Annotated in this window: 48 protein-coding genes and 1 pseudogene; 12 read left to right on the top strand and 37 right to left on the bottom strand. The window is 56.1% G+C overall.

The features are described 5' to 3' along the window. The first annotated feature begins 67 nt into the window (after positions 1 to 67). The 6 genes from M7439_RS05885 to rpe all read left to right on the top strand — a co-directional run bounded on the left by M7439_RS05885 (position 68) and on the right by rpe (position 5582). Entirely contained in the window at positions 68 to 910 is an 843-nt protein-coding gene (locus tag M7439_RS05885; protein WP_298344727.1) for an RNA-guided endonuclease TnpB family protein, read from the top strand. Next, complete coding sequence (locus tag M7439_RS05890; RefSeq protein WP_298344719.1) at positions 907 to 1716, top strand: ABC transporter ATP-binding protein; 810 nt, start codon at positions 907 to 909, stop codon at positions 1714 to 1716. Before M7439_RS05885 ends, M7439_RS05890 begins: the two co-directional genes overlap by 4 nt. Continuing rightward, a complete protein-coding gene (locus tag M7439_RS05895; protein WP_298344716.1) occupies positions 1713 to 2546 on the top strand; it encodes an ABC transporter permease in 834 nt (277 codons plus the stop codon). Before M7439_RS05890 ends, M7439_RS05895 begins: the two co-directional genes overlap by 4 nt. Before the next feature lie 144 nt (positions 2547 to 2690). Beyond that, entirely contained in the window at positions 2691 to 3698 is a 1008-nt protein-coding gene (locus M7439_RS05900; protein WP_298344713.1) for an ABC transporter substrate-binding protein, read from the top strand. 67 nt (positions 3699 to 3765) lie between these two features. Beyond that, positions 3766 to 4872, top strand: coding sequence for a 23S rRNA (adenine(2503)-C(2))-methyltransferase RlmN (gene rlmN / locus M7439_RS05905; RefSeq protein ID WP_298344710.1), 1107 nt, complete (start codon positions 3766 to 3768; stop codon positions 4870 to 4872). Continuing rightward, positions 4869 to 5582, top strand: a complete 714-nt coding sequence (gene rpe, locus M7439_RS05910; protein WP_298344707.1) for a ribulose-phosphate 3-epimerase — start codon at positions 4869 to 4871, stop codon at positions 5580 to 5582. Before rlmN ends, rpe begins: the two co-directional genes overlap by 4 nt. A gap of 301 nt (positions 5583 to 5883) precedes the next feature. Here the strand turns inward: rpe and M7439_RS05915 are convergent, their stop codons facing one another. Further along, positions 5884 to 6672: an enoyl-CoA hydratase-related protein gene (locus M7439_RS05915; RefSeq protein ID WP_298344704.1), complete on the bottom strand. Its 789-nt coding sequence runs from the start codon at positions 6670 to 6672 to the stop codon at positions 5884 to 5886. A 134-nt stretch (positions 6673 to 6806) separates the two neighbouring features. Here M7439_RS05915 and M7439_RS05920 point away from each other — a divergent pair, with 134 nt between their 5' ends. Then, positions 6807 to 6959, top strand: coding sequence for a hypothetical protein (locus M7439_RS05920; RefSeq protein WP_298344701.1), 153 nt, complete (start codon positions 6807 to 6809; stop codon positions 6957 to 6959). Positions 6960 to 6977: 18 nt separating this feature from the next. Here the strand turns inward: M7439_RS05920 and M7439_RS05925 are convergent, their stop codons facing one another. The 28 genes from M7439_RS05925 to fliS form a co-directional block, all read right to left on the bottom strand. Continuing rightward, the gene (locus M7439_RS05925) at positions 6978 to 7199 is read right to left on the bottom strand and encodes a hypothetical protein (RefSeq protein ID WP_298344698.1); all 222 of its coding nucleotides are present in this window, start codon (positions 7197 to 7199) and stop codon (positions 6978 to 6980) included. Further along, positions 7196 to 8425 (bottom strand): hypothetical protein, encoded by a 1230-nt coding sequence (locus M7439_RS05930; RefSeq protein ID WP_298344695.1) that lies wholly within the window; start codon positions 8423 to 8425, stop codon positions 7196 to 7198. The genes M7439_RS05925 and M7439_RS05930 overlap by 4 nt, the downstream gene beginning before the upstream one ends. Further along, positions 8400 to 10442 (bottom strand): flagellar biosynthesis protein FlhA, encoded by a 2043-nt coding sequence (locus tag M7439_RS05935; protein WP_298344692.1) that lies wholly within the window; start codon positions 10440 to 10442, stop codon positions 8400 to 8402. Before M7439_RS05935 ends, M7439_RS05930 begins: the two co-directional genes overlap by 26 nt. A gap of 122 nt (positions 10443 to 10564) precedes the next feature. Next, positions 10565 to 11695 (bottom strand): flagellar biosynthesis protein FlhB, encoded by a 1131-nt coding sequence (locus tag M7439_RS05940; RefSeq protein WP_298344689.1) that lies wholly within the window; start codon positions 11693 to 11695, stop codon positions 10565 to 10567. After that, complete coding sequence (locus M7439_RS05945; protein ID WP_298344686.1) at positions 11696 to 12454, bottom strand: flagellar biosynthetic protein FliR; 759 nt, start codon at positions 12452 to 12454, stop codon at positions 11696 to 11698. Positions 12455 to 12484: 30 nt separating this feature from the next. Next, a complete protein-coding gene (locus tag M7439_RS05950; RefSeq protein ID WP_298337753.1) occupies positions 12485 to 12760 on the bottom strand; it encodes a flagellar biosynthetic protein FliQ in 276 nt (91 codons plus the stop codon). Positions 12761 to 12767: 7 nt separating this feature from the next. Continuing rightward, entirely contained in the window at positions 12768 to 13484 is a 717-nt protein-coding gene (fliP, locus tag M7439_RS05955) for a flagellar type III secretion system pore protein FliP (protein ID WP_298344683.1), read from the bottom strand. A 3-nt stretch (positions 13485 to 13487) separates the two neighbouring features. Next, positions 13488 to 13907, bottom strand: coding sequence for a flagellar biosynthetic protein FliO (locus M7439_RS05960; protein ID WP_298344681.1), 420 nt, complete (start codon positions 13905 to 13907; stop codon positions 13488 to 13490). Then, complete coding sequence (gene fliN, locus M7439_RS05965) at positions 13907 to 14215, bottom strand: flagellar motor switch protein FliN (RefSeq protein ID WP_298337747.1); 309 nt, start codon at positions 14213 to 14215, stop codon at positions 13907 to 13909. The genes M7439_RS05960 and fliN overlap by 1 nt, the downstream gene beginning before the upstream one ends. A 2-nt stretch (positions 14216 to 14217) precedes the next feature. After that, positions 14218 to 15123: a flagellar motor switch protein FliM gene (locus tag M7439_RS05970; protein ID WP_298344679.1), complete on the bottom strand. Its 906-nt coding sequence runs from the start codon at positions 15121 to 15123 to the stop codon at positions 14218 to 14220. Positions 15124 to 15182: 59 nt separating this feature from the next. Continuing rightward, positions 15183 to 15671 carry a flagellar basal body-associated protein FliL gene (gene fliL / locus M7439_RS05975; protein WP_298344677.1) on the bottom strand — a complete coding sequence of 163 codons (489 nt, stop codon included), beginning with the start codon at positions 15669 to 15671 and terminating at the stop codon, positions 15183 to 15185. 12 nt (positions 15672 to 15683) lie between these two features. Further along, complete coding sequence (locus M7439_RS05980; RefSeq protein WP_298344675.1) at positions 15684 to 16469, bottom strand: flagellar motor protein MotB; 786 nt, start codon at positions 16467 to 16469, stop codon at positions 15684 to 15686. 2 nt (positions 16470 to 16471) lie between these two features. Continuing rightward, a complete protein-coding gene (locus M7439_RS05985; protein ID WP_298344673.1) occupies positions 16472 to 17278 on the bottom strand; it encodes a motility protein A in 807 nt (268 codons plus the stop codon). A 2-nt stretch (positions 17279 to 17280) separates the two neighbouring features. Then, positions 17281 to 17523 carry a flagellar FlbD family protein gene (locus M7439_RS05990; RefSeq protein WP_298344671.1) on the bottom strand — a complete coding sequence of 81 codons (243 nt, stop codon included), beginning with the start codon at positions 17521 to 17523 and terminating at the stop codon, positions 17281 to 17283. 73 nt (positions 17524 to 17596) lie between these two features. Then, positions 17597 to 18928: a flagellar hook protein FlgE gene (locus M7439_RS05995; RefSeq protein WP_298344669.1), complete on the bottom strand. Its 1332-nt coding sequence runs from the start codon at positions 18926 to 18928 to the stop codon at positions 17597 to 17599. Between the two features lie 107 nt (positions 18929 to 19035). Continuing rightward, positions 19036 to 19494, bottom strand: a complete 459-nt coding sequence (locus M7439_RS06000) for a flagellar hook capping FlgD N-terminal domain-containing protein (RefSeq protein ID WP_298344667.1) — start codon at positions 19492 to 19494, stop codon at positions 19036 to 19038. A 21-nt stretch (positions 19495 to 19515) separates the two neighbouring features. Beyond that, entirely contained in the window at positions 19516 to 20844 is a 1329-nt protein-coding gene (locus M7439_RS06005) for a flagellar hook-length control protein FliK (RefSeq protein WP_298344665.1), read from the bottom strand. Continuing rightward, a complete protein-coding gene (locus tag M7439_RS13040) occupies positions 20828 to 21970 on the bottom strand; it encodes an NlpC/P60 family protein (protein WP_366525261.1) in 1143 nt (380 codons plus the stop codon). Before M7439_RS13040 ends, M7439_RS06005 begins: the two co-directional genes overlap by 17 nt. Continuing rightward, positions 21970 to 22383 (bottom strand): hypothetical protein, encoded by a 414-nt coding sequence (locus M7439_RS06020; protein ID WP_298344663.1) that lies wholly within the window; start codon positions 22381 to 22383, stop codon positions 21970 to 21972. The genes M7439_RS13040 and M7439_RS06020 overlap by 1 nt, the downstream gene beginning before the upstream one ends. Then, positions 22380 to 23711, bottom strand: coding sequence for a FliI/YscN family ATPase (locus tag M7439_RS06025; RefSeq protein WP_298344660.1), 1332 nt, complete (start codon positions 23709 to 23711; stop codon positions 22380 to 22382). Before M7439_RS06025 ends, M7439_RS06020 begins: the two co-directional genes overlap by 4 nt. Continuing rightward, positions 23680 to 24321, bottom strand: a complete 642-nt coding sequence (locus M7439_RS06030) for a FliH/SctL family protein (RefSeq protein ID WP_298344658.1) — start codon at positions 24319 to 24321, stop codon at positions 23680 to 23682. The genes M7439_RS06025 and M7439_RS06030 overlap by 32 nt, the downstream gene beginning before the upstream one ends. After that, complete coding sequence (fliG, locus tag M7439_RS06035; RefSeq protein WP_298344656.1) at positions 24322 to 25332, bottom strand: flagellar motor switch protein FliG; 1011 nt, start codon at positions 25330 to 25332, stop codon at positions 24322 to 24324. It abuts the gene before it with no gap. Further along, entirely contained in the window at positions 25333 to 26874 is a 1542-nt protein-coding gene (gene fliF, locus M7439_RS06040; RefSeq protein WP_298344654.1) for a flagellar basal-body MS-ring/collar protein FliF, read from the bottom strand. Positions 26875 to 26962: 88 nt separating this feature from the next. Next, positions 26963 to 27262, bottom strand: coding sequence for a flagellar hook-basal body complex protein FliE (locus M7439_RS06045; protein ID WP_298337711.1), 300 nt, complete (start codon positions 27260 to 27262; stop codon positions 26963 to 26965). Further along, complete coding sequence (locus tag M7439_RS06050) at positions 27262 to 27696, bottom strand: flagellar basal body rod protein FlgC (RefSeq protein ID WP_298344652.1); 435 nt, start codon at positions 27694 to 27696, stop codon at positions 27262 to 27264. The genes M7439_RS06045 and M7439_RS06050 overlap by 1 nt, the downstream gene beginning before the upstream one ends. Then, the gene (locus M7439_RS06055) at positions 27696 to 28034 is read right to left on the bottom strand and encodes a flagellar basal body protein (protein ID WP_298344650.1); all 339 of its coding nucleotides are present in this window, start codon (positions 28032 to 28034) and stop codon (positions 27696 to 27698) included. The genes M7439_RS06050 and M7439_RS06055 overlap by 1 nt, the downstream gene beginning before the upstream one ends. A gap of 370 nt (positions 28035 to 28404) precedes the next feature. Beyond that, a complete protein-coding gene (locus tag M7439_RS06060; protein ID WP_298344648.1) occupies positions 28405 to 28683 on the bottom strand; it encodes a hypothetical protein in 279 nt (92 codons plus the stop codon). Beyond that, positions 28676 to 29056 (bottom strand): flagellar export chaperone FliS, encoded by a 381-nt coding sequence (gene fliS, locus M7439_RS06065; protein WP_298344644.1) that lies wholly within the window; start codon positions 29054 to 29056, stop codon positions 28676 to 28678. Before fliS ends, M7439_RS06060 begins: the two co-directional genes overlap by 8 nt. Before the next feature lie 466 nt (positions 29057 to 29522). Here fliS and M7439_RS06070 point away from each other — a divergent pair, with 466 nt between their 5' ends. Continuing rightward, positions 29523 to 31415 (top strand): TPR domain-containing glycosyltransferase, encoded by a 1893-nt coding sequence (locus M7439_RS06070; protein ID WP_298344641.1) that lies wholly within the window; start codon positions 29523 to 29525, stop codon positions 31413 to 31415. Here the strand turns inward: M7439_RS06070 and M7439_RS06075 are convergent. The 4 genes from M7439_RS06075 to M7439_RS06090 form a co-directional block, all read right to left on the bottom strand. Further along, on the bottom strand, positions 31412 to 31732 hold the full coding sequence (locus M7439_RS06075; protein ID WP_298344638.1) for a hypothetical protein: 321 nt from the start codon (positions 31730 to 31732) through the stop codon (positions 31412 to 31414). The genes M7439_RS06070 and M7439_RS06075 overlap by 4 nt on opposite strands. Beyond that, positions 31722 to 32612: a hypothetical protein gene (locus tag M7439_RS06080; protein WP_298344636.1), complete on the bottom strand. Its 891-nt coding sequence runs from the start codon at positions 32610 to 32612 to the stop codon at positions 31722 to 31724. Before M7439_RS06080 ends, M7439_RS06075 begins: the two co-directional genes overlap by 11 nt. A 32-nt stretch (positions 32613 to 32644) precedes the next feature. After that, a complete protein-coding gene (locus M7439_RS06085; RefSeq protein ID WP_298344633.1) occupies positions 32645 to 33928 on the bottom strand; it encodes a helix-turn-helix transcriptional regulator in 1284 nt (427 codons plus the stop codon). A gap of 222 nt (positions 33929 to 34150) precedes the next feature. Then, positions 34151 to 35551, bottom strand: coding sequence for a glycosyltransferase family 4 protein (locus M7439_RS06090; RefSeq protein ID WP_298344630.1), 1401 nt, complete (start codon positions 35549 to 35551; stop codon positions 34151 to 34153). A 203-nt stretch (positions 35552 to 35754) separates the two neighbouring features. Between M7439_RS06090 and M7439_RS06095 the strand changes: the two genes are divergently transcribed. Further along, a complete protein-coding gene (locus tag M7439_RS06095; protein ID WP_298344628.1) occupies positions 35755 to 36588 on the top strand; it encodes a flagellin in 834 nt (277 codons plus the stop codon). 111 nt (positions 36589 to 36699) lie between these two features. Here the strand turns inward: M7439_RS06095 and M7439_RS06100 are convergent, their stop codons facing one another. Continuing rightward, positions 36700 to 36837 carry a hypothetical protein gene (locus M7439_RS06100; RefSeq protein ID WP_298344625.1) on the bottom strand — a complete coding sequence of 46 codons (138 nt, stop codon included), beginning with the start codon at positions 36835 to 36837 and terminating at the stop codon, positions 36700 to 36702. Positions 36838 to 36859: 22 nt separating this feature from the next. Between M7439_RS06100 and fliD the strand changes: the two genes are divergently transcribed. Further along, a complete protein-coding gene (fliD, locus tag M7439_RS06105) occupies positions 36860 to 39262 on the top strand; it encodes a flagellar filament capping protein FliD (protein WP_298344622.1) in 2403 nt (800 codons plus the stop codon). 886 nt (positions 39263 to 40148) lie between these two features. Here the strand turns inward: fliD and M7439_RS06110 are convergent. Both M7439_RS06110 and M7439_RS06115 read right to left on the bottom strand, forming a co-directional pair. Beyond that, on the bottom strand, positions 40149 to 41171 hold the full coding sequence (locus M7439_RS06110) for an aspartate-semialdehyde dehydrogenase (RefSeq protein WP_298344619.1): 1023 nt from the start codon (positions 41169 to 41171) through the stop codon (positions 40149 to 40151). Next, positions 41168 to 42376: an aspartate kinase gene (locus tag M7439_RS06115; RefSeq protein ID WP_298344616.1), complete on the bottom strand. Its 1209-nt coding sequence runs from the start codon at positions 42374 to 42376 to the stop codon at positions 41168 to 41170. Before M7439_RS06115 ends, M7439_RS06110 begins: the two co-directional genes overlap by 4 nt. Positions 42377 to 42507: 131 nt before the next feature. On the opposite strand from M7439_RS06115, the gene M7439_RS06120 reads away from it, so the two are divergent. Both M7439_RS06120 and M7439_RS06125 read left to right on the top strand, forming a co-directional pair. Continuing rightward, complete coding sequence (locus tag M7439_RS06120; protein WP_298344613.1) at positions 42508 to 43242, top strand: peptidylprolyl isomerase; 735 nt, start codon at positions 42508 to 42510, stop codon at positions 43240 to 43242. A 34-nt stretch (positions 43243 to 43276) separates the two neighbouring features. Then, positions 43277 to 43846 (top strand): peptidylprolyl isomerase, encoded by a 570-nt coding sequence (locus M7439_RS06125; RefSeq protein ID WP_298344611.1) that lies wholly within the window; start codon positions 43277 to 43279, stop codon positions 43844 to 43846. A 122-nt stretch (positions 43847 to 43968) separates the two neighbouring features. Here M7439_RS06125 and M7439_RS06130 read toward each other — a convergent pair. After that, positions 43969 to 44544: pseudogene (locus M7439_RS06130) on the bottom strand (IS21 family transposase); the annotation flags it as partial.

The raw sequence follows: 44544 nt of genomic DNA on the forward strand, positions 1-44544 counted from the left end.
ACAGCGCCACCTAGCCAAGAACAACGCTCGTCTGCTCAACTGCACGCTCTCAGAGAGGTGGGGGAGACTGTTTGTATCTTGTCAAGTCGCAGTGAGGACCAGTATCGTTTCCAACCAGTCTCCATCAAAGCCAAACGTTCGCGCTGGTGTCGATCTTGGACTGAGGTCGCTAGCAACGATAGCCGATAGCGATGGCAATATAGAAGTCTTTCCCAACCCAGCACCACTACGTACGACGCTTACCGAGCGTCGTAGGGTTGGGCGCGCTCTTTCACGACGGATAATACCCGGTTCAAACGGATACAGGCGAGCGAAAGCCAAGCTCGCCAAGCTAGACCGCAAGTCCGTATACATCCGTCGTGAAAGTATCCACCAATTAACGCGTTACCTGGTGGATAACTACGGCGAGGTAAAGATTGAAGATCTGAATCTCGCCGCCATGAGGCAGAGCATGGGAAGACGAGCCTTTCGACGCTCGGTATCTGATGCCGGACTCGGAGCCTTTCGACCAACACTCGCCTACAAGGCCAAACGAGCCGGAGTTAAGGTAGTCGTTGTGGATCGCTTCTTCCCCTCATCGCAGATCCACCATGACTGCTCGGGCAGACTCATGGGTGCAAAGCTCGCCAAGAGACTTACCTGTGAGACCTGTCACGTTGAGGTGGATCGCGATGCCAATGCTGGGCTCAATATCCGTGACTGGTCGGTTACCAGTCCTGGCCTAGTTGAGGCCAGTGCCCTGTTCGTTCCCAGGCCCTCATCGGGTACAGACGACAGTTCAGATGATGGGTTGACTTATCACCTGGTGAGAGGATGTAAGACCAGTAGCAATACTGGCCGTGCTTGGAGAGGCAAGAACGACTCTCGGACAAGTGAGCATGAGAACCTTGTAAAGGGTGCATCATCATGAGTGGACTCACTATTAATCACTCGGATGCAACGGTTGACCAGGATGATTGGCTCGTTCGCGCCAAGGGTATTACCAAAGTTTTTACCACCAACGGCCGGGGCGTGCTCGCACTCAACAATGTTGATCTAACGTTGGCACGAGGCTCCTTTACCTCGCTCATTGGGCCATCGGGGTGTGGCAAATCCACCCTCCTCAGGATTGTTGGCGGTATCGAGACCCCGAGCCAGGGGTCCGTCAAACACGCACGAGCACTCCAGGTTGCTTTTGTCTTCCAAGACCATGCCCTCTTCCCTTGGCTCACTGTGCTCGACAACGTCAGTTTTGGCCTCAAAATGGCAGGCGTGGAGACCAAGGAGCGCAATCGCCGATCACAACTCTGGATCGACCGAGTAGGTCTCGCTGGCTTTGAGAAGGCGTTCCCCAACGCCCTCTCAGGAGGCATGCGGCAACGTCTCTCCATCGCTCGAGCGTTCGTGACGGAACCCGATGTCCTCCTCATGGACGAACCCATGGGGGCACTGGACGAACAGACCAGGCTCCTCATCCAGGAGGATTTGATTCGCTTGTGGGAGGAGACCCGCAAGACGGTGCTCCTTGTCACGCACTCCATTGACGAGGCCATCCTCCTCGGCGACCAGGTGATGGTCATGAGTCGACGCCCCGGACGCATCAAGGCCAGCCTCGATGTACCACTGGAACGACCTCGCACCCTTCACAACATGGCTGATCCACGATTCGTCACCTTGAAGGACACCATTATTAACGATCTCCACGATGAGGTCATGGCATCAATGGAGTCCCGTTGACCGCAACCTCCACAGAGAACCCGATCGATGCCGAGCTCAACCGGAGTTCGGCCCACAGTCGCCGGCTACGACAGCGTGACTTGGTACTAGGGATCGCTACCCCTATTGCGCTACTCGTACTTTGGCAGATCGCCAGTTCTACCGGCCTGATCGACGCCAAGATCTTTACCCCACCGACGACCATCTTCTCTACCGCCATCGCGCTGATCAACAACGGCATCTTGACCCACGATCTCGGTATCACCTCGCTCCGCCTCATCGTCGGTTTCGTCTTAGGAGGTGCGGCGGGGATCGTCGTCGGGATCTTCCTTGGCATCTTTCGTACGCTCCGCGCCGCCTTCTCTCCGCTGTTTTCCGCCCTCTACGCGGTTCCCCAGATCGCGGTGTTACCACTCCTCCTCGTCATTTTTGGGATCGGAGAGACACCGAAGATCCTCACCGTGGCCGCTGTCTCGTTTTTTGTCCTCGAAATCAACGCAATGGCAGGGGTGCGCTCGATCGATCCCCAGCTCATCGAAGCCGGAAGAGCGTACGGGGCCAAAGGTCGACGTCTTTTCTGGCACGTACTCATCCCCGGAACCTTGCCCGCCATCTTCACCGGTCTCCGAGTGGCGGCAGCACTTGCACTTGTCGTCGTCACCGCCACCGAGTTCGTCGCCGCTAACAGTGGATTGGGCTATCTGGTCTGGAACTCCTGGCAACTCTTCGAACCCAATCAGATGTACGTTGGTCTGATCACCATCGCACTGGTTGGAGTGGTGCTGACCGGCATCGTCGAACTCGTTGCGCGAAGGATCATGCCCTGGTCACGCAGGAACTCTCGTGACTGACCAGCAATCTTGACCTCAGCCGGGACCGTCGTCTCGGTTGGCTATACTCGCCTGGAAGATCCACTCCAGGACAGCTCAGAAGGTACTCCCAATCCGGGGTGGCTCCTAGGAAAACAGCAGTAAGGAACAGATACGATGCGTCGAATGAACAGATTGGCTACCGTTGCACTTGCCCTAGGAGCATCGGGCATCCTCGCCGCTTGTGGCAGCACCAGCACCAGTAGTACTACGAGCACCGCTTCAACGACCAACGTGACGGTCGCCTATGTGCCGATTCCGCTTTTTGACCCCCTCTACATCGCTATGGCCAAGGGCTACTTCGCCAAGGAACATCTCAACGTCCACTTGACCGTCGTCTCTTCAGGGCAGAGTGCAACCACCTTGGCGGCCACCAATCGCGTCCAGGTCGTCCTTGGGGGCTTCTCTGCGGGCATGTTCGATGCCATCAACCAGGGTTTGAACTTTAAGGTGGTCGGATCGATGGCGGCCGAAGCATCCGGCACTGCCGCAAATGGGCTCGTCGTTGCGAACGGCGTTGTTCCAGCTGGCAAATCCCTCACCGCCGCCGAACTGCGTGGTGCCAAAATCGGTATTGATGGAGGCGCTGGAGCAGCCGGGGGCTACCTCTTGGCCGAAGCACTCAAGCCGTATCACTTGACCCTCGCTGACGTGAACGTGGTCAACCTCGGCTTTCCCGATATGGAGACGGCGCTCGCCAATCACTCCGTCGCAGCGGCCTATCCAGCGGCACCCTTCCTCTCTGCGATTCTTGCCGCCAAGGATGGAACCCTCGTCTCCCCGGCACCGGTGAAAACCGCGGTCGTCGGTGTGATCTATGGCGGCTCCTTTGCCAAGACTCCTGCGGCCCAGCACTTCTTTGATGCGCTCGCCAAGGGAGCCCAAGACCTCCAAGGATCTGCCCAGACCAGCGCTGCAAACCTCGCCATCATTGCCAAGGCTACGGGAGAGTCCACAAGCATCTTGGCTACGGAACCACCGAGCATCTATGCACCAAACCTCGCACCTCCCGTCTCGACCCTTCAAGCGATGCAGCGGGTCTATCTGGCCAATGGGCTCGTCGACTACCACCAACCATTGAGCGTCTCTCGCTATATCGACCAGAGCTTTGCCAACAAGGTGCCGGCGAGTTAGCCACATTTGGCATCTGTGGCAGGTGCAGTTCACCGCCACAGTACCACTCCTGACTAACCTTATACCTATGCCTTCGCTCTTTGACCTCGATCCCGCCACCGCCGAGGAGACACTCGGCGCTCGATATCGGGTCAAACAGCTCTTCGAAGGACTCTTTGAGAAGGCGCTACCAGTGACGGAGATCACCAATCTCCCACTTCGGCTGCGCGCCCAGCTCGACAACGACTACCCCTTGAGCCTCAGCGAAGTAACCATGACGACCAGTGACGACATGGCGACTCGTAAATGGTTGTACGAAATCGACGGCGGCTATCGCATTGAGACCGTCTTGATGGAGTATCCACATCGAGCCACCGCATGCATCTCAACCCAGGCTGGCTGCGCCATGGCCTGTAGCTTCTGTGCAACTGGCCAGGGAGGGTTTGGGCGACAACTCACCACTGCAGAGATCGTCGAACAGGTATACCGGGCCAAACAAGCCGCACTCCCTCGCCGTCTCTCGAATATTGTCATGATGGGCATGGGGGAACCCCTCGCCAACTACCGATCCTTGATGGGGGCTCTCAGGGTCATCGTAGATCGTTTCGGAATATCACCTCGGCGCATTACCGTGTCAACCGTCGGCGTCGTTCCGGGCATCAAACGCCTCGCCACAGAGGGGCTACCGTTGACGCTCGCCGTCTCACTCCACGCCGCCAACGACCATGATCGCTCCGAGATCATTCCGCTAAATCGACGCTATCCGATCGAACAGATCGTTGCGAGCTGTGAAGAATGGACAGCGGCGACCTCCCGTCTGGTGAGTTTGGAGTGGGCGATGATCGCCGACTTTAACGACACCCAACGTGCCGCCGATGAGTTGGGCACCATCGCACGGCGCCTCAGAGCACACGTGAACCTCATCCCTCTCAACCCCACGCCCGGCTACCTTGTCCGTGGCAGCACGCGCGACCGAGTACTCGCCTTTCAGCGGACCCTCCAGGCAAACGATGTTCGCTGTACGATTCGGTCAACGCGTGGCCAGACCATTGATGCAGCGTGTGGACAACTCGCAATGCGCACAGAGCCGATGACTATTCGCCGCCGGTCCAACCCCCGCCTCACAGCATGTACTACCAGCTCCAACGAGGATAGGTCCCAGCCCATCGAGCGACAGCAAGGAGTTAGCAGATGATTGAATCGCAGCGAGCTGAAAGAATCGTTGAACTCGCCCCCTCGGTTTTGCCATGTGATTTTGGACGACTCGGCGAGGAGTTACAGGCCCTAGAAGAGGCCGGTGTGGATCGCATCCACTGGGACGTGATGGATGGCGTGTTTGTACCCAACATCACCATCGGGGCGCCCGTGATCGCCAGTTGCCGACGCTACAGCACGCTTCCCTACGAGGTGCACCTGATGATCGTCGATCCCGAACGTTACGTGGGCGAGTTCGTGGAGGCGGGCTGCGAGTTGATCACCGTGCACGCGGAGGCCACCCGTCATCTCCACCGGACCCTTAGCCTCATCAAGTCATTCGGGGTACGAGCCGGCGTTGCCCTCAACCCGGCTACGCCACTCACCGATGTCGAGTACGTCATGGATCAACTCGACGTGTTGATGATCATGAGCGTCAACCCAGGCTTTGGTGGCCAACACTATATCGAGGCGATGGATGCCAAGATTCTGGCGGCCGTTGCGCTCCGCGAAGTCACCAACCCGCTGGTCAAGATCGAGGTTGACGGCGGCGTCTCCGAGGAGACGATCCAAGAATGTGTGATCAACGGGGCAGAGGTCCTCGTTTCCGGCTCCGCCCTCATGGCACATCGTGGGCATCTCGCCGAGGCGGTTGAGAACTTCCATCAGCTTGCCCGTGATGTTCACCTGCAACGACCTACATCGCTCTAGGCCGAAGTTCCTCCTCCAGAAGGACTTCACCCCAGGTGGGCGGCCTTGCTACATGCCGGCACTAGGAAGGGACCTTTGGAATACGTCCAGCTAGCACACCTCAAGCGAGGTAGGGAATGGCAACCTCGGTCTGGGCCAAGAATGCAGCTACCACCGTCATCGCAGACGAACGTTTCAAGCGAAACGTGGAACCCGTAACCAGGTTCCAGTGATTCTCCACATACGTGACCAGCCGGGCACGACAACGGTCATCGTGAACAAGCTGATTCCAGAGCAACACTATGACTAAAAGATACTATGACTAGGAGATGGCCTCGTCCTCCAAAGACTGCCACCTGGGTTCGCGCCGCTCGACAAAGGCCGCCATCCCCTCGGCAGCCTCGGCGGACTCCATCGTGATAACGGCGAGCTCGGAGTTGAGTTGCCAGATCATCTCTGTTGCACGCGCATAGGTGCCACGCAGCAAGCGCTTGGTGTGGGCAATCGCCTGTGGACCAGCAGCAGCGATCCTCTCAGCAAAGGCAAGGGCTTCGGTAAGCAACTCTGCGCGCGGAACGACCCTATTGATCATCCCAAGCTCCAGAGCGCGATCTGCTCCGATCGGCTCGCCGGTCAGTGCAAGTTCCATCGCCACGCTTCGCCCAACAAGCTCGCTCAAGCGAATAAGGCCACCACCCGTCGCCAGGAGACCGCGTTTTGCCTCAGGAAGTCCGAAGCGAGCTCCTTCGCTTGCGACGACCAGATCGCAGTTGAGGACGATCTCAAAACCTCCCGCAACCGCGTAACCGTTGACCGCAGCGATCAAAGGTTTGGGGAAATCGTAACCACCAATACCGGCAAACCCACGACCAGGGATGATGACACCACCGCTACCGTTGGCTTGGGCAAACTTGAGATCCATTCCTGTGCAGAAGGCACGGTCTCCCGCTCCCGTCAGGACAACACTCCGAATCGAGGAGTCGGTCTCCGCATCTTGGAGTGCCTCAGTAATCCCCTCAGCGACCCTATCGTTCACACAGTTCAATTGCTCAGGACGATTGATCGTAACGACCATCGTCGCACCATGTTGTTGGACCTCTACTTCCGCCAATTCCCCCACCTTTTCGTTTTATCTCGACCGTATCGTCATAGTATGTCTCTCGGGTCATTCCCTCTGGGTAGCCATAATCGCTCGCATTGGTCATCCATGATTGGAAGAGATTGTAACCTATAGGAATGCCCAGCATGCGTGACAACAGTGAATCTTCCCTCAACAAGGGACACATCGCTCATCTTTGGGAACGGTGGAAGGACATCACTGCCCTCTCTCAGAACCCATTCATCGGCGAACTACCCGCCACCGTCTTTCGTGATGAGCAAGAACGACCTGACCATTGATCTGCCCGGTTATGGCAGCTAATCTGATCGCCTACGACGCTCAGCCAAGTTCTGTAAGTTATACCAGGCGGTGATGGTCGCAAGGATCGAGAGACCGACATAGACAACCAAGAGTGCAATCAAGAGGTGTTCGAGGTAGATTGACCAACCGTTATAGCCCTCCAAAACGTTTCGCAAGCTGGAGTAGGTCGCGATGAAGGCACCGACGAGTGTCAAGCGCACCCGCCATGGAACCTTCACCGATCAGCTCCTGTGGTCGATGGCCGCAACCGAGCAATTCCTAACTTGGCAGCGATCATGTCATCGCCGTGATACCAGAGCGCATCGATCTCACCACAGGGACTCATCTCACGCTCCAGTCGGGCGACCGTTGCCCCACCCTCAACAGCGACCACGACCGCCATCATGGAATCGAGAAAAGAGCCGCGCAACAGGCGTAGTTGACCAGGATCCACTAAAACTCCCGTGCGGCCACTCGACTCAGTGCAATCCATTACCGACCGGGCTACCGCGTTGGCTGAACTCAGCATCTGTGCTGGGATCTCTCGGCGGCGACGCGCAAGCACAAAACGATGTGCTGGCACGATTCCCAACTCCTCACAGATCTCAGTAAAGCGTCCGATCGGATCCGTCGCCGAGGGCACCACAACGGCTACGAGCTGGGTCACTCCACCGAACTGGGCCGTTTCGGCCATGAAGGGATGTCCCCGAAGATCAACAACCGGTGCGTCACCAGCGAGATCGACGACAAGCGCGTCGATGCGATCAACGAGAAACGCGCCAGGTGCCGATCCTGCCTCCATCGCACGACGGGCGGCCTGGACGAGCTCTGTCTCTGTCAACGGGGTGTCAACATTCGCGTGACCGGCGTCCATCTGCGCAAGGTCCATCTGCTCAGCGCCTTGGGCACCAGGAGTATCAACCACCAACCGAGCAGGCATCAGCCTGGTATCAGACGCTTCGGACGTGGTCAAGGTAACCGGATGCTCTGGCTGGGCCTCGTTCGGAGGAACCATGACCGGATCCGCTAGTGTTGCCCAGCTCGGAGCAGCGATGTTGGTCAACTTCGTCACCTTTCCATCCCGACGGAACACCTTGGGGGTCGACATCGGAGCGGAGATTGGAGGTGTTGGAGAGGAAGCAGTTGTCGTCGATGATCGTCCATAGGTCCTCGCAAGCTCATCTTGCACGCTCCGATAATCGGATTCATCCGCGTCGGCTGGCCCTAGCGGTCGTGGGCCTGCACTGACGAGTACGTTACGAAGGGCAGCTGCAAATCCAGGTGCTGAGATCGGTGCCGTTGGGGGTTCAACCACGACGGTGAAGCTGATGCGCTTCCCCACGAAGCCAGGCTTGCTCACCCGTTCTGCCGCCACCAGCCGAACGCCCTCTCCAAGCGCCGTTCGCGCCTTTGCGAGCGCCTCCTCAATCGATTTTCCATTAAACCGTAGCTGGTTCGACATCACCAATCACTCCTATCTGAATCAACTTAAGCGAAGGAGCAAGCTCCCTCACGGCCAACACTGGAATCGCTGCATCACCCGCGCGAAGGGTCTGGAAGAGTGCTCTACGAATAGCGGGCATACATACAAGTACTGGTTCATGACCCTCTATCTCAGCTCGCAGCTTGGCCGCCCGGATCTCCTCTCGAAGGCGAACGATCTCTTCCATGCCGATACCTAACACTCGGCGACCATCCACGGTTACCAGGCTCTCAGCAAAGCGCATCTCGAGCTGTGATGAGAGGTAGACAACCGCTAGCATCCCATCCTGGGCAAAAGTTGATGAGATAGCCCCACCGAGCGCTTCCCGCGCCGCATCGAGGAGTGCATCGGGCTCCTTGGAGGTGCGGTACCGATCGACAATCGCCTCAACAATCGCCGGCAGGTTTCTCACCGGAACGCGCTCGTCAAGCAGTTCTCGCAAGACTCGCTGAATATCACCCATGGCCACCTGAGCGGTGTTGAGTTCATCAACCACCACGGGAGCAACTCGCTTGAGAGCATCGAGCATCTCTTTGGTCTGCTGCCGTGTGAGCAGTGCACCTGCATGATGTTGGACAACCTCTGAGAGATGGGTGACGATGACCGAAGAGCGATCCACCACGGTAGCTCCGAGCACCTGTGCCTGGGTCTTGTAGTCGGGTGGGATCCAACGAGCTCGCAGGCCAAAGACAGGATCGACGGTCTCCTCACCGGGTAATGCATCGAGATTATCACCGATCGCGAGCACGCGATCACGAGGGACTTTCCCGCGACTGATCTCCATCTCTGCGATCTTGATCACGTACTCGGTGGGGCCGATATCCAAATTGTCGTGCGTTCGCACTGGCGGCAGTACGAAACCGAGTTCCCCAGCCAGTTTGCGGCGCAGCCCCTTTACCCGTTCAAGCAGGTCGCCACCCTTTGCCGGATCCACCACGTCGAGGAGTTCAAAGCCCAACTCGAGTTCGAGGATCTCGACGCCAACGACGTCCTGGGCGGTCTCGGGGGCCGCGACCTGGGTCAGCGCCTCAGCCGTCGCCCCTTCATCTCGCTCAGGAGTCTTTGAGACACGCCATCCAATCACAAAGACGGTGCCACCGACGAGCAGGAACGGAAGCTTTGGCAAGCCCGGCAGCAAACCAAGAGTGCCGATAATACCGCCAGCGATCTGGAGGGCTACGGACTGCTTCAAGAGCTGTTGCAAAAGATCGAGGCCAAAGTCCGAGTCGTTCGAGGTTCGGGTCACAACCAGACCGGTTGCGATCGAGAGGAGCAGCGCGGGGATCTGACTGACGAGACCGTCACCAACAGAGAGCAAGGAGTACGTATCAATCGACTGGGTGATCGAGAGATGATGCTGCACCACACCGACGATGAAGCCGCCGATGAGGTTGATCACGGTGATCACCGCCGCTGCGATGGCATCACCCTTGATGAACTTCGAAGCGCCGTCCATCGCGCCGTAGAAGTCAGCCTCCTTGGAGATACGTGCGCGTCGTCGTCGAGCCTCGGCCTCATCGATGTGGCCAGCGTTGAGGTCGGCATCGATAGCCATCTGCTTGCCCGGCATCGCATCCAAGGTGAACCGAGCACCAACCTCAGCGACCCGTCCTGCACCAGAGGTAATCACGACGAACTGGATGATGAACAAAATAGCGAAGACAACCAGACCGACAACGACCGATCCGCCGACCACAAAGTGGCCAAAGCTCTCGATCACGGATCCGGCATAGGCATGCAACAGCACCAATCGGGTCGCCGAGACATTGAGCGCCAATCGAAACATGGTTGCGATTAAGAGCACTGAGGGGAAGGCCGCGAACTCCAAAGGATCCGTCACTCGCAGGGAGACTCCGAGGACGACCAGTGCGAAGGTGATGTTGGCGGTGATAAGTATATCGAGCAGCTGTGAGGGGATTGGAACGACTAACATCACCACAATCACGGCGATGCCAATCGGTACCGCGAGCGCCAAGCGGCGCATACGGGCACTCTCCATGGTCCTCCCTCATTGAACCTTGGTCATCCTTGAGAATAGGGCTCATCCGTGTACTCAACACTTCGTCAGTCAAGTGCACGACCTTTAATTAAAACCATCAACCAACGATGAATTGGAGCTGCCTAGGTGGCGAGTTCGGTGAGAACTCGCTCCAGAATCTCCTCCGGGATCTCCTCTAAATTGGACTGATGGGTGGACTCGTAGTACCGTGCGGTCGTCGAAAGCTGATAGACAAAGGCGAGGAGACGAGCCACGACCAGGAACAGAGAACCAGGGATCGACTCTCCGACAGGAACCGCGATATTGAGCGCGCGCGCCAGGGGCGGGTCGATGACGATCGGCACCCCTGCCACCCGAGCCCGCTCTCGAATGGTAGCAGCGATGTACTCCGAGCCCTTGGCTAAAACGATAGGTGCGCGATGGGTCGCCGGCTCATACTTGAGCGCAACCGCCACGTGTGTGGGATTCGCCACCACCACGTCAGCGAGGGCCACGTTGGCGATCATACGCCGCCTTGAGAGCTCTCGAGCGACTCGACGGCGGCGCCCCTTGGTCTGTAGATCCCCCTCGTACTGCTTGATCTCATCCTTGACCTCTTGACGAGTCATCAGCAGCTGTTTGCGCACCTGCTGCCGAGAACGGCCGTAGTCAATCAGTGCAATCGCGAGTCCCAAGACCCCAGTAAGCCGTACCAGCTCCAGACTCATCGAGGCGACCTGCGCGGCCACAGCGAGCGGCGCAACTGACGCAGACGTCAAGGCATCCACGCCTCCCAACAATAGGAGCGTCGAGACCACCACGACGATCAACAGCTTCACGAGCGACTTCGCTGCCTCAATCGCTGGGGTGGTGGAGAAGATGCGTGAAAGATTCTGCTTTGGCGAGAAATGAGTAAAGGTCGGTGTGATCTTTTTGGGTACAAAGCGTATTCCCACCTGCGCAATGTTGATCAGTGCCACGAAAACTGCGACTGGCGTCGCGACAATAATAGCGAGTTCCCCCACGGTCTCGAGTCCCGATTCGAGCCGACGCAGGGCCGTTGCCGTGGTGATTGACGCGCCACCATTGAGAGCAAGGTGGCTAAAGGCGACGATCTTTGCCTCCACGAGATGAAACATCAACGGTGCGGCCAGTGAAAACGTGAGGATCACCAACCAAGTCGCTAGTTCCGCAGAGCGTGCAACCGTCCCCTCTTTCTTGGCCTTTTGCAGCTTCTGTGCCGTCGGCTGTTCGGTACCCTCATTCTTTGGCACTTAACCTCCCAAGAGGTCCCGCTCAGCCGCTAAGAGGTCTCGGATCGAGGCATCAAAGAGATGCGGCAAGAGGGGCACCGCGACCACCATTAGGATGAATGACAGAAGAATCTGGAGTGGGAAGATGAAGGTCAACGCATAGAGCTGAGGGGCGACCTTGGTGAGGATGCCAACGACGATCTGAGAGAAAAACATCACCGCAAGGATCGGCGAGGCCACCTCGAGCGAGGAGACAAAGAGAATCGTCACCGACTTGACTAAGATGCCGAGTGTGAAGGAGAGATGGAAGAGATTCGGTGTCCCAAAACTGGCGAAATACCCATGAATCACCACCACATCGGCCCCTGAGACGAAGAAGAGGACGATCCACATCAGGTTGTAGAACTCACCAGTCACTGGGGTCTCATTCAGCGATAGCGGGTCGAGTGCTGGTGGAGTCGAGAAGCCACCGAAAAGGCCCACCAGCCCACCCGCTGACTCCCCAAGAGAGACAAACAACATAGCGAAGAAGCCGAGCGCCGCTCCAATGAGTAGTTGTTCAGCAGTGGTGCCGATCAAGCCACCCGTCGTCGTCGGCAGTGCCATCCCCCGAACAAGCGGCGACTCGGTTCCAAGGCCAAAGGCGACAGCGATCGCCACTCGCGCCGTGATCGGAACCACCGGCATCGCGAACGGAAAAGCCACCAGGATAAAACCCATCGAACGGCTGAACGCCAGGAGGTAGCCGATCAGCCAATGTGCATCGAAGGCTACCTGCATACAAACCCGCTTCCTTGGTGCTTGGCCATCTCAAAGAGAACTCACCAAAGAAGGGATCTCTCGATACATCTGAATGGTAAACCCATCGAGTTGAGAGAGCATCCAATGACCAGCAAGGAAGATGATGAGTGCAATCACGACAAGTTTGGGGAGAAAGCTCAAGGTCGCCTCTTGAATTTGGGTAAGCGTCTGGATAAAGGCCACAACGAGACCAATCGCTAGGGCTCCAGCCAATACCGGTCCGGCGAGCTTGGCGGCGAGATAGAGAGTTTGGCCAGCGATCTGGAGGACAGGTCCATCATTCATTGCCTACTCATTTCATACTCACTAGCAACGCGTGCACCACAAGTGTCCAACCATCGACCATGACAAAAAGTAACAGCTTGAAGGGAAGTGATACCAGCGTTGGTGGCAGCATCATCATCCCCAAACTCATCAGGATCGACGACACCACCAGATCGATCACGAGAAAGGGCAGAAAGATCACAAAGCCGATAATGAAGGCCGAATGCAACTCCGAGAGCAAGAAGGCGGGAATAACCGCATCCATCGAAACGCTCGTTGGTGCGACCGTGCCTTGATGATTCACCTTGGCAAAGAGCTCAAGCTCTTGGGTCCTGGTGTTGGAGAGCATCCACTCCTTGATCGGAGTCTGCGCCCGATCATAGGCTTGCACTGCGTTGATTTGTCCGTGCAGATAGGGCTGGACCGCCACATGATCGACGATCTTGATGGTCGGTGCCATGATGAAGATCGCAAGAAAGAGAGCGAGTCCCGCCAGCACCTGGTTTGGAGGTGTCGCGGTGAGCCCAAGTGCATTTCGCGTGATCGAGAGCACCACCACGATCTGGACGAATCCCGTCAACAGGATAAGGAGGGATGGCGCAACCGACAACAAGGTGAGGACCAAGATGATGATCAGTGACTCACTCGGCCCTGAGGCACCGTGCAAGCTGATATTCAGGCTCGGCAACTTCGTTGCCGGCCCGACGGCCCCAAGCAGTGCCGTCCCGAGAGTAGCAGAGCCCATTGATTAACTCTGTTGTCCGCCGAGTAGCCGGCGAATACCAGCCACTACGCTCTCCTTCTGCCGTCCATGCCAGATATCGCCATTCGTCCTGCCCCAGGTCGCCAGCAGTTCGCGCTCCGGATCTTCAATCATTGAAAGATCTAAGACTTCGACCGGCTCCTCAGGGGCGAGCTCCACGCCAAGCTCACCGAGAAGTTGAAGCTGTGTGCCGGAGACCCCAATGAGCAGGCGCTTCTCCCCTGCATCGAGGACAAATATGTTCGCCTTCTGACCAAGAGCGACCCGCTGGGTCACCTTCAGTGGTCCGTGCCCTCGTTCAGCACCCACCATCCCAATGCGTCGGCGTTTGGCAACCTTACCCATGCCAACGATGAGGGCAATGACGGCCCCGAGCGCCAGCAACGCGCTAGCAATCGACCCCATCAGCGCCCAGCCCTCAAGTTATCGACCTCTTCAGAGTTGACCACCTCGACGATGCGCACGCCGAACTCATCATCGACGACGACGACCTCACCATGGGCCACCAGAGTTCCGTTCACCAAGACATCGACTGGCGCATTTGCCGCACGATCGAGTTCGATGACGTCACCACTGGTGAGGTTCAAAAGTGCCTTAACCGACATCTTCGCCCGACCAAGCTCTACGGTCAACTCCATCTCGACGTTGCGAAGCACCGCAAGGTTATCGACCGTCACTGGCCGTTCTACCTCGGCTATCTCCTCATTCTCCATCCTTACTCCTCCTCACCCACGATGATTGCCGCGACACGGGAACCAGCCTGCCCCAGTACCGCCTTGTACAGTTCCACTCGGTCCACCACCACCGACATCGGACGACTCTTTCGGTGCCCAAGGCCGACCACGTCTCCTGGCTTGAGCCGAAGGAAGGCCTGCGACGAGATCGTCGTGGGGGTCAGACGGACCCGGGCAATGACCGGTACTTCTTGCAGCCGGCGTTCGAAGGCTGCCTGGAAGTCGGTGCCATTCTCCTGCATGACGACCGCTCGGGAGGAGATCGTCTCCACCACCGGACGCAACATCGAATAGGGCAAGATCATCGAGAGTTCACTCGCCTCGTCATCGCCAAGCGAGAAACGGAACTTCGCCCATACACACATCTCGCCAAGGGGTATGCCCTGGATGAACTCCAAGGAGGGTTCCGTGTGGATGCGATCGGGTACCACCGCAGTCTGGGTCGAGATCGCGGCTGCGACCTGGGTCACCATATCCTCAAAAAGTTTGGAGGCGAGGTTCTGTTCGAGATCAGTCAACTCACGCGACTCGATCGGTGGCGAGTCTCCTTCACCCCCAAGACGAAGGTCGATCAGCCGAAGGGCGACCGCTGCCGGCAGAAAAATCGTCGCTCGCGAAGCGAGCGGATGGAGTGCGAAGTTGATCACCAACCCTGAACCAGTCAGCTCTGAGAGGACGCTCTCCCATGACAACTGGTCGATTGCGTCGAGCTCGATCTTGACATTGCGGCGCAGGGCAGCCCCGAGCAAGGTTGCACTCGGCCGTGATGCGCTCTCTAACAGCAACTCCACGCCGCGCAGATGGGAACGTTCAAAACTTCTTGGTAGACGAAAGTCGACCGGTCGTATCGATCGTCGCTTCTGATCCTCTGTGGTCTCCCAGCTCATGGGTTCTTCATCGACCGTAGAACCCTCAACTGAAGAATTTCCTTCTTACTGCACGATGATTACTGCACGATGAAACTCGCAAAGAGGATGGACTGCACCGTATCCCACGGCTTTGGTCCAGTGTGTAGCACCGCATTGAAGGCATTGGTCAGGGTCACCGCAGCTTGTGTTCGACCAGAGGTCGGAAGTAATTCGCTATAACCCATGCCACCGAAGCTCAAGATCGCAGCGTTGTTCAGTTCTGGGAGATCTTTAACGATCTCGGCCTTCGTATCACCCGGCGCGAGTTCAAGGAGCATCTGCGCCTGGACGATGTGGCCATCGTCAAGGTTCGTGGTGATGACCGGCATCGTGTACGAGATGCTCGGCAATGTTACCGCCGTCTTTGCTCCCTTGGTAGCCTTTGTGGGCTTTTTCAGTACCAAGAAGTACGCCGCTACCGCCGCGAGCACCATCACCACGATGATGATGAGCAGCAACTTCTTCTTGCTTTTCTTCTTGGGCTGTTCCTCTGGGGTCGCCTCGACCGGCGCCATCCTGGTCGCCATTGTTGTGCCTCCTTACAGTCGGTTGTTGGTTTGCGAGTTAAGAATCACGACATCGACTCTTCGATTCAACGCCATGTTCGTCGGGTTTGAATTGGGTACAATTGGGTGGGTAGCACCAAAGCCAGTCGCCGAGAGTCGGCTCGCACCGATCCCGTCGGTACGCATGAGCTGTTCCAAGACCGTCACCGCTCGCACGGCTGAGAGTTCGAAGTTCGATGAAAAAGGCCCACCATAGATGGGTGCCGAGTCGGTATAGCCCTCCACATCGATATCGTTTGGCAGCGGTTGCACCACCTTGCCGATGATATTGACGACCTCACTACCTACTGGACCAAGTGCAGCAGAATCGGTGTTAAAAAAGACCTTATCTGAGAGCAGTCGAACAACCACTCCTCGTTTTTCAACCGCTACTTGGACATCGTTGGCGAGGTTCGCCTGTGCAAGAGCTGCATTGATCTCGGCTGCGAGCTGGCTATCTTGCTGGGAGACACTCGCGGGAGTGCCTGCCCCAGTTTGAGGTATTGAGATCTGTGGAGGTCCTGGTGTGACCCCGGGATGGGTGATGAGCGAGCGATGTTCCAAGAGACCGGTTCCCCCCTTCAGTGCAGATTGAAGTTGCATCTGCGAGAAGGTCTGCATTAAACCTGTCTTGAACTCATCAAACTTCTTCTGCGAGATACTGCTCATCGCGAACAACACGACAAAGAGCGCCAACAAAAGCGTGATCATATCTGCATAGGTGAGCAACCAGCGTTCCGAGTTCTCCGCCTCCGCTTCACCCTCCGCACGTTTTCCCATGCCTAGGCCGCCTTGCCCTTGCCCTGACTCTTGCCTTGCTTCGGGCTCTCCCCGGTTGCTCGATCCGCCGGAGCTAGATAGGTCATCAACTGTTGTTCCAGGAGGCGCGGCGAGGATCCGCTCTGGATGGCCAAGGCGCCATCGACAATGAGGAGCTTTGCCATGTGCTCCTGTTCGGCCAGATGGGCGAGCTTGTTCGAGATCGGCAGCCAGATCACGTTCGCCGTCATGACACCCCAAAGTGTGGCGGTGAAGGCCGCTGAGATCGCTGGACCTAAGGTGTTTGGCGATGAGAGATTCGCGAGCACATGGATCAGTCCCATCACGGTGCCGAGGATGCCAAGCGTCGGAGCAAAACCCGCCATATCCTTGAAGAACTTGGCACCAGCCTTATGTCGAGATCGCATTGCGTCGATATCGGCTTCGAGGATCTCTCGGATCTTCTCACCATCGACCCCGTCGATGATGAGCTGGATTCCGGTCTTCAAAAACGGATCGGTGAGATCCTTCGCCGCCGTCTCGAGAGCGAGTACTCCCTCACGCCGAGCCATCTCTGCGAACTTGACGAGCGTCTCGACGGTCTCTTCTGCCGTCAAGGACTTGGCAAGGATCGCTGACTTCAGTGCGCCAACGATCCTGCCAACTTCCTTGAAGCGGATACCAGCAAGGGAGACAAAAACCGTACCGCCGATCACCAAGAGCATCGCTGAGGGCGCGATCAACGATGCCGGATTGCCACCATCGAGTACCATCGCAACGATGACGGCGATGAGCGCGAATACGATCCCTATCGGGGTTGCAACATCCATGCCTACTCCAACTCACTTCCATGTAACACCATCAACGCTCGATGATCCTGACTCCCAAGCGCTGGATGAAGAATCCTCGCCTTGTAGTCGATCACGATCCCGACGATCGCTGACACCGACTCCTTGACGACAAAACACGCTCCTGTCGTGAGCGTGATCACCGTGTCCGGTGTCGCTTCGATCTTTTCAATCAGATCTGCGTTCAGAATAACTGTCGATCCTGACAGCCGAGTTACCTCGATCATCGTGCACCTCCCATGTGCTGTAAGGAGCATCGGCACAAACCGTGGCCACCTCAAGAGCAAATGGGTGCGAATTTTATGCCATCTGCACCAGGGATTGGAGTACCGAGGCCGTCGTTGAGACCACCTTGGTATTCGCCTGATAGGCGGTCTGTGCGAGCACGAGGTCGGTCAACTCATTGCCGAGGTTCACGTTCGACTCCTCCACCGAGCCGCCCACAAAGGTCCCCCGACCACCGGAACCCGCCGCTCCAAGTTGAGCAGCACCCGAGTTCAGGGTTGCCTGGTAGAGGAGGTTACCCTGCTTTGCAAGACCCTCGGGGTTCGTGAACAACGCACTCGCGATCTGGCCAAGAACCTGCTTCGTGCCGTTCGCATAGGTGCCCTGCACCGTTCCATCTGATCCGATGCTAAAGCCAGTCAAGGCACCAGAAGGGGCACCGTCTTGGTTGGTGACCGCCAAGGATGAGGAGTTCCCGGCGAATTGCGTAACCGCGTTAGTGGAACCAACGGCCGGAAAGTCGAGGTTCGCGGTGTAGCCAGTTGGCAAATTATAGGTTGCTGGAAATCCACCTACGGTAGCGGTCGTCAAATTGCTCGTGCTGCCGTTAATACTTGCGATCTGACCAGTAGTTTGGTCGAAGGTGATCGGAGTCCCTCCAGAGATAACCCCTGACGCCGACTGCGTTGCCGTCGTCCCGTCAATCGAGAGGTAGGTGGGGGTGGTGCTCGTCCCTGAGGGCGGCACTGACGCTGCAACCGTCCACGACCCTGGAGTTGTCGAACTCGGGACAAAGGTAAACGTGATTGGAATCGGATCACCCAGCGAATCATACGCGGTAGTCGTAACCGTCACTGGGTTCGTTGCACCAGCCTCCAAGTTGCCACCAAGCGTGATGTTTTGAGTGGCCTTTGGATTTGCTACCTGTCCTTGCGGAATCGTGATGCCGGTGAGCGGGCTATTCTGGTTGATCTGGCCGTTTGCTCCGGGTGCCCAACCCTGCACGATCGCACCGGTAGCGGTCACGAGTTGACCTGCGGCATCGAGCTGGAGCGCACCATCGGTGGTGTAGTAGTCCTGACCTCCTTGGGAGACCACAAGAAAACCATTACCTGAGATCGCGAGGTCCGTTGAGACCCCTGTCTGTTGCATCGTTCCTTGGGCAAAGTTGGTATTATTGCTGGCGACCCGCACGCCGGATCCCATCACAATCGGGTTGGTGCCACCCTGATTGCCAACGGCAGGGGCGCCCGCCCCTTGCGACTGCTGATAGAGCAGGTCAGCGAATTGGATGGAGGTGGATTGGTAACCAACGGTGTTCGAGTTGGCGATGTTGTTGGCGATGTTATCGAGCCACTGCTGATCGGCGTTAATACCAGTAATGGCTGCGGATAGGGACTTGGTCATGATTTCCTCCTCGGAAGATACAGATGAAAATTCATCAATTGCTCGTGCTGATTAAGAACTTGTAGTGATGAAGAACAGGTGGACGTCTGGCAGAGCGTGCACGTTGATCAGTTGCTCGTCCCTCCGATCGTCTTGCCAACGGCGGTCACTTCGGCACTCGGTATCGCCACCCCATCGATATTGAGATTGAGTGATCCGTTCGCCATCGCTACCCCCGAGACAACCCCACTGCCTTGGGTGCCACCCGCTGTCGTGTAGCTCACCGTCTGGCCGATCAGATTGGCGGCGTTGACCACTCCTTCCTGAGACTGGAGCGATTGCAGTTCGTTGCTGACGCTATCGAGGAGCTGGACCATCGACAGGCTGGAGGTCTGCTGCACCATCGCGCTCGGGTTCATCGGTGAGAGCGGATTCTGGTTCGTCAGCTCAGTGACCAGGAGTTGTAAAAACTCATTGGATGAGAGCGACGCAATCGAGTTATTTGAGGTGTTGGATGGACTGCTAGCAGTGCTGTTCGCCGCTCCCACCGCACTTGAAGCACCGACTGAACTAATAGGTAAGGTCATCGCCTTATCCTCCTTTCTTCCTTAGAGCCGTACGTCGACAAGCGAATGTGCAACCACAGCCGTAGGAGATCCAGACACGACACCTGCAATGGGCGTCGCGTCAAGCATCGGCACTCCATCGGATGGTGAGGATTCCGACGGCCGCCCTTGTCCTCCTGTTTGCTGACCACCAAATCCAAGATCACGCTGTAAGGCGTTGGTCAAATCACCGAGCTGCTGACTCACAATCCCTCTCGTCAGAGGATCAGCGACCTGGATGTGGACTTGAATCTCACCACCATTAGAGGTCACCTGTAGCTGGAGCTGTCCGAGTTCCTTTGGTTCCAGTGCGATAGTGATCGTCCTTGGAAGATTGCCCTCCCGAACCACCTGGGCCACGATAGTGCCGAGTTGTCCAAGTGGGGAGGACGCCATCGCTTCGCCAGTCGCTCCAGCCACTGGAACGGAAGGGGGCGAGGCCATATCGAGACGCTGTAGTGGACTCGATCCATTCATCTCGACGAGTGGGCCTACCGGTGCCGGTTGGTGCGGCACGCGCGATTGTCCGACAAAGAGTTGGGCTCCATTGTACACACCAGCGCCCGCCTTTGTACGCACCACCTGATTTGATGGATCAGATGGTGGTGGCGACGAAGAAATGTGTGATCGTGGTGATCCTTCGATGATGAGAGGGGCGCGACTGATACTGACAGATGATGAGCGTGGCGCGAGTGGAGCTGTTAAAGTGCCAATGTCCTCTCCTCCTTGGCTCGGCAGGCTCCCTGAAGAGACCGCACCGATCTGGCGATCCTTACCAAGGGGAACCTCGGGTGCCCCAGCCTCGCTCGTCGAGGACGCTGTAGTGATCGACTTCGTTGGTGGGATGGCAGCCTGGGCTTGAGCCCCAGCCTCCCCCTGCGTCGCAATCCGAGTTTGCGCTGGTGCATTCTCTGCAGTACGCACCATTGGAGCGCCTGCGGTTGCCGGGGGGGTGGTGATGAGTTCGATAGCGTCGCTCCTCGTCGCAAGGACCACCGATCCATCCGCAGATTGTGCAGATGTCTTGGTGTCATGACCGGACCGGGCGATCGTCGAAGGAATCGGCGACGCAAGGGTCGTGGTCATAGGGACAGGCGACGTAAGGGTCGTGGTCACAGGGATAGGCGACGTTGGCCGATGCCTATTGACCACAGGTCGCTCCAATCTGGCTTGTACCTCCGCAAAGGTCGGCTGAGCGTGCGTTTTGGCACCATCAGCCTCAGAGCGCTCCTTGGAACTCGCTTGGGTTTTTGACTTGGCTTGCGACTTTGGCGATTCTTGGGGCAGTACCTCGAGGAGCGGAGTGGTTGTTGACTTAGCTATTGGCGACATTTTGGCCTCCCATGAGTCTCATGACCTCGGTCACGTAATTTTGCGTCTGGGCATATGGCGGTATCCCCCCGTACTGCTCCACCGCCCCGTCACCTGCGTTGTAGGCGGCTAAAGCGAGTGGCACTGATCCAAACTTGGTTAATTTTTGAGAAAGCAGTTCAGCAGCTCCATAGATCGCCTGGGTAGGGTTCATTGGATTGACACCCAGCGAAGCGGCCGTTTGCGGCATAATCTGCATGAGTCCTTCCGCACCCGCCGAGGAGACTGCAGATGGATTCATCCCAGACTCCGCCGTTGCGACCGAAGTCAACAGGTTGGGTGGCAGATTGTAGGCCTGGGTCGCAGCCGCAAAGACGGAGGATAGGTCTGATGGTACGCTCGCCTGCGGGCTGTTCATGACCGGCGCGACACTGCGAATCTCGGTAGGATCTCCCACCGGTTGGATCTGCACAGTCTGTCCCGTCTCAGGCGCATCGACCATATACCCGTTGCCGAGATAGATTCCCACGTGGTAGGCAGGGTTCCCGTAGAAGACAAGATCACCAGGTCGTGCCTGAGCCAATGAGGCGACTTGGGTCCCCACCTGTTCTTGTTGGTCAGCGACTCGTGGCAGATCAATACCAGCCTGGCCGTAGGCCCACTGCACCAGTCCAGAGCAGTCGAACCCAGCCGACGGTGATGAACCACCCCATACATAGGGTACACCGATCTCATTCAAGGCATTGGCGACCGCTTGGTTCACCGGAGAAGAGCTCTGACCAGCGGTTTGTGCAGGACTCGTCGCTGGTGATGCTCCGAACGCTGCCGACGCCGTCAACGCTGGCGTGCTCATCAAACCGGTGCCAATCACTGTGGCTCCCGTCCCACCCGCCGTTGTGCCAAGGCCTCCACTCGTCATCCCTGCAGCCAAGGATGTTCCAGTGTTGGTCACGGCCGAGGAATCAGCGGCTGACGAGGTACTTGTGGCCGCTGTCGGATCGAGAATCGACCCAATCGTCGACTGCACTTGATTGAGGGTTTGGAGAAACTCACCCGGCCCACTCGCCGAGGTAGCCTGATTGGCCAGTTGGCCAAAGGCATTAGAAAGATCGGTGAGCGCTGGAAGGGTTGCGGGGATGGCGTTCATCACTCACTCCTTAGTTGACGATCAAAAATTTGGCGGGCTACAAAGAAATCAAGAACTTCAACGAGCTCACGTCGGGCGCGTTGGCGCTCAAGTTCACCAACGGTGACGGTACGCAGGTCCTCAAGCGTTCTGCGCTTGGCATCGATGGCGACCAGGACCCGCTCCTGCACCGCTATGGTCTGCGCTGCCGCTAAGGCGCGTTCTCCATGCTGGGCAGCTAAGGAGAGATGCTCTGGTCCAAGGGTCCCAAAATCGCTACGAGCCTCGACGACCGCGAGATGGTCGTCTACCTTGTCAAGTTCTGCACCACGTCGTTCAACAGCCTCTCGCAGCTCGCGAAGGTGACCCCAACGCTCAATCTCTTGCATACGGAGCAATAGCGTCAACGCTCGTCGGCGACCAGCCAGGTTCACTGCGCCACCCCGAGTGCTTGAGACAACCGTGACCATGTCGCAGACGCCGGGGTCAAGTCCATCAGATCCTGCGCAAAAAGCTGCGTCAAGCGAGGGACAGTAGCAAGTGCTCGATCGACGTTAGGATTCGAGCCAGCGACGTAGGCACCAAGATCGATCAGGTCGCGCACCTGATCGAGCTCTGCGTAGAGTCGTCGAGCCTCATGGGCTAATGCACGCTGGGAGTCATCAAGGATCGCGGTCTCAAGGCGCGAGATCGACTCCAGCACCGACACCGCTGGATAGAGGCCACGCTGGGCCTGGCTCCGACTGAGGACGATGTGACCATCGAGCACTGAACGTGCGGAGTCCGCGATTGGATCATTCAAGTCGTCCCCATCGACGAGGACCGAATATATGCCGGTGATGCTTCCGCGGCTCGAGGTGCCGGCTCGCTCCAACAGTCGTGCCATCAACGCAAAGACCGAGGGCGGATAACCGCGCACGCTCGGCGGCTCGCCGGCCGAGAGCCCAATCTCACGCTGTGCCAAACCGAGTCGAGTCAGTGAGTCCATCACGAGCAGTACGCGCTTTCCCTGATCACGGAACCACTCGGCGACTCTTGTCGCCGCCAGTGCCGCACGCACACGCAACAAGGGTGGTGCATCAGAGGTGGCCACGACGATCGCCGCCTTGGCCAAGCCTTCGGGGCCGAGATCATGTTCCAGAAACTCCTTGACCTCACGCCCACGCTCCCCAACGAGTGCCAACACGATCACGTCGACATCGGCACCACGAATCATCATCGACAGCAGTGAAGACTTCCCAACTCCAGCACCAGCAAAGACACCGAGCCGCTGGCCGATCCCACACGGGACCAGGGTGTCGATGACCCGTATCCCAAGCGAGAGTTGCTCGTCGATGAGGGTACGATCCATTGGCGAAGGTGCCCTGCCATCGATCACCACTAAATCCTCTGGTGTGAGCTGTCCGAGTTGGTCGATCGGTCGCCCCTCTGAGTCCAAGACTCTTCCAAGGAGGGCCGGCCCAACCGGAAAGAGTGGTGGTCGCTTCAGTGACCAGGCAGGATTACCGTAGCGCACACCGGTCATCTCCTTGAACGGCATGCAGATGAGCCGCTGGTTATCGAGGCCGACAACCTCGGCGATGAGCGTCTTCGCCCCTCCTAGATCCACCACGACCGCATCGCCGATCCCTGCTTCGACCCCTTCCACCTCGAGGTGCATCCCAACCAAACGGCAGACGCGCCCACGCGGCGTTGGTTCGACAACGGACAACAGTCGCTCCCGCATCAGATCAGGTATCATGGTGCCAACTCCCCAGCTCATTCACGACCCGTTCAAAGGCTGTAGTGATACGAGCGTCAAGGACGCGGGCGCCCGACTCGATGACGAGGTCATGGATGCCGAATCCTTCGCCGACGACCGCCATCGCCTCAAAACCTTGGTCGAGCAACTTCGGAAGCACAGCGGCGCTGACGGCCTCCACATTGTCTGCGGCAACCCGTACTAAAAATGCCTCCTGGGCAGCCGCCGATTCCGCAGTCTCATCTACGATCTTTTGGATACGATCGATCGGATCTGCGATCTCGGTGCGCAGGATGCGTTGGGTAAGTTCAAGAGCGAAACGAATGATATCGGCGAGCTCCAACGAAAACTGCTGAGCTCGAGCCTGGTGGAGTCCACGGATCGCTGCATCGAGGAGTTCATTATCCCTGCGATAGCGTTCCAACTCCTCTTTGAGCTCGCGATCGAGGATACCTCTGGCGTGCTCGATGCCTGCCGCAAAACCCTCGCTGCGGGCGAGTTCGAGCTCCTCGCGCCACTGGCTCGTCGACCGTGCCACCGTCGAGTTTCCGAGTCCAATATCCTCTAAGACAGAGTCGACTGAGGGTAGATCGAGACGGATGACATCGTTTGGATTTGATCGCGGATCCATCTAGTTCACCAGCTCCTCATCGGAACGGGCGATCATGATCTCGCCAGCGGCTTCAAGCTCGCGAACTGAACGCACGATAGATGCCTGAGCTGCCTCGACTGTGGAGAGACGAACGGGGCCAAGGATCTCAATCTCCTCCTCAAGGTCTAGCGCAGCACGCTCGGAGATGTTGCCCATCACCTTCGCGACCGAGGAGGATGATACACCCTTCAAGGCAACCGCCAGGTCCTTCGGACTCACTTGCCGCAAGACACGCTGAAGAGTGCGATCATCGAGGGCGAGCACGTCTTCAAAGACAAACATCTGCTCCCGAATTCGATCTGCCAGTTCAGGATCGACAGCATCCAGATCAGAGAGGATGCGCCGCTCGGTGGTCTGATCGATATTGTTGAGGATCTCAACGACGGAACTGAGTCCACTGTGCATCGCCACTGGGCCAGCCTTCGTCAGTCCAGCGAGCTTGCGCTGCAAGATGACCGCGGTCTGTTCCACAATCACCGGATCGACCCGGTTGAGGAGGGCGATACGTCGGGTTACGTCAGCGCGCATCTCATCGGGCATCGCGCCCATGACCTCTGCGGCCATCGTTGAGTGCACATGCGAGAGTATCAATGCCACGGCCTGGGGGTGTTCCCCCTGCAAGAAGGAGGCGAGTTGGAAGGACTCGACATGCGAGAGAAAGGAGAGCGGATTCTCAATCGAACGCCCAGAGAACTGGGCGAGGACCTCGTCGGCCTCGTTCTTACCAAGGCGAGCCGAGAGGATCTCACGTGCGGCGTCCATCCCACCTTGGCCCACGGTCTTGACCGCGATCACCGACTCGACGAACTCCTCCATCAGCTCAGTGATGGTCTCCTTCTCAAGACTTGGTAGCTTGGCGATCTCAAGAGTGAGGGCTACCGCCTCGGTCTCGCTCATCGAACGCAGCACCCGGGCGGCGAGTTCGGTGCCGAGCTGTACTAAGACGGCAGCCGACTTCTGCATGCCAGAGAGGTCCTTGACCTGGGTCATCTATCTGTTACCCCGTGATCCCATCCAGATGCGGAGCAGCTTGGCGACATCGTCTGGTTGCTTATCGATATAATCGAGTACGTCATCGGCGACGATCGGCTGCGCCATCGGCATTGAGAGAGCGGGCATGAGTTGGGTGACATCGCCAGGTCCAGGACCCAACGCCATAGTCGGAGCCGCTGCGTCCAAGAAGAGAGGTTCGATCTCGGTGCGTGCCGAGGATCGCGCCATCAACAGGATCGCCCCCACGACTCCGAGCACCAGCAACAGTATTTTGCCCAATGAGAAGATCGAACCCAGTGGGCTCGCGGCCGCGGGTGCCGCCGTGGTTTGGGTCGCAAACGGAAGGGCAACCACGCTCAGGGTGTCTCCGCGCTTGGCGACAATCCCCGCAGCCGCCGCGACCATGTTCTTGATCTTGGCAAGTGAGTAGCCACCCTTGAGCTTTGAATTCACCGCAACCGCTACCGAGAGGCGCTGCACCTGGCCAGGGGCTTGCACGGTTGTCTGGTCAATCTGACCGACCGCGTAGCTGTTATTCGTCGAGTTTTGCTTGTAGTTGCTGTTGGTGCCGTTGCCGGGGGCCGGGGTAACCGCGCCAAGGGTTCCTCCAGCGACCGTGCCCGCACCCGTAAAGGTCTGCGTCTGGGTATTAGATTGGGTGAGCGCAGATTGGGCCTTCCCCTTGACCGTTGGCACCTGTTGCGACTTGGTCGTCACCTGGTTGTAGTCGAGGGTGGCGGCCACTCGAACGTTGGCTTGGTTGGGACCGAGCACCGAGTCAAGCATCGACTGCAGCGACGTTTCAAGGGTGTTGTCATAGGCCTGGGTGGCAGAACTTGTCCCTGTTCCGGTCACTCCTTGGCCAGGTGCCGCCAGGACGTCGCCGTTCTGATCGACGACGGTCACCCCATTGGCGTTCATATTGGGGATCGCCGAGGCGACGAGGTGCACGATCGCCTGGACTTGGGTCGAGGAGAGGGTGACGCCGTTGTCAAGCGTGACGATCACCGACGCCGTGGGCGTCTGGTTTCCTCCGACCGCAAAGACATCGGTGGGAGGCAAAGCCAAGTTAACCTGTGCAGCCTGCACGCCATTGATGGCCTCGATCGTCTGCTCAAGCTGGCCCTGGAGGGCCTCCTGATAGTCAGCCTGTTGGGTGATCTGCGAGGTGGTGATACCGACACTTGACAACAAGGAGAGACCCACCGTGGAGTTGGCCGGCAGTCCGGCCTGCGCCATCGCGATGCGCTCCTGATCGACCATGTTTTGTGGCACCTCAATCACCGACCCCGAATCCTCGAGCTGATACGGAACCCCGGCGCTCGTGAGTTTTGAGGTGATCGATCCTGCATCCGAGGCTGACAGGTTCGTAAACAACACTCCATAGGTCGGCTTGGAGGTCATCGACGCAACCACAAAGACGATGGCCACCACGATCGCGAGGCCAACCAAGACGACTGCCTTCTGACCGGTGGTGAAGCCGTCTGCAAACTTCTTAAGACTCTTCGTCACATTCGACAAGGTATCCGTCGATGCCATTCCTACTCCCTACCCAAAATTCAATTGATGGAAATGAACCATTGCACTGTGTCGATCTAGCACTGTGTCGATCTAGCACTGTGTCGCGCTAGAACTGCGTCGACATCACTTGATTGATGGCACTCACGGCACCGTTGCGTAGCGCTACCACTAACTGCGTCGCAAGCAAAGATTCGTTGGAAGCCACCATGGCATCGCTGAGATTCGCCTGACCAGCAGCTACCTGCTGCGCCTGCGTCGCCGCCGTTGCTTGCGTACCTTGCAGTGAATCGATGGCGTTGCCGAGAATCTGACCAAAGGAGCTCGAGCTTGCACTCGGTGCGCTGGAACCAATCGGCGGCAGGTTTGCGCCAAGACTTGAAGTGATAGCACCGATCGCGGGCACCATTAGCTCACGATCCCGAGGACTGACAGATAGGCAGCTTTTGCCTGGCTGATGACCGATGCGTTCGCCTCGTAGCTATATTGAGCGGTGACGAGATCCCCAAGTTGGGTACCGAGGTTGATCCCTGGCTCCTTGACCATACCCTGTTTGTTCGCCAGCGTGGAACTTGGATCATAGGTCAATTCACCGTTGGGTTTTGGAGTAACGATGGAACTCACCTGCACGCCATCACCAAGTGCGTAGTTGGTAAAATTAGGGATACCTGAAGAGTTGACTGACGGCTTTGGAGCGACCAGCACCTCTTGCTCTTGGTATTGTGGTTGATTGACTCCTGCGATATCATTCGCATTCGCGATGTTAGAACCGATCGAATTGAGCCAAGTTTGCTCAACGTTCACGCCAGTTCCTGCGATATTGATTGCACCGAACAGCGACATCAGAATTGACCTCCCATTGCTCCTGAGAGGACCTGGAATTGTGTGGTGAGTTGATCGGAGACGGCTTGGTACGCCAGCGCATTGTTCTGTAACCGAACCAACTGGTTGCCCATAGAGACATTGTTGCCATCAAGTGATTCCGCGTTTGTCGACGGGGTCAGTGTTGCTGCTGCAGTCCCCCCATTGGCCAGCGCATTCGAGAGCGAAGACTGGAAGGAGACGTTGGTCGCTTGGAACCCTGGCGTATTGACATTAGCCATATTGTTCGCAATCGCATGCTGTTGCGATGTCAATCCATCAAGAGCAAACTGGAGAGCCTGAATCGAGGTAGAACCCACGGTAGCGCCCTTTCAAAGAAAAGCTATCCGTAGCCCACTGCCGAGCGATCCGTGCCCGTAGGAATAGCTTCGGTTCACCCATCGACCCACTTAAATAACTTTTGTAGATGGGTGCCATTGCATCACATTCACCGCCGGCAAGCAACCGAGTAGAAGCAAAAGGGTCGAATGGCCGCACTGGAACAAAGCTATCAAGGCAGCTTGATACGCGTTCTGAAGTAGTGGGACGAAATCACTGGCGAAGATAAGGAAAATCCGTAAGCAGGATGAAGGATTTCAAGCGAGTAATTAAGTGGTGGTGACCGCTCCTTCGAGCGAAGAGAAGTACTGCCAAGAGCGAACGGACTAGGCGTACCGAAGACGACACCAGTTAGGCGAGTACGTCGATCAGTACAATCCGCTCGGGGTCCTTCATGCGAGAGTATCGCAACACCGTTGAAAATGCGTCCATGCGTGAACGCAACTCCTCACTCAACTCCTGCGTACGAAGAACAAGCGACTCCGAACGATCCCGCAAGACCCGAGGCAGATGGACACTTGGCTGCTCATAGCAGAAGCTCGTCGTCACCACCCTGCCGGTGGCGAGGGAGTCCGCAACGGCGTTCAGATGCTCCTCGTACGCATCAAGATAGGCGAGCCACTCATCCATCCGCGTTCACCAACACCGCTGCCTGACGCCAAGCATTCATCAGTGGGCGAAGCACCGCCTCAGCCTCCGCGAGCAACTCGCGCTCCTTGGCGAGGTTCGAGCGAACGAGACGATCGAGCGAGTACTCATACAGTCGCCGAATATCACTCGCACCATCCCACACTTCGACCTGCAGGCAGTCGCGGAGTAAGGCCACAACCGCCTGTGCATTCTTGAGTCCACAGTGGATCTCATGGAGATCATTCTTCTCGTAACCGCTTAGTGCGCGGGCGAGAGAGGCATCTAACTGGTCGATTACCATCAACAAACGCGCAGATGGCGAGGCTGTCTGTACAGCGTTGATCATATAGCTGCGTCTACCCGAATAGACCATGGGACATCCTTTCTACAGCAACTGGGCAGTCTGGGCAACAGCACCGCTTCGACAGGTCTTCCGTGGACCAGTCCACTCGTGATCTCGACGAGATCGGGCGCGGACGCTTCCCACCATGGCTCTCCTATCGGCACGGAATAAGCTCTTCCTTACTATAAATTCAGGCCATGTCGGTGAATTTGGGAACACTTCAGTGGATTGACCCCAGTGACTTCAGTGTCTCGTTTCTTGAGTAGGTTCACCTTTTAACCTCGCCACACTCGCCCATCCCCACGAGAACCCCTATGAATGACCACGGGATTACGTTCCACAACATCACGCACAGACTTTCCCAGATCTCAGTCCTAGTCCCTCAAGGAGTTGGTCGAGGCGTCAAATACTCGAGCCACCTTATAAAGCTAACCTCCAACTGTGTCGACACTGAAGTGTCCTGTAGTCCCTCAAGTTTGAGAAAGAAGCTACGCTTATGCCTGCCTCCCCTGTCGTTGTGGTAGCCATCCTGGCCGACGAAAGTACTCGCAAGGCGACAAAACGCTATTTGAACGAGGTCACTCCTGCAAGCTTTCCAGTAGTCTGTCTCCTCGAAGGTGGCGAACTCGACCCTAGGGATCGGACAAAGATCGAAAGTGCCGAACACGCGGCGATCCTCACGCCCGACTCCTCCCTCCCTAGTGGCTGGATCGATGAATTGATGTGGGTAGCACGCCAGCACCCTGATCACGTTGTTGTCCCTGGTTCTCCAAATGTGCTAGGCCCACAACGCTTCATCCTGGAAGAGGGCCAATCGGTCGCACGACAGGGAGACCAAACCGTTTACGCCCGTGAACATCGCAAGGCGTTCTCTCGCATCGTAGAGCAGATTCAGTTCGCAACCGACCTTGTGGCTATGGCACCAGGGCCTTGGGTTGGGGAGGTTCTGCGGTCATCTCCTGGAACCTGCTTCGATGTCTTCAAAAGGCTATACAAGGACCGCCCCCTGTTGCTTGCTCAAGGTGCAGCGGTATTTTCATCAGTAGTCAAACAACGCCTGATCCCTGGCGCTAAGAGAACGGCCCCTCTGGTCTCATTATGCATGATCATCAAAGACGAAGAGGGGTATCTTGGTGATGCCCTGGACTCGGTAGAGGGGTTGGCTGATGAGATTATCGTCTACGATACCGGATCCAGCGATCGCAGCATTGAGATTGCCGAGAACTACGGCGCCAAAGTAATCCTTGGCCAATGGCGAGATGACTTCGCATGGGCAAGGAACCAAACCCTAGATCATGCGAATGGTCAGTGGATTCTCTGGATCGATGCCGATGAACGCGTGCGAGGTGACATAGACGCACTTCGGCTTCGCCTCGAGGACCCCTTCGCTCCCTATGAGTCCTATTCGATCCGCATCCAAAATGCAACAGGGGCAGGGCTAACCAGTATGGAGCACTTTGCTAACCGTATCTTCCGAAGAAAGGACTGCTACTGGCGAGGAGCAATCCACGAGACTGTATGGTATCGAGACAACCGTCGAACGAACTATACCATCAGAGCACCAGAACTGTATTTGGAGCACCTTGGGTATCTCGATGCTTCGCTTGCCGGTCGCAACAAGGCAGACCGCAACATCAGCGTTTCCGATCAGAATGAGTCCGCAGACTCTCTCGAAGAAGTTGCCCTCCATAAAGCTCGTTCCCTCACGATGGGAGGTCGTTTCGATGAAGCGATTGAGCTGCTTGAAACCAAGGTTCTCGGTCGCGACTCCCCTGCCATGCACCGAATCGCGCTTTTGATGCTTGGGGTCTGGTATCGGGTGGTCGGACGCTATGACGATGCGAAAGCCATTCTTGCTCAATATGGTGATGCCGAAATAGATCCAGCCTTTGCCGAGGCCGAGTATGCACAGCTTGCCTTTGTCCAGGGGGACTTTGACGAGGTGCTACGTCATGTGAATCAAGTCACACACTTCGTTGCTGATCGCGATGGCTTAACCGTCTCCCCCGATAATCTTGCTGGCCTCAAGGCACGGGCACTGGCACAGCTTGGCCGGCACGAGGAAGCAGCACAGACAATTCTTGGAGCTCTACAGCGAGGAGTGTTAGAGGTTCATCTTGGAGAACTCATCGACTGGATGGACCAAGGTGGCGTACCGATGTCGGAACTGGCGAAGGCTATCCCTGATAGTAAGAAGACGCTAGTGCTTGCCCAGCTCCTACAGATCGATCCAGTAGTCGCGGATCAGGTATTAGTGGAGCTCCATGATGCAAACCCCACGGACCTTGCGATTCTGGCGACCGCCTCGCTCGTTGCGAAGCAGCTTGACTCGCAACGTCAGACCTCTTGGCGAGCGACACTGGCTAAAGCGGGTCTGGTGAACGCTTAGGAATCCGAGGGGCGATTGGACTCCTCGATTGCTCGGAGTGCATCCTCGAGATCGCTCCAAGCTTGAAGCTCAGAGAGAATCTCCTCGTCTGGAGCATGGGCAATGTCTGTGAGCCGATGCCAACCAACCCCAGCTTGCGTCCGTGACATCGCTAGTAGGTCTTGTTGAATCTCCTGTGCTAGCGCCTGTATGCAATGAATCTCCAATAACTCTACATCCTTGAACCGTGCACCACACTTACAAACACAGGTCGTGTAGGTGCCCGGATCCGCTTGATGCCCTGTCGCTACATGATCTAGCTTATGCTCACGCTCCACGAGACAACACCTCTCCAAGTTGGCGAAGCGAATGGCCCCAATCGCCAAGACGATACTCATCTCCAAATGGGTTGTTCGGGCGATCAAGTGGCCTTGGAAAGAGGTGCTGGCAATCAGTGAACTCCCAGTCTGCTTTGCGTACCAAGGTGACTTCGAGCACGTCATAACCCATTACTCCATCAGCGAGTGCTCGAGCTCCATAGTTATTGGCATGGACATGGACGATCTGGTGGGTGCCAAACAGGACTTCTAGAGAACGATAGACCCGCGCTTGGAACGCATGATCCTCCACAATGCGTAAGAGGTGATGTAACTCCATGACGATTTGGCTAAACGGTGCGAGGTCGTGGGGTCTAAGTTGCGGCAGTATGTCCCACTCCCCTCCCTCGATGTCGATGTTAAGAATGAGATCATCTCGGGTCTCATTGTGGTGGGTCGCAAGCGCATCTCCAAGACTGATCATGGTCTCGCTGGTCTTAGCGCCAAGTCCTAAACGATAAAAAACTGTCTCGCCTTCAACAGGAGGTGGCGCATCGATCGTATGGTCATATTGATAGACACGATTGTTCCTCATAGCCATCGCCTGATCCCACGTAACCTCTTGTCCAATGCCAAAGTTGTAGGCAATGGTGTTGGCGAGACCACGGTCAACCATCACGTAGCCTCCGTCGTTGGCTCCACCGACCCTGATGAACTCAGCACCATAAGGAGTCATGGGGGTAAGAAGGTTCTGAAGTTCCAATAGGGCACCTATATCCGTTGGCGCGAGAAACCGTGGACCCTGTTGGGCAACAAACGAAAGGTAAGCGATCTGTTCCTCGAGGGTTGCTTGACGCTCACGCAAGTGATTGAGAACAGCGGCGACTTGGGCATCCATCATCTAACTCCTTAACTGGGTTACTGAGAACATCTTTATAACGACTCTGTGCTCTTGGCCTCTAGAAGAGCGCCCGTATCGATATCGATCCAACGGTCAAAAAACAGCGTGTCAGCATAACTGGTACCAAAGACGCGATCAAGGGCAAGGAGGAGTGCAAGTCGAGGAGTTGTGACACCCTTCTCTGCTCTGGCAAGTGCTGCTACTGAAAACCGAGTCACCTTCGCCAATTGGCGTAGGCTCATCCCTCGTTCCTCTCGTGGCCTGCGTAACGATTCACCAAGGGATTCAGACCAAGCGATGCGAGGGTAATGACGTTGGTAGAAGTCGGTAACCACGAGCTGGTCGCCTCGTTTGATGGCGATCCGAGATGATGGTTTGAAATCCGAGCGCAAGTTAGATCCTAACAGCGTATCAAGAACCTTCATCTGTTGATAGGTTGGATGAGCAGCACAACGTTCCCATGTCCATATCGTGTAGGAGCCTACCCCGCACCTCTTTGCCACCGTATTAACTTGCATCCCGATTTTGATTCTCGCATGCTTCAAGGATGTGGCATGTCGTGCGGTCCAACAAGGCTGTTTAGCCTTTTTGCGGAGAGGCTTGTTATGATAATTGGAGGAGTCGCGTTGCGCTGGCCTCTGACGATCCACAAAGAGATCTTTTAACTTCAACGTCCAGTCATCAAGATAATACTGGTGGCTAAAGTCGCTCCCGGGTAGCTGATCGATTGAGCGCAGAAACCGTAGCGATGGCTTTGCTGTAGCGTTCTCTACCTCGACTAGCCATGCATAGGAACATCCCAGTATCCCGCTTAATTTGAGTACAGAGTACCCGTAAGCCTCACGCTCCCTCCGAATTACTTGCCCCTTGTCTCGGTTCCACACATTCTCATTGAACCGCTGGTAAAATTCAGTGGCCTCTTCGTATGCAGCCTGCGTGGAGCAAATTGGTACATCGGGCAAAAAATGTTCGTGGAACCTGGTGCCGAGTAGTTCGTCAAGACTTACAAGGTACCCATAGGTTGGAGAGGATTGATAGCATGTCTCCCATGTCGAGAGCATCACCAAGGAGATGCCCAATTCGGATGCAAGATGGCGTGAGGACACATCAAGTGCTAAGCGTGCGAACCGTAAGCTAGCGCCATAAATGGCTCCCCACTCCTGAGAAGGAGGTGCGTCTTGTCGTTCTCCACGCTTCTCTCTGTCCCGTTTGCGTTGCTCTCTAGCGGCCGGATCAAGCGTAAACCGGGCATCAGGTGCGAGTTGGGCGTGGAAGGAGGATTCCAAAATCTCGTCAATACTAGTCAGTATCTGCATAGTGGGAAACTGAATTCCATTCTCGATGGCACAAACCTTCCAAGAGAGTACCGAGGTTAGAGGCCAGGCCTGTCTGTGAGTAGCCCTTTGACTTACGGAGGGACCTTAGTGCTTGTGCGTACTCAAACGTCCAAGGCACTCTTGCCTCTTGGACTTTGCTCGTGTTCGATAGGGTCCGTTTGCGTGGTCTAGCTACGGATTCGGGTTGTCGAGTTGTCGCAGTCATGTTTGTGGCTCCGCTCCAACACTAGTAAGCACGTCACCGGAATGCTCGCCTCTGTGCCCTATGCGTATTTGCTGACGATACCTAGCGTCCTTCCATAGGTCGAGACGTGCCTTTACTTGGGGCTCAAGGCTTTCGTGTAGAGAGACCGCATTCGTGGGCAACTCACCAGGATAGAGCTCAAGCAGTGCTTGTGCACCATAGAGGTCCTGGTGATCCAATAGCAACGCAATGGTGTTGGAGAGGTCGTCGATCCCCCACTCAGTGAGGGTCCGAGCAACTTGGAGTTCAGTCGCATTGAAGTGATCGAGCTCAACATCACCAGTGAAGGCCCCTGCAATCGCTCGTTCCGCAATACGTGCGCTCTGGCTCCAAGAGAAGGTAGTGCTTGTTGCCAGTCCCGATTGGATTCGTTGCTCATGAACCGAGTCATCAACAAGAGCTAGACGGATTCCCTGAGTAAGGTCTTCGACAGAGACCTCTAACCAATGGTACCTCCCGCCAATTGGACCATAATTATCAACAGCTGGCTGATCGCTAATGGCGACAGAGGCTTTAACCAGAATGGCATTGGTGTCGTTTGCATAGTCATCGGCGGCACCTCCTCGAGTCAGCACTACAGCCGTGCCGAGACTCATCGCTTCGAGTCCACCAAGATAGAAACCTTCTGCTCGATAGGGATGCACAAGCGCCTGCGACTCTGCAACAAGCAGATCGAGGTCGTCCCGGCTGAGGCTCTCGCGAAGCACTTGGGTAATCTCACCCACGCGGGGGTACAGCTTTACTAAGTCATCAACAAGTGACTGACCTTGATAGAAGGAATTGTTGCCAGATTCTTTAATAACGACTGAGACCCCGCTGAGCTCGTCATCGTCAAGGGCATCAAGAGCCCGAATGAAGAGATCTATGCCTTTGCGCCAAATTCCACCGCCGAGGAAAAGCAGCTGATTGGGCTTCTTGACGGGGAACTTGATCGAAGGCGGTCGCACTCCCAGTGGCACGATTCTGACCTTTTGGGGATCCGCTCCGGCCTCGACCCAACAGGACTTGACAAAGTTTGTATGCACCCACACTTGATCGACGTTATCCAGGGCCTTGACCCACTCAAGAGGTACACCACCGAACTCCCAGGGTTGGATCACAATGAAGATCCGCGAGTTTGGTCGTTCCCAATTGGGTGGCCAGAACTGGCGAATACACACGTCTGCACCATCACTTGAGCCGAGTGGGAAGGGCTCAAGTCCGAGTCGCGCACATCCAATCTCTACTTGTTCTGGGTCTTCATCCCATGAATTGAGTGCAACGAGATGGCCACGGCTCCGAAGCGCATCTGCAAGGTTGAGATTAACGATGCCATAGCTGTTGTCAAAACGAGTATTGCCTTCAAAAACGATTCTCATAGGACTCCTGTGGTGCGCATACTACCAAAAGCATCGGAGAAACTCATGTCTTCTTAATGTTGGATTCAGACCTTGATGAGGCTTTCAACCCTCTCTGGACAATTTTCCTATCAAGCTCTGCGCCTCGTGTGTCGAAGATCTTAGGGATACCAGGTAGATCCTGGTGTTACGTATATGAATACGAGGGAATTCAAGGAGGATTCATGTCCCTATCGGTTAATACAAACATCTCGGCCATTGAGGCGTACAATAACTTGAACGCCACTAACAACGCGATGCAAACGTCCATCAACCAGCTGTCTTCAGGCTTGAAGATCCAAAACGCCTCCCAAGGTGCTGCGGACTACGTGATCTCACAGGGTCTACAGACTCAGGCGAATGGTCTGGGTGTTGCTATCAACAACGGTCAGGATGCCACCTCGGTACTCCAGATCGCCACGGGTGCCATGAACCAGCAGATCTCGATCTTGCAGACCATGAACCAGTTGGCAACCCAAGCTGCGAACGCTGGCGCGAACAACACCACGTCGAACAACGCCGACCAACAAGAGTTTGCGGCTCTACAGAACCAGCTGGATCAGATCGCGAACTCAACACAGTTCGGCTCCACTCAGTTGCTCAACGGGACCTATACCGGACAGTCATTCCAGATTGGTGCTTACGCCGCATCAGTAGACCAGGTAGTGGTGAGCATCGGTAATCTTGGATCAGCTTCGCTTGGTGTCAGCGCGGCATCGGTGAACATCTCGACGGCTTCTGCCGCGTTCTCTGCGATGGCATCAGTACAGGCGGCAATCACAACGGTTGCCTCTGCTGAAGCTGCCATTGGCGCGACTCAGAACCAGATCCAGGACATCATCGCCAACGACACCGTTGCCCAGCAAAACGTGACCTCAGCGAACTCGACGCTGGTCGACACCAACATGGCCAAGGCGATGACAAACTTCTCGTCCCAGCAGGTGTTGATGCAGGCTGGTGTTGCGATGTTGTCCCAAGCCCAGGCACTACCTCAGTTGATCCTGAAACTAATCCCATAGTTTCTCCTTACTCTCACTATGGGCCAGGGATCGCGTATCCTTGGCCCATTTTGGGTAGTACCTCTTATTTCGTTCTCTAGATCAGCCGAAGCTCATCACAGGCCAAGGAGGTCACATGTCTTCGATATCACCAACGACCAGTACTACTTCAACAACTGGAACGACTAGCACCAGTTCCACCTCGTCAAGCACCACCAGTCCCTTCGCGCCTCCGATCCAATTCAATGGTGTTATCTCAGGCTTAGACACCAGCTCAATCATCAATGCGCTCATGCAGGCCTATGAGCAACCTCAAGTAGATATCCAAAACCAGATCACTTCATTGAACAACAACCTGAATGACTACCAACAGCTCTCATCAGATTTCCTCAACCTCCAAACCGCAGCCAACAATCTCACCTCAGCCTCCGACTGGCAAATCACCTCCGCGACTACCTCGAATCCAGCAGTGGCCACCGCCACGACCACCTCAGGGGCTACTCCCTCAACGATCAGCTTCAACGTTGATCAACTCGCCCAAGGCAATGTGCTTGCCGGAGCCAACACACTCAGTTCACTCTCATCCACCGCCGCCTCGGGCAACTTCCTACTCTCTTCTAGCGCGGCAGGTTTTGGAGTCAGTTCCCTCGCTGGCAGCTCCTTGTCCGTTGGAACCCATTCATTTGATGTCACCCAAGCGCTCACTGGAGGTACAGCCTCGGCAACAACTGCTCTCGCTAGCTCAGTGACGATTGGCTCCTCGAATGACACTATCGATGCAACCGTCAATGGAACTACCGAAACCTTTACCATCGCTTCGGGCACCTATACCCCTTCCCAACTGGCCCAAGCGATTAGCACAGCGTCGAGTGCATCCGGCACTCCTCTTCTCAATGCGCAGGTCAATTCACGGGGACAATTAGAAGTTGGAACATCGCTTCTTGGGTCATCGGCCTCACTCCAACTCACCGGCGGGACTGCGCTTTCAACGCTCGGTCTAAGCACCCAATCAACCGCCTCGGTCGGAACCGCAGGCTCGATTACCCTTGATGGCACAGCTACGGCAATCAACAACGTCCAGTCAGGTTCAACCACCACGCTCACAGACGGTTCCGGTGGCACGATCACCATGGGAATCGGTGCCTTCGGCATCGCCAAGGGGAGCTTCAGCGCCTCGGAGATCTCCGCTGGTAGTGGCAGCCTGAGTTCGGTGGTCTCTGATATCAACGCCTCGAGTTCCGGTGTTACCGCGTCAGCGGTACAGGTGGGAACAAATGCGTACATCCTCCAACTTTCTTCGAACACTACAGGAACCGATGGCAACATCACCGTTGAGTCATCGCCATTCTCTGCGTCGGTCGGGAGCTTCAACTCTATTACCGCAGGCCAAAATGCTGTCATCAGCGTCGGTGGTACCAACGGTTATGAGTTGTCGTCACAGACCAATACGGTGTCAGGAGTTCTACCAGGTGTAAACATCAATCTGGTATCGGCGCAAGCTCCAGGGTCATCCCCCATCACCCTTTCGGTAACTCCGAATGGTGCCAAAATGGCAACAGACGTTCAATCACTCATCACGGCAGCCAACACGGCGCTCTCGGACATCAATAAGTACGCTGGCTATAACGCCGCCACCGGAACCGGCGGGCCACTGATGGGCAACTCTGACCTCAACGCCCTGACCTCGCAAATTCTTGGGGTTATCTCGAATGAAGTGGGGTTGAACGGAACAACAGCGGCGAATGCAGGGATCACCCTCAACAAGAACGGATCGATCGACTTCAACGCCACCACCTTTGCCCAAGCCTATGATGCCAATCCATCACAAGTCGCCTCCCTCTTCACTCAGGGTGGCTCACTAAATGCGACTTCTAACGCCTACTCGGGCTCGGTAACCCTTAGTTATGCGGGCAACGCAACCCAAGCAGGCAGCTACCCTATCGTGATCACACATTCGGCAACCCAAGCGGTAGATACCGGCAGTATTGTCTCAGGTGGTGCAATTACCAGTGCCGAATCGCTCTCCTTCACCTCTGGTGGCTCAACTGCGACTTATGCAGCAAGTGCTGGCGAATCGCTCACTAGCATTGCAGCGGGCATCAACGCGTCCTTCGCATCGTCGGGTCTTGCGCTGAGCGCAACAGTCAACACCACCTCATCTGGCTCCCAGCTTGTGGTCTCCTCACAGAACTATGGCTCTGCACAGAGCTTTACCGTGGCGACTAGTGGAACAACCGGCCAGCTCGGTCTCACCGCGAACGGCACCACCTATGCGGGAACTGATGTGGCTGGGACTATCGATGGAGTGACAGCGACCGGCAGTGGCCAGTATCTCTCGGCACCTATTGATAATCCGACGCTGGCCGGACTCTCGCTGCAAGTGACGGCGACTGGAATCACGAGTGCAACGACTCTTGGTGATTTTACCTATACCCCAGGCATTGCGGGTGGCATGGGCGCGACAGGGTATGGAGCATCCGATCCGACCACAGGGTCGCTGTCGAGCACGATTTCTAGCCTCAACCAGCAGATCGCAAGTTTGCAACAACAGTACAACAACTACACTCCGATGATCCAATCAGAGCAGAAGATGCTCCAGCAGGAGTTCGACAACATGGAGACCCAGCTCGGAACTCTCAAGAATCAGGGCAGTTATCTCTCGAGTGAAATTGCTCAGCTGCCCACAGGTGGATAGAGTTGATGAAAGTTAACATTCAGCGATCAGCGCCATTGTGAGTGCCTCTTGACTCTTTCCAGATGGCTAATGATTGGTTGATGATAACGGTGTTTAACTTTTTCAAACATCTGCCTGCGGGCTAATTGCGTCGACTCTCATGAGCGGTAGTTCCGTTGATCTTCACTGAGAACTGATTTGGAACCAGCCCACAACTTTGTTGGCCAGGGTTATTTTAGATGAAATAACATCGACAACATACACGATATCTCTACCTCAGACTTGATTGTATTGATTGACATCCTGGGGTTCGATAACTGTGCACCGACGAATTCATATAGCGGCCACGCCACCCTGACCGACGTAGGCAGAAAGGTCTAATCAATTCTCCAAATCCCTATGAACCCAGATCCCCCCAGCATACAATCCTTGAGTCCCTCGGGTTTGAAAACCCTTCTTACTCGGACCGCCCGACGTAGCGGCTAGTTTGCAGTGCCACTTTCAGAACGATTAGCTAGTTGAGCTGAGAGTCTGAAATGGCGATCAAAAGATGAATTGAACGCGTAGTTTTCTCGATTACCTGAACCTCATCGAATTCTTAGTCGTTAACGAGACAACCCCGAGAATGGTTCCCTATCTACCAAGCAAACACCGAGGGTGTAGCACTGAGAACTCATTCCTGACCAAAGCAGCGCAGAGGAAGTATAGTAGAGCGCGACGCGGTCTTCTCGAATACAAAGTGAATGGGACTCACGCAGCCCTCCGGAATTACATGGAACTTCCTAGAGACCATAGACCGCAGTATTGGTAGGTGCAATGAACAGTAGCAGCGTCTTGCCGTCAACCCCTCGAGTAACCACCTAGTACAGTCCCTGTCTGTGCTTTACATCGCAGCAGGCGCGGCTACTTAAGCTTTATATCGCAATAATACTTCCAAAACCTGAATCGCATTCAGCGCCGCGCCTTTGCGTAAGTTATCCCCCGATACAAAGAAGGCGATCCCATTTGTCGATGACCGGTCGGGTCGAATCCGTCCAATCAGGACTGGATCGATCCCAGCCGAAGCGAGAGGAGTTGGCAGCTCAACGATCTGACAACCTGGTTCCTGTCTGAGCGCGTCCACGAACGACTCCACCCGGGGAGTATCTCGGCACTCTGCAACAATCGCGATGCTGTGTCCCGTAAAGACCGGTACCCTTACACAGGTAACATGGCAGCGCAGATCAGCCAACCCCAAAATTTTGCGGGACTCATTGACAAACTTCTCCTCCTCAGAGGTGTCGCCATCGTGAAGATCCCCTGCGAGGGGGATGACATTTCCGGCAAGTACAGCTGGGAACTTTACCGGAGACATGAAGTCGACGGCACCGCCATCGAAGGTGAGTGCGGCAAGATTTGGTCGTTGCAGTTCGGCATCAAGTTCTGCCACCCCTTCCCTGCCCGCCCCAGAGGCTGCCTGGTAGGTCGCAGCGATCACGCGTTCGAGGCCAAAGAGGCGATCGATGATCGCCAATGGAGGCATCGCAATCATCGTCGTGCAGTTTGGATTAGCGATGATCCCAAGCGGGTGGCGCACAACTTCCCTAGGATTGACCTCCGGAACCACCAATGGGACATTCGGGTCCATCCGATACGCTGATGAGTTGTCGATCACGACCGCTCCGGCCTCGACGAAGCGAGGAGCGTGCACTTTGGAAGCGGTCGCCCCGATCGAGAAGACGGCGTAATCGATCCCGCGAAGGTCTGCTGTCTTCACGTCCTCCACCTCAATGGACCGCCCATCAAACTCGATGACGGTACCTGCTGATCGTGGGGATGCAAAGAAGCGAATGTGATCGAATGGAACCTTCCGTTCCTCAAGGATCTGGCGCATCACACCACCCACTTGGCCGGTTGCACCTACGATAGCAATGGTTCCAGCGCTCCTCATAGCGAAAACGCCTCATGTAACGCCTGCACGGCCGTCTCTAGCTGTTCGACCCGAATGACACAGGAAATTCGGATAGCTGAAGTGGAGATCATCTCGATGTTGATATGGTGATTAGCCAGCGTCTCAAACATCGTGGCGGTGACACCGGGGTGGGATTTCATCCCTGCTCCAACGAGGGAGACACGACCAATCGCCGTGTCAGTCACCACCCGACTCGCGTCGACTTGCCTTGCCACCTCCTCGGTCACGCTTCGCGCGAGTTCAAGGTCGAGTTTTGGCGCCGTAAAGGAGATGTCCGTATGGCCCTCGATAGAGGTATTCTGCACAATCATGTCGACATTCACACCAGCGTCGGCGATGACGCGAAAAATTCGAGCCGCCACACCAGGGCGATCAGGCACCCTCAACAAGGTGAGCTTGACCTCAGATGCATCATGCGAGATCGCGCTCACTACCGCCTGTTCCATTGTCTCTTCCTCCTCTACCACCCAGGTACCCGGCTCCCAGGTGAAACTCGAACGAACATGGAGTCTCACCCCATAGTTTCTGGCAAATTCAACTGAACGCAATGCAAGCACCCTGCCACCGGAGGCCGAGAGCTCAAGCATCTCCTCAAATGAAATCCTTGGGATCTTGCGGGCGCTCGGAACCACACGAGGATCAGCCGTGAATACCCCAGAGACATCGGTATAGATCTCGCAAACGTTCGCTCCAAGGCTGGCTGCGATAGCGACCGCTGTCGTATCAGAGCCTCCGCGTCCGAGCGTCGTGACATTGCGATCCGTGGAGACCCCCTGGAAACCCGCTATCACCGGAACCACCCCGGCGGCGAGTGCTGCCTTAATCCGCTCGGGTTTGATCTCGACTATTTTTGCTTTGGTGTGGTCGGTGTCAGTGATGATGCCTGCCTGCGAACCCGTAAAGGATTCTGCCGCCACCCCCAGGTCAGCAAGCGCCATACAGAGCAACGACACCGAGATGCGCTCACCGGCCGTAAGTAACATGTCCATCTCGCGTGGAGGGATCGTCCTACTGACATCCCCTGCGAGTCGGATCAGGTCATCGGTGGTCTTCCCCATCGCAGAGACGACCACCACCACATCGTCCCCCCTACGCCTTGAGCGTGCTACGTAGTCAGCAACCGTGCGAATGCGGTCAGCATCAGCCACTGAAGTGCCGCCGTACTTCTGAATTATGAGAGCCACTCGAACAATCTAACAGCCCGAAAGGGTCGAACCAAGAGGATCGAGCGGTCTTGTGCTATTAAAGTGTTCACGTGCCAAGCGAAAAGCGGGCTCGAATCCGAGCGAACCAACAGAAATTGAAAGAAGCGGAAATGGCGCGTGCTAAGCGACGTCGACTGATGCGCAACGGCGCCATCGTGGTGGTAGCTGCGATCGTCGTCTTTGTGGGGATCTACCTACTCACCAAGCCCCCGACGAAGAAGACAACGGCCGCCACCAAGACAACGTCGACTGCTGCGAAGACTACGAGTTATCTGCTGCCCAATGGGTGCCCCAATCCGAGCGCCACCATCCCACGCAAAACCCACTTCAAGAAGTATCCACCAGAATGTCTGAATCCGAGTGATCACTACACTGCCGTCGTCAACACCACGGCCGGAACCTTTGACGTGAAGCTCGAACCAAATCTGGGACCAAAGTCGGCAAACAACTTCTATGTACTATCGCTCTATCACTTCTTCAACGGAACCACGTTTTTCAGAGTCATTCCCGGGTTTGTGATTCAGGGTGGTAGTCCAACCAACAACGACTTCGGGACTCCGGGTTATAGCTTCGGCGACAAGAACCCTCCGGCCGGTTCCTATCACATCGGAACTGTAGCGATGGCCAACAGCGGATCACCGAACTCCAACGGAAGCCAGTTTTTTGTGGTTTCCGGAACTGCCGGCGAAAAAGAGCTGAGTGACACCTACAGTGTCTTTGGACAGGTGACCAAAGGGCTATCGGTCATCGCAAAGATCGATGCTGGCGGAAGTACTGCCAACAACGGTATCCCGCCAAAGACAACCTACAAGATCAACACGGTCACGATCCAGGTAACCAAGTAATACCGGCCCCTAACACACATGCGAAGGAGTAACAATGCTCGGCAAGAAGAAGGAAAACTACCCGTGCCCTGAGGCTGATGGTTCGAGTCCGCAGGTTCGACACTTCGATGCGAGCCCTTCGTACTGCCTCGAAGACAACACCAGCTATGAAGCCATCATGGAAACCAACCATGGCACAATGCGCTTTGAGCTCTTCCCTGAACGCGCGCCCATCACCGTCAACAGCTTCGTCTTCCTCGCGCGCTACCACTACTTCGATGGGATCAACTTCCACCGGATCATTCCAGGGTTTGTCGTTCAAGGCGGTGATCCAACAGGCTCGGGTGCAGGAGGCCCAGGCTATAAGTTCCGCGACGAACTGCCAAACGCGGGTGAGTACAAGCTCGGCAGCTTGGCCATGGCCAACGCCGGCCCAAACACCAATGGGAGCCAATTCTTTATCATCTCTGGACCTAGTGGCGTATCGCTACCGCCACTCTACAGCCTCTTTGGTCAACTCATTGAGGGTGATGAGGTGCTTACCATCCTTGAACAAGCTGGCTCGCCGAACGGCACACCCAAATCAGAATGCACTATGAGTGCTGTTAGTATACGCCAAGAATAAGGGAGAGTATCAACATTCCATGCCCTTATTCAATCATCTAGTGGAAGCTTTTCTTGAGTTCCATAAACCATCGCTTCAAGCTTGTGAAGCTCGATAATTCTGCAGGCAAAAACCGGAATCCTCTAACAGTGACAACCTCTTCGAACGTGAATCCCTAATTCGTTCCGAATAACATCGTAAATAGCCCTCTTGGCAAAGATCTGGACGCTCTTCTCCGACAACCGCACTTCGACCTGGGTCCCAACCAGGCGATATTGCACCGAGTAATAATGACGGTCAGCGCTCACAATGATGTGATAGTCAATGCTGACCTTGGCCCGCTTCCAGGTGGCAAACTCATAGGGAGTAGCTGGTAGTGGTCGTAGATGGTCACGTTCAATGCTCTCGAAGAGTTCCTGACGTGAGGTACCAAGGGACTTGGTGACTCTATGGTTGAGATCCCAGGTGAGCTTTGCAATCGCGGCATTGGCCTCGGCGAGACTATGAAAGTGCTCATTGCGAAGTCGTGCGAGAATCCAGCGTTCAACCACCAGTACTGCCACCTCGACTTTTGGCTTATCCCGAGGCCGATAGGGACGAGCAGGCAGTACGGTCATTTGATAGTAGGTGGCCATCTCAAGGTAGGTCGCGTTAGGAACGGGCTCATACCGGTCAGCCTTGGTGACCGCGGTACGCATGCCATCGCACACGATCGCATC

This window comes from Ferrimicrobium sp., from assembly GCF_027319265.1.
Lineage (GTDB): Bacteria > Actinomycetota > Acidimicrobiia > Acidimicrobiales > Acidimicrobiaceae > Ferrimicrobium.

Excerpts from the sequence above, each read along its gene's own strand:
- M7439_RS05890 (WP_298344719.1), top strand. The coding sequence starts at position 907 with ATGAGTGGACTCACTATTAATCACTCGGATGCAACGGTTGACCAGGAT.
- M7439_RS05900 (WP_298344713.1), top strand. The coding sequence starts at position 2,691 with ATGAACAGATTGGCTACCGTTGCACTTGCCCTAGGAGCATCGGGCATC.
- rlmN (WP_298344710.1), top strand. The coding sequence starts at position 3,766 with ATGCCTTCGCTCTTTGACCTCGATCCCGCCACCGCCGAGGAGACACTC.
- rpe (WP_298344707.1), top strand. The coding sequence starts at position 4,869 with ATGATTGAATCGCAGCGAGCTGAAAGAATCGTTGAACTCGCCCCCTCG.
- M7439_RS05920 (WP_298344701.1), top strand. The coding sequence starts at position 6,807 with ATGCGTGACAACAGTGAATCTTCCCTCAACAAGGGACACATCGCTCAT.
- M7439_RS05935 (WP_298344692.1), bottom strand. The coding sequence starts at position 10,442 with ATGGAGAGTGCCCGTATGCGCCGCTTGGCGCTCGCGGTACCGATTGGC.
- M7439_RS05945 (WP_298344686.1), bottom strand. The coding sequence starts at position 12,454 with ATGCAGGTAGCCTTCGATGCACATTGGCTGATCGGCTACCTCCTGGCG.
- M7439_RS05950 (WP_298337753.1), bottom strand. The coding sequence starts at position 12,760 with ATGAATGATGGACCTGTCCTCCAGATCGCTGGCCAAACTCTCTATCTC.
- fliP (WP_298344683.1), bottom strand. The coding sequence starts at position 13,484 with ATGGGCTCTGCTACTCTCGGGACGGCACTGCTTGGGGCCGTCGGGCCG.
- M7439_RS05960 (WP_298344681.1), bottom strand. The coding sequence starts at position 13,907 with ATGGGGTCGATTGCTAGCGCGTTGCTGGCGCTCGGGGCCGTCATTGCC.
- fliN (WP_298337747.1), bottom strand. The coding sequence starts at position 14,215 with ATGGAGAATGAGGAGATAGCCGAGGTAGAACGGCCAGTGACGGTCGAT.
- M7439_RS05970 (WP_298344679.1), bottom strand. The coding sequence starts at position 15,123 with ATGAGCTGGGAGACCACAGAGGATCAGAAGCGACGATCGATACGACCG.
- fliL (WP_298344677.1), bottom strand. The coding sequence starts at position 15,671 with ATGGCGACCAGGATGGCGCCGGTCGAGGCGACCCCAGAGGAACAGCCC.
- M7439_RS05980 (WP_298344675.1), bottom strand. The coding sequence starts at position 16,469 with ATGGGAAAACGTGCGGAGGGTGAAGCGGAGGCGGAGAACTCGGAACGC.
- M7439_RS05985 (WP_298344673.1), bottom strand. The coding sequence starts at position 17,278 with ATGGATGTTGCAACCCCGATAGGGATCGTATTCGCGCTCATCGCCGTC.
- M7439_RS05990 (WP_298344671.1), bottom strand. The coding sequence starts at position 17,523 with ATGATCGAGGTAACTCGGCTGTCAGGATCGACAGTTATTCTGAACGCA.
- M7439_RS05995 (WP_298344669.1), bottom strand. The coding sequence starts at position 18,928 with ATGACCAAGTCCCTATCCGCAGCCATTACTGGTATTAACGCCGATCAG.
- M7439_RS06000 (WP_298344667.1), bottom strand. The coding sequence starts at position 19,494 with ATGACCTTACCTATTAGTTCAGTCGGTGCTTCAAGTGCGGTGGGAGCG.
- M7439_RS06005 (WP_298344665.1), bottom strand. The coding sequence starts at position 20,844 with ATGTCGCCAATAGCTAAGTCAACAACCACTCCGCTCCTCGAGGTACTG.
- M7439_RS13040 (WP_366525261.1), bottom strand. The coding sequence starts at position 21,970 with ATGAACGCCATCCCCGCAACCCTTCCAGCGCTCACCGATCTTTCTAAT.
- M7439_RS06025 (WP_298344660.1), bottom strand. The coding sequence starts at position 23,711 with ATGAGCTGGGGAGTTGGCACCATGATACCTGATCTGATGCGGGAGCGA.
- M7439_RS06030 (WP_298344658.1), bottom strand. The coding sequence starts at position 24,321 with ATGGATCCGCGATCAAATCCAAACGATGTCATCCGTCTCGATCTACCC.
- fliG (WP_298344656.1), bottom strand. The coding sequence starts at position 25,332 with ATGACCCAGGTCAAGGACCTCTCTGGCATGCAGAAGTCGGCTGCCGTC.
- fliF (WP_298344654.1), bottom strand. The coding sequence starts at position 26,874 with ATGGCATCGACGGATACCTTGTCGAATGTGACGAAGAGTCTTAAGAAG.
- M7439_RS06045 (WP_298337711.1), bottom strand. The coding sequence starts at position 27,262 with ATGGTGCCCGCGATCGGTGCTATCACTTCAAGTCTTGGCGCAAACCTG.
- M7439_RS06050 (WP_298344652.1), bottom strand. The coding sequence starts at position 27,696 with ATGTCGCTGTTCGGTGCAATCAATATCGCAGGAACTGGCGTGAACGTT.
- M7439_RS06060 (WP_298344648.1), bottom strand. The coding sequence starts at position 28,683 with ATGGATGAGTGGCTCGCCTATCTTGATGCGTACGAGGAGCATCTGAAC.
- fliS (WP_298344644.1), bottom strand. The coding sequence starts at position 29,056 with ATGGTCTATTCGGGTAGACGCAGCTATATGATCAACGCTGTACAGACA.
- M7439_RS06070 (WP_298344641.1), top strand. The coding sequence starts at position 29,523 with ATGCCTGCCTCCCCTGTCGTTGTGGTAGCCATCCTGGCCGACGAAAGT.
- M7439_RS06080 (WP_298344636.1), bottom strand. The coding sequence starts at position 32,612 with ATGATGGATGCCCAAGTCGCCGCTGTTCTCAATCACTTGCGTGAGCGT.
- M7439_RS06085 (WP_298344633.1), bottom strand. The coding sequence starts at position 33,928 with ATGCAGATACTGACTAGTATTGACGAGATTTTGGAATCCTCCTTCCAC.
- M7439_RS06090 (WP_298344630.1), bottom strand. The coding sequence starts at position 35,551 with ATGAGAATCGTTTTTGAAGGCAATACTCGTTTTGACAACAGCTATGGC.
- M7439_RS06095 (WP_298344628.1), top strand. The coding sequence starts at position 35,755 with ATGTCCCTATCGGTTAATACAAACATCTCGGCCATTGAGGCGTACAAT.
- fliD (WP_298344622.1), top strand. The coding sequence starts at position 36,860 with ATGCAGGCCTATGAGCAACCTCAAGTAGATATCCAAAACCAGATCACT.
- M7439_RS06110 (WP_298344619.1), bottom strand. The coding sequence starts at position 41,171 with ATGAGGAGCGCTGGAACCATTGCTATCGTAGGTGCAACCGGCCAAGTG.
- M7439_RS06120 (WP_298344613.1), top strand. The coding sequence starts at position 42,508 with ATGGCGCGTGCTAAGCGACGTCGACTGATGCGCAACGGCGCCATCGTG.
- M7439_RS06125 (WP_298344611.1), top strand. The coding sequence starts at position 43,277 with ATGCTCGGCAAGAAGAAGGAAAACTACCCGTGCCCTGAGGCTGATGGT.